The sequence below is a fragment of the Corallococcus sp. bb12-1 genome, assembly GCF_026626765.1.
GTDB lineage: Bacteria > Myxococcota > Myxococcia > Myxococcales > Myxococcaceae > Corallococcus > Corallococcus terminator.
Map to the genome: position 1 here is coordinate 112,010 of NZ_JAPNJZ010000010.1, position 57,251 is coordinate 169,260.

Sequence of the window (57,251 nt, forward strand, 5' to 3'; positions counted from 1 at the left end):
GCCGCCGAGGAGGACGAGGACGGCATCGAGGCGCTCGAGGACGAGGACGCGGACGCGGAGCCGGCGGCCGAAGACGACGACATCTAGGATTCCTTCGCGGATCTAGGTTTCCAGGGCCCCCCGAGCTTGCTCGGGCGGGCCCTTCTGCTTTTCCGGCAGGCCCCCATGCGGGCTCGAGGCAGGCGCCCCAACAGGTCCCGGGAGGCTTCCGCGGGGCGGGGGCTGGCATCGTGCCCACCCGCCCCAGTACGTCGTGTGCGGCTCAGATGCGCGGGGACGGAGCCACCGACAGCTCGGTCAACACGCGGCGGATGTGCTCGTAGAGGCCCTGCCCCATCTCCTGCATTCCCACGGGCCGTGCTCCCTTGCGACGAACCCCGGGGGTCACCTGCTCGACTTCAGCCGGCGCCATCGGTCGTTTCCTGGGCTGATGCATGATTCGTCCCCCCTCGTTCGGAAGTTTCCAGCTTCCGAGAAAGCAATTTTGCCACCAAGACAGAAAATTGACCAGGGGCTGTGCTTCCAAGCCTTTATACGGCACCCCGACCGACGATTGCATCGGACTTCCGTCCTGGCGCGACAGCCGTGTCAGGGAGGGCCTTCCTTGCCCGGGGGCCCCTGACGGAGCGCGCCCACCTCGAAGGCCTGGTCTATCTGGACCGTCTCGCCCGCGCGGACGGTGACGGCCTGGGTGAGCGCCGGCAGGCGTTCGTGCCAGAAGACGAGGGTGTGGGGGCCTTCGGGCACCCGGAGCCGGAAGCGACCGTCCGGGGCGGTGGTGGTGAAGTAGGGGTGGTCGAAGGTGCGCACCACCGCGCGCATCCAGGGGTGCACGTCGCAGCGGACCTGGACGGTGCCGGGTTCGGCGGGCAGGGGGCGGCGCAGCGTCATCCCCTCCAGCGGCATGGCCACGTTGAAGACGGAGCGGTTCGTCCCGGCCTGGGCGCGCACGTTGTGCACCAGCGGGTCGGAGTTGCGCAGCACCAGCTCCGTGCCTGCCCGCGCGGCGAGCGCCGGAGGGTCATAGGAGCACTGCTTCTGGTCCAGCACCGGCGCGGGGGCCGGGGATTCGGGGGCGGGCAGCGCCGCGCCGTCCTGGAGTGAGACGACGGTGTAGGCCAGGGCGCCCTCTCCTCCCACGATGAGCGACCGGTCCTGTGCCTGGTCGCCACACACATGGGCCACGGTGGCGGAGGTGGCCATGGCGGAGGCCGCGGGAGGCGTCCCCGTCAGGCGGACCCGCCCTTCAATCTCCCCCCACCTGACAGGTCCGCTGGCACGGGCGGCGGCGGCCGGGGCGGCCGAGGGCGGAGGAACAGGGGGGGCGGCGGGGGGCGGGGGCTCGCGGCAGGCGGTGGCGGCGAGCAGGAGGACAGGGGCCAGGAGGCTTCGGACAGGCGTTGGGAGCACCCGCCCCGTCTAACGGGTGCGTGAAGCGGATTCAAACGCTGGAGGGGCAGGCGGAAAGCGCAGGGATGGAAGGTCGCCCATTTGGGCGTTGGAACCCCAGCACCCTTGTTGGTACAAGAGTCGCGCCGCGCGTCGGTGCGGCCGTGTTGGGAGGCAGCAAACTTGCGGGAGAAACTGAAGGCCCTGGCGGAGCTGCAGAAGGTGGACCTCGAGGTCGCCTCGCTCCGGAAGGCGGCGGATGTGCATCCCCGCCAGATTTCCGATCTGGAGCGGGAGCTGGGCGTCGCGCGCAACGGCATCGAAGCCGAGCGGACACGCGTGGCGGACCTGGAGAAGCAGAAGGCCCTGCTCGAGCAGAACATCACGGACGAGAAGGACAAGGTGAAGAAGTGGGAAGCGCGCCTGTCCGATCAGCGCTCCACGCGTGAGTACTCGGCGCTCGCTCGCGAAATCGATATCGCGAAGAAGGGCATCCTCACCCAGTCCGAGGCGCTCACGGAGAAAGTGAAGGAGCTGGGCGGCGCTCGCGAGGCCATCAAGGGCAAGGAGGCGGAGTACGCCACCAAGCTCCAGGGCCTGTCGGGACGCATGACGGAGCTGCGCGGGAAGCTGGGCGAGTCCGACTCCCAGGTGAAGGAGCTGGAAGGTCGCCGCGCGGACGTGGCCGCGAACGTGGACAGCAACCTGCTGCGCCGCTACGAGGTCATCCGCAAGAAGAAGCTGCCCGCGATGGTGGGCGTGGTGGCCGGCACCTGCCAGGGCTGCAACATGAATCTGCCCCCGCAGATGTACAACGCGCTGCGCACCTCGCTGGGCACCGACGTGTGCCCCTCGTGCAACCGCATCATCTTCGCCATCGAAGCATTCGATAAGGCCCCGGACTCCGCCGCGAAGTAGCGGCGCGGTTGCAGAAGGTCGCTTCAACCCATGCCGCCCCCTTCGCTCGTCGACCTCCTCCGTCACATCGCACGTGAGGAGCCGCTGACGGCGACGGTGCGCGCTTTTCGCGGGCTCAACCGCGAACACCTGGGGCAGTTGCTGGACGAAGCCGCTGACGCGCTGGCCAAGGGCCCGCCCGTGTCGGCCGCCACCGAGCCCACGTTGGAGCCGGCCGCCAGGTCAGGGCCCGCTGCCCCCTCCCCCACCGTGGAGTCCGCCGCGCCCATCGCCCCGGGTGGAGCGCCGACCCGCGTGCGCGTCTATTCGGATGGAGCGGCGCGCGGCAATCCGGGCCCCGCGGGCGCGGGCGCGGTGCTGATGGACACGCAGGGCGTGGTGATTGCGCGCCTGGGCAGGTTCCTGGGGCGCCAGACGAACAACTACGCCGAGTACATGGGGCTGCTGCTGGGGCTCCAGCACGCGCGGACAATGGGCGCGCGCGAGGTGGAGGTGTACGCCGACAGCGAGCTGCTCATCCGGCAGTTGGACGGGCGCTACCAGGTGAAGAGCGCCACGCTGAAGCCCCTCTTCCAGGAGGTGCAGAAGCTGCTCAAGACGTTCAGCAAGGTAAAGCTTGCCCATGTGCCTCGCGCGCAGAACGCAGAAGCGGATGAGATGAGCAACCGCGCCATCGACGAGCGGATGTAGCCCATTCAGGACAGGCCGACTGCTTGTCATTTGATGCAGGTGAACGCCAAGGATTCCGCTGAGTGAACTGCGCGGGACGAGCCGGCGCCCCTTGAGGAGGCTCGAACTCAGCGGCTCCGACTCGATTCCAGCCGGCATCCCATTCCAGCAGTGCTTCCGGAACCGCCTCCTCTTCACCGGAATCAAGAGGCCTTCAGCAGGGACAGGACGAAGGCGCTGTAGGCGTCCTTCATTGGCAGCTCGTAGTCGACCTTGATGCGCCGACGCTCCGCGAAGACAGGCTCGCCAGTCCTCGGATTGTGGGCCTCCTTCGCGTACGTCTCCCAATAGAGCCCCGTCCCTCGCTTCTGCCAGTTGGGCAGTTCGTTGAAGTTGATGCCTCGCTGGAAGAGCAGCTCGTTCTTCTGCGCCACCGACAGGCGCAGCATCGCGTTCGTGGCCTCCGCCGCGTCCTTGCCTTCGCGGCGCAGGCTCCAGTAGCCGTGCGCGTTCAGCGCGTTGCGGTGCGCGTCCTCGTTGCGCCAACGGAAGTAGTCGCGCACGAGTTCCACGTTCGGCAGCTCGCAGATGCGGCAGTCGAACGCACCCACGTCGCCCAGGAGCAGGGAGAACTTCGCGCTGGCCTCGCCCGCGAGGATGGAATTGAGCTTGCGCGTCTTGCGCCCGAAGGAGTCCTCCTGGGGGTGGAAGAGCAGCGAAATCTCATCGCTCTGGGTGTAGCCGTAGACCACCCGGAAGCCGCAGTTCATCAGGTGCTCGGTCGTGGCGACCATCAGGTCCCGGACGCGGACATCGAAGGGGCTTTCGAAGGCGTGCACCTCCTTCGTCAGCCGCGTGAAGCCACGGCCATCGATGCGGGCCACCATGTAGACGCCGGGCAGCACGCACAGGTCGTGCGCGGTTTCAAAGACGCGCATCTTCTCGTCGAGCTCATCGAACTTCACGTTGCCACTCCTCCACGACGAAGCCGTCCGCGGACAGGCGGACAAAGAATAGAGCGTCAAACCCCTCTTCGGGGCTGGGGACCTGCAACCGCTTGTAGGTGCCGAGGATGCCCACCGCCGGCACGCGCTGCTCCCCGGAACGCCGGGCATTGCGCTCGAGCGCGTCCGCGACCTTCGACTGGAAGTAGTAGCCCACGACCCGGAAGCCGAAGCTCTTCGCGGCACCGAGGTACCGGGCACGCTCCTCCACGGTGGGGTTGGTGTTGTCCACCACCAACGGCTGCATCACGCCCAGGCACGCGCGCAGGAGCACGGCCTCCCGGTGACGCGTCTTGAGCAGGTCCAGGCTGACGCGGACGTGGGTGTGGAAGAAGCGCTCCTTGAAGAAGGTGCTCTTTCCCGTCCCCTGGATCCCCGTGAAGATGACCGCTTCCACCCATGCCTCCGCTCAAACGGTATTCATCCGCGAGCGGCTCCGGACGTCCTGGAACACCGGAACCCGACAGGCTCCCGGACAGCGACCGCTCAAGGCCTGCGCACGCAGCGGAAGCCGACCCCGGTCAGACCGTTCTTCGGGTACGCCAGCCCGCGATGGGCGGACCGGAACAGGGACGGTACGTGGTTGAGCCAGGAGCCGCCCCGATGCACGGGCTTCTCCGGCGCGGCCGAGGGCGCGGCCGTCCCCTCCTCCGCCCCCAACTGTTCCTGATACGCGGTCGCGGTCCACTGCCACACGTTCCCCACCATGTCGCAGAGGCCCCAGGCATTGCAGCGCGCTCCGGCCTGGACCACCGGGGCCGTGCCCCCAGCGCAGCCCCGCGTGGCACACGTCACCGAGCCCACCACGTGCTCCGCGTCGTATGACGCTCCCCACCACCAGGGCGTGGTGGTCGAAGCCCGCGCCGCGTACTCCCACTCCGCCTCGGTGGGCAGCGCGCCGCCGACCAGCTCGCAGTACGCGCGCGCCGCCCGCCAGTCCACGCAGTTCACCGGATGATCCGCGCGCGGAGACTCCAGGTTGCACCGGCCCAGCCACGTGCCGGGCGTCTGCGCATCGGTCCACCAGCGCGCTTGAGGATCCTTCGCACGCACCTGTTCAAGCCGCGCCGCGAACGCCCGCGTGGTGACGGGCGTGACGTCCATCTCGAACCGCTCGAACGCCCATTCGGTCCGGGGTCCCTCGTCCACATCACGCCCGGCCTCCCCCGCCGGAGAGCCCATCTCAAAGCGCCCGGCAGGCAGCCACACCGTTCCACGAGAGGGGACCTCCTGCGCCGGTGCCGGAGCATCGGGCACGACGGCCTTGCTGCCCGAGGCACCACAGCCCAGGGCCCACAGGACGACTATGGCGGTTGAACGCAAGGGAAGACGTGTCATGCGAAAGGGGCTCCTGGCCTCGCGAGCGCTCCCTGAACATCCTGCCTTGCCGACAGTGGACCCGCGAGGGCCCCTGTTGTATCCCCGTGGGTGCCGGAGCGGTCCGGGTGAACGCCGGCCATCGCAGGCATGGATGGCGGGAGGAAAGTCCGGGCTCCACAGGGCAGGGTGCTGGCTAACGGCCAGTCGAGGCGACTCGCAGGAAAGTGCCACAGAAAACAGACCGCCTGTCCTCGCAAGGGGGCGGGTAAGGGTGAAACGGTGCGGTAAGAGCGCACCGCGTCCGGGGTGACTCGGACGGCTCGGTAAACCCCACCTGGAGCAAGAGCCAATAGGAACGCGTCCTCGAAAGAGGACAGGGATGGCCCGTCCTACGCGTTCGGGTTGCTCGCTGATGAGGCCCCTGGGCAACCAGGGCCCTAGATGAATGTTCATCGCCCATCCCGAAAGGGGTGGGGACAAAACCCGGCTTACAGGGCCGCTCCGGTTTTTTTCCCTGTCATCCGCCCACGGGGACCTGCGCCAACAGCAGGCGCCCCTTGCCGTCGTTGCGCACCGTCTCCGGGTTGTTGATGGGAAGCCGCGAGTCATTGCGCGGCTCCCACAACCCCATCCACACGTTCACCGCGCGCGGCGTGGCGCCCTGCGGCAGGGCGACGACGAACTCGTCCTTCACCGTCTCCCCCACCTTCCACTGCGTCGTGGGGTAGAGCCCGCCCGCGGGCTTGTGGTCCACGTTGAGGCGCTCCATCCGCCCGTCCGCGTCCTCCACGTGGACGAAGACGAGGTAGTCGTCCTCGATGGGCTGGAGCACCTTGAAGAACACGGTGACGCGCGCCTGGTCCCCGGCGGGGATGCGACCCGGCTGCACCGACGCGCCCACCACCTCCACCTTGCCGCCCAGGTTGGCGCCGCTCTTGATGGACAGCGGGGGCACCTGCGTGACGGTGGCCGCGCGGCGCTCCTCGGGGCTGGCGCCTCCGGGGGCTTCCACGATGCATGAGCTGGCGGTGCCCAGCAGTACGAAGGCGGACAGCAGGACGTTCAGGGGCGGAAGGCGCATGGCGGAGCCCGGTTCTACCCGGCCACGGGCGCTGCATCCAACTGCGCGTTGGTGTATGCGGAGCGGCGATGAAGACCCCGAACGCCCTCGACGCCCTTCTCGCGCAGGTGCCACCCGCCCCCGCCCCCGTCCCCACCGCCCCCGGTGGCGGCACGACGCAGCCGGGCACGGGCACCCCGCCCGCGGACACCGGGCTCACCGGCGGCGACGTGGTGGGCATTGGCGGCGCCGCCCTCTTCGTCCTCCTGATGGTCCTGGCGGCCCGCAAGCTGTTCGGCCGCAAGCGCCCGCCCGAGGCCCCCCGCAAGCCCTCGGAGCAGGCGCCCCAGTTGCCCGCCGAGCGCCCCGAGCTGCGCGTGGAGCTGCCGCCCTCCGACACGGAGCTGGCCCTGCGCCGGGACGCGGAGGATGCCCACGCCCGCACGGAGGACCTGCGCCGCCAGCGCGAGTCCGCGTCGCTCGCCGCCCGCGCCACGAAGGACAGCACTGAGCGCGCCCGCCTGGAGGCGGAGGCCCGCGACCTCAAGGAGCGCGAGGAAGAGGCCAAGCGCGTCGAGTACCGCGCCAAGAAGGCCGTCGACGACGAGACGCGCGAGCGCCGCAAGCGGGAGCAGGCCGAAGGGGTCCGCTTGCGCGAAGAGGCCCTGGCCCAGGAGGCCGCCCAGGCGGAGGCCGCCCGTCAGGCCGAAGCCGCCGCCGCGCGCGCCAAGGTGGAGGCCGAGGGTGGCCGCACGCTGGCGCAGGGCCTGGACCGCACGAAGAGCCAGGGCTTCATGGCCCGGCTCAACGGGCTGTTCGGTCAGCAGCGCGAAGTGGACGAGTCCGTGCTGGCGGAGCTGGAGGAGATCCTCTTCACCGCTGACATCGGAGTGAAGACCGCCAACCACCTGGTGGAGGTGGCGCGCGAAAAGCTCAAGCGCAAGGAGCTGAGCGACCCGGAGCGCATCAAGGGCGTCATCCGCGAGGAGGTCGCACGGATGGTGGACCTGCCCGTGCCGCGCTCGCTGGAGGGCGGAGGCCCGCCGCACGTGGTGATGGTGGTGGGCGTCAACGGCGCAGGGAAGACGACGACCATCGGCAAGCTGGCCGCGCAGCTCACCGGCCAGGGCAAGAAGGTGGTGCTCGCCGCGGGCGACACCTTCCGCGCCGCCGCCACCGAACAGCTGGACGTGTGGGCCGAGCGCGCCGGTGCCCAACTGGTGAAGGGCACCGACGGCGGAGACCCGGGCGCCGTCATCTTCGAGGCGGTGAAGAAGGCCCAGGCGGAAGGGGCCAGCGTCGTCATCGCGGACACGGCGGGCCGGCTGCACACCAAGGCCCCGCTCATGGAGGAGCTCAAGAAGGTCAAGCGCGTGATGGACAAGGCGCTGCCCGGAGCCCCCCATGAGGTGCTGCTCGTGCTGGACGCCACCAACGGGCAGAACGCCATCATGCAGGCCAAGCAGTTCCACGAGGCCGTGGGCGTCACCGCCATCGCGCTCACCAAGTTGGACGGCACCGCCAAGGGCGGCGTCATCATCGGCATCTGCGACGAGCTGAAGCTGCCGGTGGTCTGGGTGGGCGTGGGCGAGAAGATCGCCGACCTGCGCCGCTTCGAGCCGCGCGAGTTCGTGCAGGCCCTGTTCGACTGACGGCCCCCGTCACTGCCCCATGAGCTGGGGGATGAGCTCCTCCAGCAGCTTCTGTGTCTGGGCATCCAGCTTCACGTCGCCCAGGTCGCCGCCCATGGCGCCCATCAGCCCCTGCAGGTCCGCCTTGCCCAGGTCCTCGTCGCCGTGGGCCTCCTCCCACCAGCGCGTGCGCAGGGCGCTCAACGCCTTCGCGTTCGGGGGGCTCGCCTTCGCCAGCTCCTGCGTGAAGCACGAGCGGCAGGCCCACTTGAAGCGGTACGTGTCCACGTACGCGCGCACGGCCTTGAAGAAGGCCTCGTCCCCCATGAGTTCGCGCGACGCCTGATGCAGCAGCGGCGCCTTGCCGTACACGAGCGCGCCGTACTCCATCTCGCCGCCCGCGAAGTCGCCCGCGGGCCGGTCCGCGCGGCCGTCCTTGCCGCCCGACATGCGGTAGAGCTGGTAGGGCATCACCAGCGCCTCCTGCTTGAGGGACTCGGCGGCCTCCTTGCCGTGGGCCCATTCGATGTAGAGGAGCGCGGCGTACTGCGCCAGGGACTCGTCCACCACGGGGTCGTGGATGGGGTCGGAGCCCACGAGTCCGGCGAAGTACTGGTGCGCCACCTCGTGCGCCACGGTGAACTCCAGCGTGCGCTCCAGCGAATCTCCCAGTTGGGCCATCAGTCCCGCGCCCTGCGCGCCCATGAACTGCTGGAGCGCTTCGTCCATGCCGGGCATCCCCCCGAGCAACGCCATGGGATTGGCCTTCGCGCGGTAGAGCGACGTCGCCACCGTCACGAGCCCTGGGAACTCCATGCCGCCCGCGCCCCCGCTGAGCGGCGCCTGCACCACGCGGAAGTGGGTGTAGGGCAGCGGGCCCAGGCGCTTCTCGAACTCGGACAGAGCCTGCGACGCGTACTTGAGCACTCGCTTGCCCACCGCCGCGTCCTGGGGCGCGAAGTGGCTCTCCACCGTGACGCTGTTCACCGTGGCGGTGGCGGACTGGTAGCCGCGCGTCACCAGCACCGGGAAGTCGCGCACCGCCGCGGCCGCGAAGCTGTAGCGCACGCGCCCATCGCGCTCAGGCACTTCCCCCAGCGGCGTCCCGGTGGCGTGCGCCGCCCAGCCCGCGGGCACGGTGAGCGTGGCCAGCACGTGCGCGGGCTCATACAGCGCCATGTCCCCCTGCCCCTGCGGTCCGGCCCACGGCCGTCCCTGCGCATCCATGGGCGGCACCTGCGGCACCACGCCCACCAGGCTCACCACGTCCGCCGTGGCGGAGAAGGCGCCGTGGTCCTCCGCGCCGGACTGCTTGCCGCCGCCCATGAGCCCGCCCATGCCGCCGGCCAGCGACTCCGCGCCCGGTGCCGCCCGGGGCACCGTGCCCTTCACCACGAGCTCCAGCGACACCGTGCCGCCCGGCGCCACCGGAGGCTCCACCGCCACGCGCTGCAACGTGGGCTCCGGCCCCGGCTCCAGCGTCACGGCCTTGCCGTTGAGCTTCGCGGCGGAGAGCATCACCTGCCGCGAACGGGCATTGGGCGTCAGCCGCAGGTACAGCTCGGTGAGGGGATCGGGGCCCTTCGCCACCAGCTCCACCTGCACCTTGCCCGAGACGCGCCGCTCCTTCGGCTCCACCTCCAACTGCACGCGGTAGCGGGGCAGGCCGTCCAGCGGCCCCAGCGCCCGCGCGGCCCGGTCCCGCTCCGACGGCTTGAGGTGTTGGAGGCACAGCTGGACCTCCGGCGCCACGCTGCCCGCGCCCGGGACGGAGGCCGGCGTCGAAATCGGAGCTGGAGTCGGGGCACGGGGCGGTGCCGCGACGGCCGGGCCTGCGACGAGCACGCACAGCAGCCACCATCCGGGGAAGGTCCTCATGGGGGCATGCTAATTGACCCGCTCCGGGGGCGCTCGCTACAAGCCTCCCTGTGATCCACCCGCGAACGTTGACCCTGACCGCCGCTGTTGGCCTCCTGGCCGCCTGTGCCAAGCAGGTCCCCGTGCCCACTGCCGCCGCCGCCGCCGTGTCGGCGAAGCCGCGCTCGGTGCGCCTGCTGCCCAACACTCCCGAGCGAGAAACCGCGAGCCTGGAGGGACGACGTGAGGACGTGGAGGTGGACACGCGCGAGGGCGAGCGCATGCCCCGCGTCGTCGCCACCGCGGAGACGCAGCCCCTGATGCTGGACGGCGCGCAGGCTCGTCTCTGCGGGGATGAGGCCTGCACCCAGGGCTTCGCCGTGGACAACTTCCTGCTGCTGGAGGTGCTGGACGCGAAGGGCAAGGTGTCGCGCCGCGCCGCGGTGGGCTTCACCGACAGCGTCTTCGTCGGCAACGAGCAGGTGGACAACCTGGGCCGGCACGCCTTCACCTTCGAGCCCAACGAGGTGGACATCACCGGCCTGCTGCCGGAGTCGGAGCCCTTCCGCATCCGCGCCACCGCGCTGGACTTCTGGGGCGTGGGCCGCGTGACGGCCATCTACCTGCGGCTGGAACCGGGCGCGGGCCGCAGCGAGGACGACCTGAGGGGGCAGTAACCAGCCCCCCGCTCTCGGTACGGCATCACCGACTCGGGAAGCACCTTGAACCAGCGGGGGCGGCCACCAGCCCCCGCGCGGTACGGCCTCACCGCTTCGGCAAATGCATCAGAAGCGCAGGGCGCCCGCGGGAATCCCCGAGCGCAGACCCGCACCGATCTTGCCGTCGCACGTCCCACCGCAGACGTCGCGGTCCGCGTCGAGCGCCTCCGGAGGCCGGGTCGCCGCGTAGGCCCCCGCGCCCGCGGCGGCGGCCACCACGCCCACGCCGACCCAGACGTACCAGCGCTGGTACCACGACTTGTCGCTGCTCTCCTTCACCTCCGGCGGCTGCTCCGTGCCCAGCGCGAGTCCCGGCTGCTCCACCGGTTCGAGGGGCGTCGCCGCCGGCTCCAGCACCGCGTTGCGCGGCACATCCGAGTCCGCCACCGGGCGCAGGCGGCCTTCGACCAGGTAGGGCTGGCCGGCGCGCACGACGATGTTCTTCACGTCCTTGAGGCCCGGGGCGCGGAACTCCACCTCGTGCTGGCCCGGGCTGATGCTGTAGTTCTCCATGGGCGTGACGCCGACCTTCACGCCATCCACGTACACGGTGGCGCGAGGCACGTCCGCGTGCAGGCTGGCGATGCCCGTCGCCACCTCCAGCGCCACCGTCACGTCCGTCGTCTGGCCCGGCGACACCACGACGCGCTGGAGGAAGTCCGAATAGCCCGGACGGCGGGCCATCACGCGGTACTCACCCGGCGCCAGCTCCACGGGGGCCTGGGTGTTCACCTCCAGGTCGTCCACGGTGATCTTCGCGCCGCGAGCGTTGCTGCCCAGCTTGAACGCGATAGCGGACTTCGAGGCCTCCGGCACGTCGGCGGGGGACACCGCCGGCGTCTTGCCCGGCTTCGTCTTCTTGCCCACGCGCTCCTTCTTCGGAACAGGAGGCTTGCGCTTGGGCGCCGGCTTCACCGCCTTGGGCTTGCCCTTGGGCTTCGTGGGCTTCGACTCCGTGGGCGCTAGGAGATCATCTTCGTCCTGGGCGAACACCGCGGAGGGGACCGCCAGGGCGGCGACAAGCGACAGGACGGCGAAGCGGCGAAGGCTCATGACGGCCCGAAGGTTAGAGAGTCATCCCTGGGGAAGCAAACACGTCCCACACGCACGTCGGTTGGGAGAATATCCGCGCCCCATGCACCGCACCCTCGTCACCCTTCCGCTCGGCCTTTGTGTCCTCTCCCTCACGGCCTGTCCGGCCAAGGCCCCGCCCCGGGTGGAGACCGCCCCTCCCGCCCCGGCCGCCATCCGTGTGCCGTCCGGCTGCGAGCTGAATCAATCCGGCGACTACTTCCACGCGCAGAACCCGGCGTTCCGCTACCTGGGCCAGGACGACGGCGGCACGCTGTCGCTCGCGGTGGTGCGGGCGTGGGCGGACGGCGGCGTGGAGTCTCCGGACGCGGGCTCCGTGGGCATCGTCCTGCACCGCACTCCGGACGGCTTCGTGGGCGAGACGCGCGCCACCGGCTTTACCGGTTCGGGAACACCCTGCCCCGTCGCCTTCCCCACCGAAGCGGTGGCTTGCAACGACGCGGGCCTCACCCTGAGGGCCGCGTCCAGCACCGCCATTGACGAGGGGTGCCAGCCCGCGACCTCCGGCCCGGCCCCCGTGCGCCAGGAGCAGGTGCTGCTGCGCGGGGTGCCCGACTCCGGCGTGTAGGGGAAGCCCGAAAGCACCGCGCCGCCGTCCCTGCATCCGGAAGTCGGATGGAGGAAGCGGCGGCGCGAGACAGCGGAAGAAACGGATGCCCTGAAGGACTCAGGCCGCCTGGCGCGGCTGCTCCTCGGAGGAGCTCACGGCGGGGGCGGACTCGGTCACCTTCACCCGGCCGACGAAGCCCTGCAGCAGGCTGGACACGCCCACGTACAGGAAGCCCGCCTGGAACAGGACGATGAAGGGCACCGACGTGTAGATGCGCGAGTCGATGGCGAACCACAGCGCCCCGGTGAAGTAGGCGGCGAAGAGCAGCTCCACCACCGGCATCAGCGTCTTGCTGCCGCGGTAGCTCTTCTTCACCGGCGCCTTGACGCTCTTGCCCTCGGCGCCCGTCTTCGGCGTGCGCGCGAAACCCGACTGCTGGTTGAGCAGCGCCTCGCCCACGGCCTTCGCGTTGTTGATGGCGAGGCCGATGCCCAGGCTCATCAGGAACGGCAGGTACTTGAAGCGCTCCCAGCCGGTGGCGCCGCGCTCGCGCTGGGCGGCCACGTAGAAGACGCAGACGCTGGCCGTCGCGGTGATGAAGAAGGGCAGGTCCAGGAACAGCGTGCCGTACAGGCCGTGCTGGAAACGGACCACCATGCTGATGGGCATCAGCACCGACAGCAGCACCATCAACAGGTAGGCCATGTTGTTGGTGAGGTGGAAGAACGCCTCGCGCTTCACCAGCAGGGGCAGGTCGCTCTTGAGGATGGTGGGCAACAGCTTCTTCGCCGTCTGGATGGAGCCCTTGGCCCAGCGGTGCTGCTGGCTCTTGAAGGCGTTCATGTCCACCGGCACTTCGGCCGGGGAGATGACTTCCGGCAGGAACACGAACTGCCAGCCCTTGAGCTGCGCGCGGTAGCTCAGGTCCAGGTCTTCCGTGAGCGTGTCGTGCTGCCAGCCGCCCGCGTCGGAGATGGTGCTGCGGCGCCAGATGCCCGCGGTGCCGTTGAAGTTGAAGAAGCAGCCGGCGCGGTTGCGCGCGGTGTGCTCGATGATGAAGTGCCCGTCCAGGAAGATGCTCTGGGCCTGCGTGAGGATGGAGAACTCACGGTTCAGGTGGCCCCAGCGCACCTGCACCATGCCGACCTTCGCGTCCGCGAAGAAGGGCACCGTGCGCATCAGGAAGTCGGGGCTCGGGACGAAGTCCGCGTCGAACACCGCCACGTACTCGCCCGTGGCCAGCTTGAGGCCGTTCTCCAGCGCGCCCGCCTTGTAGCCCTGGCGGTTGACGCGGTGGATGTAGACGATGTCGTGGCCCTTCTGCCGGTGGCGCTCCACGCACGCACGCGCGATGCCGCACGTCTCGTCCGTCGAGTCGTCCAGCACCTGGATCTCCAGGAGCTCGCGCGGGTAGTCGATGCGGCACACCGACTCCACCAGGCGCTCCACCACGTACATCTCATTGAAGATGGGCAGCTGGATGGTCACGCGAGGCAGCGCGGAAAGCGTGCCGTTCGGCGTGGGCAGCTTGAACTTGTGGCGGTAGTACAGGAACGCCATGCGGTACCGGTGGGATCCATAGACCCCCAGCACGCTCAGCAGGCTGAAATAGACAGCCAGGAAGATGATCTCAACGGTGGTCATCGGTGACGCTCAGCCCTCCCGCTGGCACTGGCGCCAGCGGTCCTACCAGACGTGGCGGCATGCCCGACCGACCCGCTCACGCTGACCGCCGCCTCCTGGGTCTGCTGAGCCCCGCCCCGTATGTGCCCGAAAAGACTGGGCTTTGACGTTCCGACTACTGATCGCGGCCGGACAATAGGGAGGCACCCGGGTCGTGTCAAACTATTCCCCGGTTCCGAGAGGCTTCAAAGGGCGGCATTGACGCAAAACGTCAAGCAGGACTTCCCCGCGTCATGAGCCGCCCCTGGAAGTCACCGGGCCCCGTCGGGCGGAGGACGTCCAGGGTGCGGAGGTCGGCTCAGGACCTGGCGGCGACGCGCAGGGGCGTGGGGACCACGGTGAGGGGGGCGGCGTCGGCGACGTGGGACTCATCCCGGGTGGCCCGGTCGAGGACGCCCTGCACCAGCTCCGGGAAGTCCAGGCCCGCGCGGGCGGCGATCTTGGGCAGGAGGCTGGTGGGGGTGAAGCCCGGCAGGGTGTTCACCTCCAGCACCACGTCGTTCTCCGTGTCCGAGCACAGCACGTCCACGCGGCCGTAGCCCCGGCAGCCCAGGGCGCGGTACGCGGCGAGCGCGAGCGTCTCCACGTTGATGCGGCGCGTGTCGGACAGGCGGGGCGGCAGGAAGTACTGCGCGCCGCCCTTGTACTTGGCGTCGTAGTCGAAGCCCTCGCGCGGGAAGGCCACCTCGCAGCTGCCCAGCACGCTGTCGCCGAGGATGCCCACCGTCACCTCCTGGCCCTGGACGAAGCGCTCCACCAGGGCTTCGCCTCCGAAGCGGCACGCCTGGGCCACCGCGGGCACCAGCGCCCCGGCGTCGTGCACCACCGAGAGGCCCACGGACGAGCCGCCCTTCGCGGGCTTCACCACGCACGGAAAGCCGCTGTCGCCGTGCAGCTCCAGGGCGCGCTCCACGTCCGCGCGGCCCACCTTGTAGCCCCGGGGCGTGGCCAGGTTGTGGAGCTGGAAGAGCTTCTTCGCCATGGGCTTGTCCATGGCCAGCGCGGAGGCCAGCACGCCGGAGCCCGTGTACGGCAGCTCCAGCAGCTCCAGCAGGCCCTGCACACGGCCGTCCTCGCCCATGCGGCCGTGCAGCGCGAGGAAGGCCACGTCCAGCTCCGCCGAGCGCAGCGCCCGGTCCAGGCCGGGGCCGGCGAAGACGCGGGTGACGGTGTGCCCCAGCGTCTCCAGGGCCGCCACCACGGCCTCCCCCGTCTTGAGCGAAATCTCCCGCTCCTCACCCCACCCGCCCATCAGCACTCCCACGCGCTTGCCCATGTCGTTGATGCCTCCGTGGGCCTGCTCCAGAGCATGGATGATGCCATGCACCGGCGGGCCTCCCGGACGCGGCCTTCGCGTGCAAGCTGCTGGAATATCAGGGGTTTCCAGGGGGCCGCCGGCCAGGGAGCGACCGTGTCCGGGCAGACACGGCGCGGCCCAGGGACCACGCGCGCGGGGGCTGTCGGTGAAGCCTCCGAGTGGGTTCGGGCCAGCATCGGAGGACACCGGGCCCTGCGGCTTGAGCGAAGGTCCGGTCAACGCGCGGCCAAGCACAACACCGCACGCGACCATGGCGCCGGCCAGCCCCAGCAAACGGAAGGAGGCGCTCGGGCCGTCATGCCCGGGCGCCTCCGCGACGCGTGCATCGGGCCGGGAACCGGGTCAGCCGCCCGGAGCCCGACCGGGAACTTCACCCGCCGTCGGCGAGGCCACCGTCGGTGAGCAGGCCACCGTCGGTGGTGCCGGCATCCGTGACGCCAGCGTCGCTGGTGCCTGCATCCTGGACGCCGGCGTCGGTCGAGCCGCCGTCGGTCGTGACGCTGTCGCCGGAGACGCAGACCTCGTCCCGGCAGACATAGCCGTCCAGGCACTGGCCCCGGTCACAGGGCTGCCCTTCCGGGTCGAAGTCGACGAGCAGACTGCAGGCGGACAACCCCAGCCCCATAACCAGGGCCGAGGGAACAATGAGCGATGAAAGGCGACGGCGCATGGCTAGTAGTTCCGGAGATCGTCTTCGTCGAGCTTGGGACGCTGCTTCTTCTCTTCGTCGCGCTTGCGCTTCTCCTCGTCCTCGCGCTTGCGCTTCTCCTCTTCGTCCCGCTTGCGCTTCGCTTCCTCGTCGCGCTTGCGCTGCTCCTCCTGCTCGCGCTGCTCCTTCTTGAGGCGGGCCTCCTCCTCACGCTCGCGCTTCGCCTCGGCCTCGCGCTCCTTGCGCGTCAGCTTCTTCGCGGGCGGCGGAGGGGTGGGAGGCGGATCGAACGCGGGGACGACCTCGGGAGGCGGCGTCACCGCGGCCGGAGCGACCTTGGCGGGCGGAGGCGTCGCGGCGGGCGGCGGAGGCATGGGCAGCGCCTCGCCGATGGGCTTCGCGTCGCGGGCCTGGACATCCCGCCGGGCCGCCGGACTCGGGGCGGCCTGGGACGACGAACCGCTCCCGCCCTTGGAGAAGGCGAGGTAGCCGCCCGCGCCCGCGGACACGAGGCCCGCCAGCACGCCCACGTCCGCCACCAGCGCGTACGTCTTGCCGGTGCTCTTCAGGTCCTCCGCGCGGGTGCTCCCCTGCGGCGCCGTCTTGAACGCGTCCGACTTCGAGGAGGCCTCCAACCCGAAGTAGATGCCGCCCGCCAGCAGGGCGACACCGGTGGCCAGCAGCACGTAGCCCACCGTGCGGCGGCTCACGCCCCCGCCCCCGGTGAAGTGCGTCGTCGGCTTGCCGCCGACCTTCGCCGCGTCCTGCGCGACCAGCCCCGTCAGGAACGCTTCGGAGCCGGTGGCCATCGCGTCGCCGCGCGGCACCTGGGGCCCCACCGCGTACGCCAGGTTGTGGCCGTCCGCCACGTCCAGCCGCAGGCCCGTGACGCTCAGGGGCGCATTGCCCGGGCCGCCGCGCACCAGCAGCGCCAGCACCTGCTGCACGCCCGCGAGCGCGCCCAGCTCCCGCAGCGCCTTGTCACGGTCCTCGCCGTCGGGCTCCTTCGCGATGCGCTCCATCAGCGCTTCGGTCCGCTGCTGCACCGGCAGGCGCATGAGCGTGAAGGACGCCTCACCTTCGCGCGCCCTGCCTTCCAGCACCGAGTAGCCCGGCGCCACCAGCGTCACGTAGTGGTCCGCGCGCGTCAGGCCGGTGAGCGTCACCGGGGACACGCCCCGGAAGGCCCCGTCCACGAACACCTGCGCGGCCACGGGCTGCGTGCGCACCGACAGCGTGGCCTCCGCGCCGGCCAGCTGCGCCTTGCGCTCCTTCTCCACGAACGCGACCTCTTCGGGGGGGAAGAAGTTCGGGTTGAACTGGGCGCGAGGGTCCACCGCCAGCACCGCGCGCATCTCCAGCTCCGCGGCCTTGTTCTCCCCGTTGGCCACCTGCGACGCGGCCTTCATCACCCGCGCGCGGCTCAGGAGCGCGAACGCGCGCGACAGGTCCGCCTGCTCGTACGCGCGCACCGCCTTGTCGAAGCTCTGGAGCGCCTTCACGGTGTCCAGTTCGTCGTAGGCCTTGGCGCCGTCCTTGAACGCGGCGTTGCCCTCCACCGCCTTCGCCTCGCGGGCGCTCGCGCCCGTGGCATCCAGCGCGTCCGTCAGCCGCACCAGCTCCAGCCTCCCGGAGCGGGCCACGGCCTGTTCAGCCCAGTGCGACAGCTTCAGCGCCTCGCCCTCCAGCGAGGGGTCCAACGGAATGGCCACCACCGCGATGCGCGGGCCCGCGGCCGCCGGCAGCGTGCGCGGGATCAGCCGCAGGGGTACGTGTTGCTGCTGCGCCGCCGCGGGGCCCATGGCCAGCATTCCCACCAGCCAGCCACTGAGCGTCGCGTGCAGCGCGCGATTGAAAGGACGTCGCATCCGGTCTCCCTCGTTGCTGTGCGCATTACACGCACTGCACGGCGGAATGCCAGCCTCGAAAGGGGTTTCAGCGACCCGCCGTCGTCCCAGGCCCCCGGGACGCCGTTCCCAGCGCCAACCCGTGGAGGTAGTTGAGGGCCACCCGCAGTTGCGCGTCCGTGAGCTTCGCCGTCACCGCCCAGTCCTTCAGGTTCGCGGGCAGTCCGCGCTGCGCGGCCGCGACCTCCGACGTCGCCTGGGACGGCTCCGCCCGGAAGTGGCGCTGTAAATCCTTCTCCCGGGGCGCCTCGGCTCCCGCCTTGCCCGAGGAATCCTCCGGCACGAGGAAGTCCGGGGTGATGCCCTTCTCCTGGATGCTGCGGCCCTTGGGCGTGTAGTAGCGCGCGATGGTGAGCTTCAGCCCGGAGCCGTCCTCCAGTTCGATGATGGTCTGCACGCTGCCCTTGCCGAAGGTCTGCGTGCCCATGATGACGCCGCGACCGTGGTCCTGGAGCGCGCCGGCGACAATCTCCGACGCGGACGCGCTGCCCGCGTTGACCAGCACCACCACCGGGTAGTCCTTCTCCGTGTCGCGGTCGCGGCTGCGCTCCTCGGAGGCGTTGCGCCCGTCGCGGCCGCGCGTGGACACGATGGGCAGGTTGCCCGGCAGGAAGCGGTCGCTCATCGCCACCGCTTGATCCAACAGGCCGCCGGGGTTGTTGCGCAGATCCAACACCAGCCCGTCCAGCTCCTTGCCTCCGTTGAGCGCGCGCAGCCGGTCCAGCTCCTTGCGCAGCGACTGGTCCGTGCGGTCCTGGAAGTTCTTCACCTTCACGTGACCGATGCCGCCGAAGAGCGCGCCCTCCACCGACACGATGCGGATGTGGTCGCGCAGGATGGCCAGCTCCTGGGGCGCGTTGAAGCCCGAGCGCATCAGCGTGAGCAACACGCGGCCACCGGCGGGCCCGCGCATCTTCTGCAGCGCGCGGCCCAGGTCCATGCCCAGCGTGCTTTCGCCGTCGATGGCCAGCAGCTCGTCGCCGGCCTTGATGCCCGCGCGGGCCGCGGGCGTGTCGTCGATGGGGGCCACCACCACCAGCCGGTCGCCCTTGCGAGCGATTTCAATGCCCAGCCCGCCGAACTCGCCCGACGTGTCGATCTTCATCTCCCGGAACACCTCCGGGGGCATGAAGACGGTGTGCGGATCCAACGTCTCGAGCATCCCCTGGATGGCGCCCTGGACCAGCGTCTTCCTGTCCACCGACTCCACGTAGTTGTTCTCCACGTAGGAGAGCACCCGCGCGAACAACTCCAGTTGCCGGTACGCCGTCTCGTCCCTGGCCGCCGCGTCCGCCGGCTCCCTCGCGAACGCGGGAGCGCCCCACAGGAGGAGCGCGGCCAGACCCAGGCGCCACGGCGGGAGGAGACCTGTCACGGGAGCGCGTCCTTTGTGGCGGGGAGGAAGGGGCCCTGCGAGAGCCCCGGAGTCTACACCCGGTCCACCGAACGATTCCCGCCTGCCAGGCCGGCCCTGTCCGCGAAGCCCACCAGGTGGGACACGAACGCGTCCGGCCGCTCCATCTGCGGCACGTGGCCGAAGCCCTCCACCACGTGGACCTCCGCCTGGCGCGGCAGGTGCTGCCGGTACCAGGTGAGGATCTCCGGGGGCAGGAGCCGCTCGCTGCCGCCCCACAGGAAGAGCACCGGCATCTTCAAGTCCCGCACCGCCTGGGGCGCGATGCTGGCCTGCGTGGCGATGGCGTCCGCCGCGAGCGCCTGCACCGTGGGGTTCGAGTAGAACTTGCGCATCTCCGACGCGAGCAACATCGCGGCCCACGGCGGGCGGTGGAACAGCCGCCGCGTGAGTTCACGCGCGTCCTCGTTCGACTTCACCTCGAACACGCTCAAGAGCGTCGTCAGGGCCTGCGGCGTCAGCTCCGCGCCCGCGGGGGCCACCAGCGCCAGCGCCTTCACCCACTCCGGATGCTCGGCGGCCAGGCTGACGGCCATGGCCCCGCCCAGCGAGTTGCCCACCACGAGGGCAGGCTCCTTCACCACCTGCTCGCAGTAGGCGGTGAGCACGTCGAACTGGCTCTTCACGCAGGTGGGCCCGCCGCAGTACGCGCCGGAGAAGCCGTGCCCCGGCAGGTCCGGCGCGAGCACGCGCGAGAAGCGGCGCGCCAGCCCGAAGAACGTCCGCCCGAAGCCGTTGGCCGACCCGCCCAGCCCGTGCACCAGCAACACCGGCGGACCCTTGCCCTGCCCCTGGAGCGTGTAGTGGTGCACCGCCTGGCCCGCGACGTTCACCGTCTCCGACTGGACGCCACGCGCCACCAGCACCCGGCGCATCGCCTTCTGCATCCCCACCATCAGGTCCACGTGCGAGCCTCTTTCCTCTCCGAGAGCCGTCTGGCCCCTTTTAACGCCTCTGCCCTTCCGGCGCAGCGCGTCAGAGCTGACACAGTCAGGGCGCGACGGCGGGGGCCAGCCAGGGGGCGGGGTCGACGGCCTGTCCGGCGCGGCGCACCTCGAAGTACAGGTAGGCGCCCTTGAGGGAGCCGGTGTCCCCCACCTCCCCCACCACGTCGCCCGGGGCCACGCGCGCGCCGACCTCCGCCGCGATGGTGGAGAGGTGGGCCACCAGGGTGTGGAAGTCGTCGCCGTGATCGACGATGAGCAGGTTGCCGTAGCCACGCAGCCAGCCCGCGTAGACGACCGTGCCTTCGGCCACCGCGTGCACGGGGGTGCCCTCCGGCACGCGGATGTCCACGCCCTTCTGCACCGTGACGGTGTTGAAGCGGGGGTTCACCACGCGGCCAAAGCCCACCTCGATGATGCCCGCCACCGGCCGGGGCAGCTTCCCCTTCAGCGCGCCGAAGCCGCTGGTCGCGGGGGCCTCGTGCAGGTCCACCAGCATGCGGGTGAGCTCCGCGTCCGCGCCCTCCAGCTCGCGCACGGCGCGCTTCGCCAGCTCCGCCTCGCCGGCCAGCTTCCCCACCACCTCCTCCAGGGCCTCCTGCTGCGCCCGGGCCTGCTTCGACTGAGCCTGGAGGAAGGCCACTCGCTGGGTCAGCGAGGTGTGCAGCCGCTTCAGCTCCAACGTCGCCTGTCGCTGGAGCCCCGCCACGTGATGCACGGTGCGCAACAGCTCCAGGTCGCCCGCCATGCTGGCCTCCAGCGCGCGCGCGCGCCACACGAGCGCGGCGAAGTCCTCCGCGGACAGCAGCACCTCCAGCGGCCGTCGGCGCTGGAGCCGGTACAGCGTGCGCAGGCGCGGGGACAGGCGGCGAAGCTGGGCGCGCAGGGCTTCGCGCAGCACGGCCTCCTCGCGCTCGGCCAGCGTGACGCGGCGGCGGAACAGGTTCAGGTCCCCCTCCAGCGCGCGCACACGGCGGCGGGAGAACGAGGCCATGTCCTCCATCAGCTCCATGCCCTCCAGCACGGAGAGCTTCTTCGCCTCCACCAGCGCGAGCGTCGCGCGCTGCGCGGCCAGCTTCTCGCGGATGGCCGCGCGCTCCGACTCCTCGTCCTGCTGGGCCCGCGCGAAGGTCGCGCCCAGGAGCAGTACCAGGACCATCCCGAAACAGGCGCGCCCGCTCATACCCGCAGGAAGCGCCCCACCGCGACGAAGCTACCGCCCAGGCCCAGCACGCACCCGGCCGCGAGCAGTTCCATCACGGTGCGCGTCTCCACCCAGGGCGCGTTCACGCCCGGCCCCAGGATGAACGCGAACAGCGAGCCCAGCGTGGGCCCCAGCAGCCGGCCGAACAGCCACAGTCCGCCCAGCGCCACCAGCGCGCCCAACAGTCCCTGGAGCAGCCCCTCCAGGAGGAAGGGCGCCTTCACGAAGCGGTCGGTGGCGCCCACCAGCTTCTGGATTTCAATCTCCTCGCGCCGCGCGTAGATGGCGAGCTGGAGCGTGGCCGCCACGATGACGATGGTCGTCCCCAGCACCACCACCAGCGCCACCAGCGCCCCGAAGCTCAGCGCCCGCGCGATGGCGGACAGCCGCTCCACCGCGGCCTCGCCGTAGTCCACGCCGGTGACGCCGGGCAGCGCGCGAAGCTCCTTCGCCAGCACCTGGAGCGCCGCGGGTGAGCGCCGGGCCTCCGGCACGCGCAGCTCCAGCGTCGCGGGCAGCGGGTTCTCCGGCAGCTCCGACAGGGCCTCGCCCAGGTCTCCCAGCTCGCGCTTGAGCCGCAGCAGCGCCGCTTCCGGCGGCACCACCGTCACCTCGCCGTGGCTCAGCTCCACCACGCGCGTGTGGACGCCGTGGACCTCGTCCTGTCCCAGTTGAGGGGCCAGATAGATGGTGACCTCCACCTCCCCGCCCAGCGACGCGAGCAGGTTGTCCACCACGTGCGAAGCGCCGCGCGCGAGCCCCGCCGCGAACAGCGCGATGGCGATGGTGGATACGGCGATGAAGTGGACGAAGGGCGCGTGCTTCAGCCCGCCGGCCGCCGAGCGCCAGAAGTAGGCCGCCTTCGACAGCACGCTCATACCAGCATCCGCCGGGCCGCCTTGACGCCGTCCTCGTCGGAGACGATGAGCCCGCGCTCCAGGCGCACCGTGCGCTTCTGGTAGCGCGACAGGAGCGTGGCGTCGTGCGTGGCCACCATCACCGTGGTGCCCCGGATGTTGATGTCCGTGAGCAGGTCCATGATCTCCACGGTGAGCGCCGGGTCCAGGTTGCCCGTCGGCTCGTCCGCCAGGAGGATGGTCGGGTCATTCACCAGCGCGCGCGCGATGACGACGCGCTGCTGCTCTCCACCCGACAGCCGCAGGGGCAGCGAGTTCGCCTTGTGCTCCAGCCCCACGCGCTTGAGCATCCGGTGCACCTTCTCGCGCCCCTCCGCGCGGGGCACACCCAGCACGTCCAGCGTGAAGCCCACGTTGTCCGCGACGCTCCGGTGCGGCAGCAGCTTGAAGTCCTGGAACACCACGCCGATGTTGCGCCGCAGGTACGGCACCGCCGACTCACGGATGCGCGCGATGTTCTTGCCGCCCACCAATATCTGCCCCTTGGTGGCCTTCTCCCCGCAGAAGATGAGCTTGAGCAGCGTCGTCTTGCCCGCGCCCGAGGGCCCGGTGAGGAAGACGAACTCGCCCTTCTCCACGTTCAGGTTGATGTCCTGAAGGACGGGCGGATCGCCGGGATACGCCTTGTAGACGTGGAAGAACTGGATCATGACCGGGAGCGCGAGCCCCGAAAGCCTACCACGGCCCCGGAGCACGCCCAGGAACGGGCCGCTCACGGGGAGGCTCGGCGGACCGCCTTGCGACTACGAGGGCTCACCCTCGCTGGCGAGGTAGCTCAGGATGACCTCGTCCAGGCTCTTCTCGGAGATGAGGTCCTCGCCGAACAGCGTCTCCACGCCCACTTCGTTGATGCGGGGCTTCTCCTTGAGGGCGCGCGCGGCGGCCACTTCAGGAGGCACGATGATGGGGGCGGCGACCACGGGGGGCGGAGGCGGCGGAACCGGGCGCGGCGCGGCGATGGGCTGCAACTTCGGCGCGGCGGCGGCTTCGGCATCCGTGGCGAGTTGGCCCGGCTGGTACGAGCGGACCGTGGACTCGTAGTTGTCGTAAACCCCATTGATGAGGTTCCGCAGCATCTCCTTGTGCTGCTCCTCCATCAACTCGCGGACGACTTCCGCCAGGTTCTCCGCGTTGAGGATGTCCGCGTAGGACGTCTTCTTCGACGCGAGGATGTTCCCGCCCACGAACAGGTGGGTGATGATGTGAGGGTTGTTGACACCAGAGTCCTCGGTCTGGACGTGGTAGACCTTCCCCTTGTGCTTGATGTTGTGGTTGAAGCCAGTGACGGCTTTTTCGAAGGTTTTCGCCATTGCCGAGGTCGGGCACCGTACCAGCGGGTTCCAGGCTTCACAAGGCAAGCGTCACGCTCATCCGCAGGTTGACTGCCCGTGCCAGCCCGCTCACCGGTGTGCGTCCTCCACCTTGAGTGTGCGGATCCACGCCGTGCCCGGCAGGCCAGCGGACAGGGGGACCCTTTGTTGAAAAGCCGAAAGGCCCTGGGATACGTACCCCCTGGACACGCGCGCGGTATCATTCGACCCAAACCACCCCTGAAGGGCGGGAACCCACCGATGACGAAGCCGGACAAAATCACGGACAAGGTCCGCCTCCAGGATGCCCAGACGCTGGCGCAGGGGTACTCCCCCGCCATCCGCGCGATGGAGATCGCCTCCATCGTGTCGTTCGTCGCGCTGGAAGGCGTGCTCGCCTACAAGCTCTGGAACACCCACCACACCGGCCCGTGGATGCTGACGCTGGCGGTGGTGCTGGGCTACCTGGCCGCGGACTTCGTCTCGGGGTTCGTCCACTGGATGGGCGACACGTGGGGCTCCACGGAGATGCCCGTGCTGGGCAAGGCGTTCATCCGCCCCTTCCGCGAGCACCACGTCGACGAGAAGGCCATCACCCGCCACGACTTCGTGGAGACCAACGGCAACAACTGCCTGGTGTCGCTGCCGGTGGCGGCGCTCGCGGTGGCCGTGCCGCTCAACGGGCCGGGCTGGGTGTTCCTGGCCGCGTTCCTGGGCGCGATGATCTTCTGGGTGATGGCGACCAACCAGTTCCACAAGTGGTCGCACCTGGACAAGCCGCCCGCCATCATCCACTTCCTGCAGCGCGTGCACCTCATCCTGCCGCCGGACCACCACCGCATCCACCACACCGCGCCCTTCAACCGGTACTACTGCATCACCGTGGGCTGGATGAACCGGCCGCTGCGGATGATCCACTTCTTCCCGCTGATGGAGCGGCTCATCACCTTTGTCACCGGCCAGCTGCCGCGCCAGGACGACATCGGCACCGAGGCCGCCCAGGCGCTCGTCGCCGTGGACGACGCCACGGAAGTCCCCGTGCTCCAGGCGGCCAAGGAACTCCTCAAGGCCTCCGCCGAGGAGTCCGCGCCGTCCGTCTCCAGCCGCTCGTCTTCCTAAGAAGCGCTGAATCGCTGAAGCCGGAGGTCCCCTGCGGCGAAGGGGCCTCCAGGCTCGCGGTCAGAAGCGCAGGTCCACCTGCTCCGCGGACGGAATGGGGCGCCCCAGGAAGCGGGCTCCCACCTCCACGAAGCGCTCCGGCACGTCGGTGACGAAGTACGCGTGCTCAGGCGCCGTGGAGGCCTCCGGCGCGAGCAGGCCCCGGGCACCCAGCAGCTCCGCCACGGCCTCCGCGGTGGCCTCCGCCGAGTCCACCAGCGACACGTGCGGCCCCACGACCTCGGCGATGACGCCCTTGAGCAGCGGGTAGTGGGTGCAGCCGAGCACCAGCGTGTCCACGCCGTCGTGCGCGAAGCCGGCCAGGTACTCCTTCGCCACCAGCAACGGCACGTCGCCCGTGGTCCACCCTTCTTCCGCCAGGGGCACGAAGAGCGGACACGCCTTCGCCTTCACCGTCACCTGGGGGCTGCCGGCCTCCAGCGCCCGCTGGTACGCGCCCGAGCGGATGGTGCCCGGCGTCCCGATGACGCCCACCCCGCCGCCCCGCGTCTGGCGCAGCGCCGCGCGCGCGCCCGGTTCAATGACGCCCAGCACCGGCACCGGCAGCGTGGCGGACAGCGCGGGCAGCGCCGCGGCGGAGGCGGTGTTGCAGGCCACCACCAGCAGCTTGATGCCGCGCTCCATCAGGAACTCCGCGTTCTTCAGCGAGTAGCGCGTCACCACCTCGCCGGACTTGGTGCCGTAGGGCACGCGCGCAGTGTCCCCCAGGTAGACCGTCCGTTCGTGGGGGAGCCGCGCCATGAGCGCCTTGAGGACCGTGAGCCCTCCGATGCCAGAGTCGAACACGCCGATGGGACCGTGGCTGTCTTGCCGCATGGAGGCTGTCCCTATCACGTTTGATGCCAACGGCCCGGGCCCCCGGAACGCACGAAGGGCCGGAAGCCCGAAGGCCTCCGACCCTTGCGTGCTCCCTTGCTGGGAGGGCGCGCCTACCTCACGCGGTAGAGCGGCGCATCCAGGGCATCATTCGCGCCCGGGAAGTCGTGGGCGAACACGTCGTACGGCGCCAGGTCCGACCGGGACTCGTAGTAGCGACCGCCAGAACCCGACGCCTTGAAGGACACGAAGTAGCGGCCCGGGCGGAGGAACTCGAAGACGGCCGGAGACTCGTTGCAGGAGAACCACTGCCCCTCATCGCCGTAGACCCACAGGCCTGTGTAGACGTCCTTGAAGTTGATGCCCACCTCGGTGACGCCGGCCTGGGCGCAGCTCAGCGAGTACGGGTTGCCGGACTCATAGAACTTCCAGCCCACCGCGGCCCCGCCGATGGCGTAGGTCTCCGCCGTGACGGACGCCGGCACGCCGCTCTGCACCGTGAAGGCACCGCCGTAGTAGTAGACGGGCAGGCCGAAGGAATCCAGGGCGACCACCTCCAGGTAGTGCTGCCCGGGAGTCAGCGTCGGGGTGCTCACCGAGTTGCCCTCGCTGCCCTCGTAGCAATCGAAGTTCACCCACTCATCGTCGTCCACCCGGGCATCCACGGAGACGACGCCCGCCTGCCCACAGGTGGGGTACTGGCTGCCCACCTCCGTCGGGAACTTCCAGTTGACGTAGGCGAAGGAGGAGTTCTGCCCGCCGTTCAGCGAGAGGTCGATGTTCACCGACACATCGCCGTCCACCCGGAAGCTGCCGCTGTACGAGTAGCGGGCCACGTTGTTGTAGTCCACGCCCACCGCGCTGAAGGTGTACACGCCCGGCGCGAAGTCGTGGAGGATGATGCCGTCGAAGCCGTTGGCCTGGCAGGGATACTGGCCACCATTCTCCAGCAACTCCCCATTGATGGTGATGTCGACACCCTCGATGTTGCGCGCTTCATCGCAGCGGGCACCGGCGAAGGTCCACATCAGCCGGACGTCGCCGGGATAGCGGGGGCCGGAGTCTTCGATGACGCAGCCGGAGGAGAAAGCAGCGAGGCAGAGGAATGGGGCGAGCAGTCTCGCGTTCATGGTGGGCATCCGTGTTTCGGGAAGTTTAGGTCGTCGGCCCGTAACAACACTCCAGACGACCGACCCCGGGAATTATTCAGTCCCGTCCAAAGCAACCGGGCACCGACGGCGGGTTTGACCCACCCGCGCGGTGGATGTTACGCGCTGAACCCCAATGATACCCCACCTGCCCCTGGCCTTTGGCGCCATGAACTACGTGGAGATCATCCGCGACGCGTCGTTCATCGAGCTCGCGGTGCTCCTGCTCCTCATGTCGGTGTCCGTGGCCTCCTGGGCCCTCATCGCCATGAAGTTCACCCAGTTGTCCCGCGCCCGCTCCCAGTCGCTTACCTTTCTCGACACGTTCTGGAAGGCGTCCCGGCTGGAGGCCATCTACCAGTCCGCCCTGAAGCTGGAGGGCTCGCCGCTGTCGAAGGTGTTCTGCGCGGGCTACGAGGAGCTGAGCAAGCTGGCGCAGACGGGCAAGGAGGGCGGCGCCGAGGACGCGATGAGCGCGAAGCTGGGCGGCATCGAGAACGTGGAGCGCGCGCTCAACCGCGCGGCCACGGCGCAGATCACCGAGCTGGAGAACCGCGTGTCCTTCCTGGGCACGGTGGGCGCGGCGTCCCCGTTCGTGGGCCTGTTCGGCACGGTGATTGGCATCCTGAGCGCGTTCAACCAGATCGCTGAGCAGGGCAACGCGACGCTGGCCACGGTGGCGGCGCCCGTCGGCAACGCGCTGTTCGCCACGGCGGCGGGCCTGTTCGCGGCCATCCCGGCGGTGGTCGCGTACAACTCGTTCGTCAGCCGCATCAAGGTGTTCGACACGGAGATGTCCAACTTCTCCGCGGACTTCCTCAACATCATCAAGCGGCACTTCTTCCGCTAGGCACAAGGGGACACACCCATGGGCATGGGCGGCGGAAAAGGCGGCGGTGGCCGTACCACCATGAGCGAGATCAACGTCACGCCCATGGTGGACGTGATGCTGGTGCTGCTCATCATCTTCATGGTGACGGCACCCCTCATCCAGCAGGGCGTGAAGGTGAACCTCCCGGAGACCAAGGCCACCCCGGTGGAGGCGACGGAGAAGAAGGTCGTCCTCTCCATCGACGCGGGCAAGAAGGTCTACATCGGGGATGCGGAAGTGCCCCTGGAGGAACTGGAGACGAAGCTGGCCGCCAACGCCAAGGCGCAGGCGGACAAGGAGGTCTACCTCCACGCGGACCGCGACGTGCCCTACGGCGTGGTGGTGGAGGTGATGGCCGCCGCCCAGCGAGCGGGCATCAAGAATGTGGGGATGATCACGGACCCTTCCACCGGCAACAAGGCGTCCAACCCCGGGAACAAGACGCCCACGGCCGCTGGTGGCAAGGGCAAGCCGAAGGAAGCGAAGCGCTAGCGCATGGATTCCGCGTTGACCCACAGCCTGCTCGTGGCCCGGCCCACGAAGCTGTCGCGCTTCGTCGTCTTCTCCGTGGGCGGCCACCTCGCGGTGCTGGTGGCGGCCATCCTCTACGCGCGCTTCACGGCCACGCCGAAGATGGACCTGGACACGAAGCCCATCAACGCGTCGCTGGTGCGCCTGGGCAAGCCTCGCGACCCGAAGCTGCTGCCCCGCAAGGAGCAGGCCCAGCCTCCGCCCAAGGAGGTCGCCGCGAAGCCCGTGCCCACCCCTCCCTCCCAGGAGCCGGTGCCCGCGCCCTCCCCCAACGCGGTGGCGGTGCCCGGCGCGAAGCCCGCCCCGGCCCCCACGCCCCAGAAGGGCGAGCCGACGGCGGAGGACCGGCGCAAGAAGCTCTTCGGCGCGTTCGACAAGTCCGCGAAGCCCAGCGAGCCGGAGGAGCTGGAGGGCGCGGAGGACGGCGACCCGGACGGTGACTCGGCGGTCCAGGAGGGCGAGCGGTACTACGGCCTGCTCAAGTCCCAGGTGCGCCGGCACTACAACGTCGCGGACACCATCCCCGACGCGGAGCGCCTGTACTTGAAGGCGCAGGTGGCCATGAAGCTGGGCCGCGCCGGCGAGGTGCTGGACGTGAGCCTGGCCAAGGCCAGTGGCAACGAACTGTTCGACTCGGCGGTCGTGGCCGCCGTGCGCAAGGCGTCTCCCTTCTCTCCTCCCCCCGATGCCCTTCGCGACGCGCTCCAGAAGAACGGCGTCGTCCTGGTGTTCAGCCCATGAAAGCCTTCCTGCTGTCGCTCCTCCTCGTGCCCGCGCTGGTGCTGGCGCAGGCGCCCGTCATCGAAATCTCCGGCGCGAACTTCCGTCCGCTGCCGCTCGCGTCGCCCGCGCCCACCCTGCAGGACGGCGGCGACAAGAAGGCGGCCGGCGCGTTCGACACCGCGTTCTCGTACGACCTGACCGCCTCCGGCATCTTCCAGGTGTTGGACCGCGCGGGCTTCACCGCCGACGCGAAAGAAGGCATGACGGCGGCCAGCATCAACTTCAGCCGCTGGGCGGACGTGGGCGCGGAGTCGCTGGTGAAGGTGTCGCTCGCGCAGGACGGCGGCAGGCTGCGCGGAGAGCTGCGCCTGTTCAACGTGGCCACCGGCCATGAGGACCTGAAGGTGGCCAAGGACGCGCCGGCCAACGAGCCCCGGCAGTTGGCGCACGCGCTGGCGGACGCGCTCTACCGGCACTTCACCCGCGAGGCGAGCCCCTTCCTGTCGCGCATCACCTACGTGCGCAAGGCGGGCGCCAACCGCGACGTGTTCGTGGCGGACTGGGACGGCATGGGCGCGCAGGCGCTCACCAAGGGCGGCACGCACATCCTCCCCACGCTCAGCCCGTCGGGACAGGTGGGCTACACGTCGTACCGGAAGAACCGGCCGGACATCTACGTGCAGTCCCCCGGCGGCGAAGCGAAGGCCGTGGTGACGGACGGGCAGATGGCCACGGGCGTCGCGTTCTCGCCGGACGGCAAGAAGATCGCGTACGCGCTGGCCGAAGGTGAGAGCGCGCAGATCTACGTGTCCGCCGCGGATGGCTCCGGGGCGAAGGCCGTCACCGACACGCCCTACGGCCTCAACACCAGCCCCACGTGGTCGCCGGACGGCAAGAGAATCGCGTTCGTGTCCAACCGGGGCGGCAGCCCTCAAGTCTACGTGATGGGCGCGGATGGCTCTGGCGTGAAGCGGCTCACCTTCCAGGGCAACTACAACCAGACGCCGGACTGGTCGCCGCGCGGGGACCTCATCGCCTTCACCGCGCGCGACGAGCGCAACGCGTTCGACCTGTTCACCGTCCACGCGGAGACGGGCAAGGTGACGCGCCTGACGCAGGACCAGGGCAACAACGAGGAGCCCACCTTCTCTCCCAACGGCCGGCTCATCATGTTCAGCACCAGCCGCAACGGCGGCGCGCACCTGTGGGTGATGACCGCCGAGGGCAACAACCAGCTGCCGCTCCCCATGGAGAAGGGCAACTGGCTGACGCCCGACTGGGGCATCGCCCCGGCCGCGAAGTAGGTCTCACGGTCCGTTGACAGGGGGGACGCGCCGGGGTGCATTGCGCCTCATGAGCGCTCCCCTCCGGTCCCACTGGGGCCTGGATCCAAAGGTCGTCTTCCTCAATCACGGTTCGTTCGGCGCCTGCCCCACGGCGGTGCTCCAGCACCAGTCGGAGCTGCGGGCCCGCCTGGAAGCCGAACCCGTGCGCTTCCTGGGCCGCGAGGTGGAGCCGCTGCTGGATGAGGCCCGCGCCGCGCTCGCGGCCTTCGTGGGCGCGGACGCGGACGACCTGGCGTTCATGCCCAACGCCACCTCGGGCGTGAACACCGTGCTGCGCAACCTGCGCTTCCAGCCCGGCGACGAGCTGCTCACCACCGACAACGAATACAACGCGTCGAAGAACGCGCTCGACGTGGCCTGCGCTGGGATGGGCGCGAAGGTGGTGGTCGCGAAGCTGCCCTGGCCGGTGCCCTCCCCGGACGCCGTCGTGGACGCGGTGATGGCGCAGGTGACGCCGCGCACGCGGCTCCTGCTCATCGACCACATCACCAGCCAGACGGCCCTGGTGATGCCGCTCGCGGAGCTGGTGCGCCGCATGCGCGAGCGCGGCGTGGAGACGCTGGTGGACGGCGCCCACGGGCCGGGCATGGTGCCGCTGGCGCTCCAGGAGCTGGGCGCGGCGTACTACACCGGCAACTGCCACAAGTGGCTGTGCGCACCCAAGGGCGCCGCGTTTCTCCACGTGCGAAAGGACCTGCAGGCGGGGATGAAGCCGCTGGTGGTGAGCCACGGGCACAACTCGCCGCGCACGAACCGTTCGCGCTTCCGGCTGGAGTTCGACTGGACAGGCACGCACGACCCCACGCCCTTCCTGTGCATCCCCACCGCGCTGCGCGTCGTGGGCGGGTTGGTGCCGGGCGGGTGGCCGGAGGTGATGACCTCCAACCGCGAGAAGGCCCTCGCCGCCCGGCGGTACCTGAACGCCCGGCTGGGCCAGGACACGCCGCTGTGCCCCGACACGATGGTGGGCAGCATGGCGTGCGTGGCCCTTCCAGACGGGGCCCCGGAGCGTCCCGAGCCCCCGCTCTACCTGGACCCACTCCATGTGCGCCTGTTCGAGGAGCACCGCGTGGAGGTCCCGGTCACCCCCTGGCCGAAGGCGCCCCGGCGTCACCTGCGGGTGTCCGCCCAGCTCTACAACACCCCGGCGGACTACGAGGCCCTGGGGGATGCTTTGGAAGCGCTGCTGCGTTGAGTAGTGTGCGCCGCATGCCGCGCTTCGCATCCATCGATATCGGGACCAACTCCGTGCTGCTGCTGGTCGCGGATCGCCAGCCGGACGGGCGCTTCGAGGCCGTGGTGGAGCGCGCGGAAATCACCCGGCTGGGCCGGGGCGTGGACACCCACCGCGTGCTCTCTCCGGACGGCATGGAGGCCACGCTGTCCACGCTGGTCACCTTCGCGGACGAGGCCCGCTCGCTGGGCGCGGAGGCCATCGCGGTCTCCGCCACCAGCGCCGCGCGCGACGCGAAGAACGGCGCGGACTTCATCGCCGCCGCGAAGGCCCGCGCGGGCGTGACGGTGGAGATCATCGCCGGTGAGCTGGAGGCCCAACTGTCCTTCGCCGCGGTGGCCACGGACTTCGCGGGCGAGGCGGCCGGTCCGCTGCTCGTCGTGGACATTGGCGGCGGATCCACGGAGTTCATCTACGGCAACGACGCCGGGAGCGTGGCCTTCCGTCACAGCTTCGACGTGGGCGCCGTGCGCCTCACCGAGCGCTTCGTGCGCACCGACCCGCTGTCCGCCGACGAGCGCGGCGCCATCGAAGCGCACCTGCGCGACACCTTCGCCGCCCTGCCCCCGCCGCCGCCGAACGCGATGCTGGTGGGCGTGGCCGGCACGGTGACGACGCTGTACGCCGTGCAGCACCAGATGGCGACCTATGACGCGGAGCAGGTCCACGGCGGCACGCTGTCCCGGGGCGAACTGGACGCGCTCACGGACACGCTGTGCACCCTGCCCCTGGAGGCCCGGCGCGCGCTGCCTGGAATCCAGCCCAAGCGCGCGGACGTCATCCCCGCGGGCGCGCTCATCCTGCGCGAAGCGGTGAAGGCCCTGCGCCTGGACGCCTGCCGCGTGAGTGACCGCGGCCTGCGCTGGGGCCTGCTGGCCCACCGCTTCGGTTCCGCCCCCTCCTCCTCATGAACGCCTCTTCCCCCACCGCTGCGTCCAGCGCGCCCGCCACGCAGTCCGTGCGCGCGGGCTACGCGCTGTTCATCCTGACCCTCATCAACCTGGTCAACTACCTCGACCGGTACATCATCGCGGTCGCGCTGCCGGAGATTCAGAAGGACTTCGGCATCAACGACGCGCAGTCGGGCCTCCTGGGCACCGTCTTCATCGTCGTGTTCATGCTGGCATCCCCCCTGGGCGGCTTCCTGGGAGACCGGGTGCCGCGCCGGTTGCTGGTGGCGGGCGGCGTGCTCCTCTGGAGCCTGGCCACCGGGGCCAGCGGCCTTGCGTCCACGTTCACGGCGCTGCTGCTGGCGCGCGCGGTGATTGGCATTGGCGAGGCGGGCTATGGCGCGGTGGCGCCGTCCATCATCTCCGACCTGTATCCGCGCGAGCAGCGCACGCGGATGCTGTCGTACTTCTACATCGCCATCCCGGTGGGCTCCGCGATGGGCTACGGCCTGGGCGGGTGGCTAACACAGACGTATTCGTGGCACGCGGCGTTCTTCGCGGGCGGCGTGCCGGGGCTCGTGTTGGGCGCCATGGCCTTCTTCATGCCGGAGCCCAAGCGCGGCGCCATGGACGGGCCGGACGCGGCGGTGAAGCTGCCCTTCATGGAGGGCCTCAGGGGCCTGGGCCGCAACACCGCCTTCTGGGCGACGACGGCGGGCTACACGCTGATGACGTTCTCCATTGGCGGGCTCGCGTTCTGGATGCCCACGTATCTGGTGCGGGAGCGACAGTTGTGGCTGGAGCACCCCGGGCGCGTGGGCCTCGTCTTCGGCGCCATCACCGCCATCGCGGGCCTCACCGGCACCGTGGCGGGCGGCTGGCTGGGCGACAAGATGGACCGCAAGCGCGCGGGCGGCGGACTGTGGCTGTCCGGCATCGGGCTGATGCTCGCGGCGCCGTGCATGTACCTGGCGGTGAACCTGCAGGACACGACGCTGACATTCGCGGCCATTGGCGTGGCGCAGTTCCTCATCTTCCTCAACAGCGGTCCCATCAACGCGGCCATCGTCAACTGCGTGCCGCCCGCGTTCCGCGCGTTCGCCATGGGCCTGAACGTGCTGTGCATCCACATGCTGGGCGACGCGATTTCGCCCACGCTCATCGGGCAGATCGCGGACATGGCCAGCCTCCACACCGCCATCGCCATCAACGCGGTGCCGGTGCTGCTGGGTGGGATGATGCTGCTCGTGGGCGCGAAGCTGTTCCGGGAAGCCGTGCCCCAGGCGCGCACCTGACGCGCAACCGCCGGGCTCGGAATGCATCCGAGCCCGGGGCCGTTGTGCGAGGAGGTTCGCTGCTCGCGTAAGGAAGGAAGCGGAGGCACTGCGTGGCTGCCGAGCATCCTCACCACTGGGGTCCAGGTCCCCTGTTCGTCGGGAGGGGCATCCTCAAGGGCTGCAATGCGCGTCCGGCCAGCCATGCCCACGCCGCCCTCACCCTCTACACGGGGGGACAGGCCACCATCGAGCAGCCCACCCGGCTGAGGCTGTCTCCCGGCGACATGGTGCTCATCCCCGCGGGACAGAAGCACCGGTTGGTGGAAGCGGAGGGCGCGGAGTTCGTCGGCCTGGGGTTCCACCCGTCCGCCTTCGCGCTGACGGAGGTGGGCCCGCTGCTGGAGCCGTTCGAGCGCGTGCGCCAGGGCGCCTCCGCCGTCGTGCCCATTCCCTCCGGCCGGCAGCAGCACCTGCTCCGGCTGATGTCGGAGATTGACGAGGAGACGCGTGCTCCGGCCAGTGCATTGGGGGAGCAGGTGGTGAGAAGCCTGTTCTCGCTGGTGCTCGCGGAGGTGGCGCGCTCCGGCGCGTGGACTGGCGCGGACGTGCATGCGTCGTGGGTGGGCGAGGCGCTCACGTTCATCGAGCGACACTGCCTGGAGCCCATTTCGCTGCGCGAGGTGGCCGCCGCCGTGGGCCGTTCACCTTCGCACGTGACGACCGCGCTCAGGCAGGCCACGGGCCACAGCGCGGTGGAGTGGATCATCTCCGGCCGGCTCGCGGAGGCACGGAGGAGACTGCTGTCCTCCGATGAGCGCATCGACATCATCGCCGAGCGCGTGGGCTACGCGGACCCCACGCACTTCATCCGCCTGTTCCGGCGCGCGGAAGGGGTGACGCCCGCCGCGTGGCGCAAGCAGCACCGTTCCACCGCAGTGCCGGGCCACGGCGCCTCCATCAGCGCGCTGTGACTGCGTAGCGCAAGCAGCCCGTCAGTGCGGCTTCTGCTTCGCCGGAGGAGGCTTGCCCGTCGCGGCCGTGTAACGCCAGTCCGCGTCCTCCATCGCGAGGCCGTGGCTCATCACCGCCCCGGCGAGGCCACCCGCGCTGGCCGCCATGACGGCCACCTGCATGCGCGTCGTCGTGTCACCCGCCGCGGAGATGCCCGGCACGGACGTCTCTCCCATCCCGTTCACCTTCACAAAGCCCTGCTCATCCAGCGCGAGCCCCAGCCGGGTGACGAGCTCCGGTTGCCGCTGTGGCGGAGCGGAGAACATCACCCGCCGGGCCACGCGCGTTCCATCCTCCAGTTCCACCTCCTCCAGGTGCCCGTCCTTCCCGAGGAGCGCGCGGATCTTCCGCTCCTCCAGACGCAGGCCCAGGTGGTGGAGCCGCTCGCGCTGTTCGGGCGGCACCTCGAAGCTGCCGTGGGTGAAGACCGTGAGGTCGCGGGACCAGCCCTGGACCATGATGGCGTAGTCCAGGTACGCGGGCTCCGTGGCCAGCACGCCGAAGGGTTCATCCTGCACCTCCCAGCCATGGCAGAACGGGCACTGGTAGATGCTCGTCCCCCACAGCTCCTTGTAGCCGGGGATGTCCAGCATGACGTCCACCATGCCCACCGCCACCAGGATGCGGCGGGCCTCCACCGTGGTGCCGTCCCCCAGCGCCACGCGGAAACCACCGGCATGCGGCTCCACCGAACCCACGCGCGTGTCCCGCACCTCCACGTTCTTGTAGCGCTGGAGCTGCTCGCGGCTGATGCGCCGGAACTCCGGGGGCGGGATGCCGTCGCGCGAAGCGAAGCCGTGCATGTGCTTCGCGGCCACGTTGCGCGGCGTGCCCGCGTCACACAGCAGCACCGCCCTGCGCGCACGGCCCAGGTTCAGCGCGGCATTGAGCCCCGCGGGGCCGCCTCCCACGATGACGACGTCGTAAGCCATGGTCCTGCTCCCCTGCGTTGAGGATGAACCCTCCGGGAGCTGCGTGCCCGCGCCCCCACCGACGTGCCCTGAAGCAGGCGGGGTCGCGTGAGCGGAGGCAACACGCCGTCCGGAGCAGTCATCCGTCGTTGATTCCAGGCAGGAACCTAACGACCAGACCGGGGCCACCAGGAGGGCGGGACTTTCGGCGGCATCGGCGGATCTTCCGACCCGCCGTCCGCCCCACACGCCTACTTCGCGACGGGCGAGGGACCGGGCACCTGGAGCTGCGGCCGATACGCCTCCGCCAGCCGCTCCACCTCGGTCGCCAGCCGCTCCCCTTCCGCCAGCAGCCGGGTCCGCAGCCGCTGCCGGTTGCCCAGCGTGAAGAACATCTCCAGGTCGTGACGGATGCCGTCCCAGCGCTCCGCGAAATACAGCGTGAAGAGCGCCAGCGGCACCAGGAGCACGAACGTCGCCAGCCCCCACGCCCACCCACCCCACAGCGCCGCCGCGCCGGTGAGCACGCCCCACCACACCAGCGAGAGCACCAGCGCGGTGAGGAACTTCACCGTGGCCTGCATGTCCAGCTCCGCGCTCTTCGCCGCCATCCGGGGCACCGGGTACGGCAGCCCGAACAACACCAGCCCCAGCGCGAACAACGGCAGCCCGAACACCAGCGTCAGCAGCGTCTTCACCACGAAGGGCGCCACGTTGCCCGCCCGGTACTGCACGGACAGCTCCTCCGGCCGCGTCACCTGCACCAGCGTCATCCGCTTGCGGAACGAAGCCAGGTGCAGCCGCAGCCGCTCGTAGCGCTCCGGCTCCTGCGTGCGGAACAGCCGCACCCCGCGCGCCCACAGCCGCAGCCGCTCCGCATCCAGCTTCCCGCCCTGCCGGAAGGCGTAGAGCTGCTCCGCCACCTGCACCACCGGCAGGTCCTCCCACTGCTCCAGGTTCAGCGTCACGGCGCCCAGCCCCTCGGCCACCCGCTCCGTCAACGCGCGCACCGACGCCTGCTCCGTCGCGGCCTCCGCGTCCTTCGGCAGGAAGGCCGTCACGTCGATGGGCGCCCCCTGGTCGATGAGCACCTCGCTGCGAAAGACGTTCTTCTCCGCGTAGGTGAGCCCCACCGGGACGATGCGAACGGCAGCGCCCTCGCGCGCGGCGCTGAGCGCGATTCGCGCCGCGCCCGTCTTCAACTCCGCGAGCCCCGGCTCCGAGTGGCTCTTGCCCTCCGGGAAGATGGTGATGGCCCGCCCCTTCACGAGCGCGCCCTTCGCCGCGTCCAGGGTGCCCTCGTTGCGCCCCATCTGCGTCGGGTCATCCTGCTTGCGGTACACCGGCAGCGCGTCCAGGCCCTTGAGCAGCCAGCCGATGACGGGCAGCTTGAACAGCGGCGACTTGGCCAGGAACGTCACCTTGCGCCGCGTGAGGATGAACACCAGCGCCGGGTCGATGAGCCCGTTCGGATGGTTGCCCACGAAGAGCACCGCCCCGGAAGGCTCCTCGGCCGGGGCATTCACCTTCACCCGGTAGAAGAGTCGCAGGGCCAGCGCCACCACCGCCCGTACACATGCGTAGAACACGGCGCGGACTGTATACCGGCGACCCACCCGGAGCCCCCTCCCGCTCCAGACACTGTCAGCCCCGGGGGCGCGAACGACCCCTCGGCCTGGCCAGGGCCCCGGAATCCGCCGCTTCAGAAGAATCCGTTGGCGTCGCGATCCACGAAAGCCGGCTTGTGACACCTGATTCCAGGACGCGTCCTGGATGCCGCGTCACCTTCACGAACTCCATCGCCGGAACATGGTGCGTGCGGCCCGAGAACCTCCTCGACGCGCCATGCTGTCCACCGGCACCAAGGAAGTGGACCGCCGCGCCGCGTCCGTCGTTTCGGACCCCACAAAGCTCGGCAGTCCCCGCCCCTTCCCTGTGCTCGCACGGGGGAGGGGTTGTTCGTTTCAGGGGGACACGGGCGTGAGCGTCACCAGCGTGTCCGCGACCGTCCTGCCCTGCGCGTCCGTGAAGTTCGCGCGCACCAGCACGGGGCCCGTCAGCCACCCACCCTGGACCGGCGTGCTGAACGGCAACGCGACGTCCACGCCGGCCGTGACTTCGGAGGCCGAACCCTCGCGCGGAAAGAAGTGCAGCGCCTCCCCCGTCACGGACGTGCCGTCCACCGACAGGCGAGCGCGCTCCGGCGCGGTGTAGCTGAACTGCACCGCGTGTCCCTCCGCGCACGCCAGCGTCCCACCCGGCCGGGCCTCCGCGACCACCGCCCCCGCGGGCGCGATGCAGAAGGCCCGCACGCCCCAGGCCCCCACGCCCGGCGCCGCCGAGCGCGCCTGCCACTCCGGCGCCGTCTCCTCCGGACGCTGGAGCGAAGGCACCACGACCATCAGCGCCACGGCGGCCGCCGCCGCGCCCAGCGACAGGGGCACGAGAAACGGGGACGTGAACCACCGACGCGCGGGCTCCACCACCGCCGGACGCGGGGCGGGACTGGACTGCTTCGCCATCCGCGCCCACAGCGCCTGCTCCAAGAGCGCGCTCTTCGCCTGGGGAAGGGCGCGCTTCTCCAGCGCGGACTCCACGCGGGACAGCCGGTCGTAGGTCTCCTGGCACGAAGGGCACGTCGCCAGGTGCGCGCGCAGTTGTTGGAAACCGGTCGCGTCCAACGCCTCGGAGCCCTTCTCGAAGAGGGCGGCCATCGCCTGCTTCACCCGACGGTCGTCACAGCGGCTCATCGTGCACCCCGTCGCTTGAAGAAGCTCCAGCCCTGCGTCTCCAGGTCCTCCAGGTACCCCTTCGACTGGAGGAACCCGAGCAGCCTGGACTTCAACCCGAACTCCCGCCGCCGCACCTGGATGCGCGTGAGACCCAGCGCCGTGGCGGCGTCTTCCTGGGCCACGCCTTCGCCGAAGCGCAGCTCGAACAACCGGTGCTCCTCGCGCGACAGTCCATCCTTGAACACCGCGAGCAGCGTCTCCACCTCGCGGTCCTCCAGCACCTCCGCCAGCCCGCCGTCCTCGCCCGACGCCTCGGTGAGTCCCTCGAAGGGCACGTCCCGCCCCACCAGCTCCCGCTCGCGCGACTGTTCGAGGAGGACATTGCGCGCGATGCCCATCAGGAAGTGGGAGTAGGGGCGCGTGCCGTTGTAGGCCGCGCGCGTGCGAGGCTCGAACGCGCGGGCGAAGGTCTCCAGCAGGGTGTTCTCCAACTCCATCGCGTTCCTCAAGCGGGTGAAGGCCCCCCGCCATGCGGCCGCCTTGAGCAGGCGGGCGAGCGGCTCCGCGTGCGCGCGATACACGTCCGCCAACACCTCAGGGGTGCCTTCGCGAAAACGGCGCAGCGTGTCGTCATCCCACTCCATCCCTCAGGGGCTTACCGCGACCATCGCGGTCCCGTCATCTGCATGTTGTCGCGAGCAGGCCCCAGTGGATTGTCGGACGTTTTCCGTGGCATCCTTTCTTTCCGGCGCACCGCGCCATCTCCCCATGCGATTGCCCTCCCACAGGACCCTGGCCCTGGGTGTGCTCCTCCTGGTGGGAACCGCCGCGCGCGCCGCGCCCGAACAGGTGCACTACGCGCTCATCGTCGCCAGCAACACGGGCACGGAGAAGTCCCAGGCGCCCCTGCGCTACGCCGACGACGACGGCGCCCGGTACTACGAGCTGTTCGCGCCCCGTTCGCGCGAAGTGATCCTGCTCAGTGTGCTGGACGCCGACACGCAGGCCCTGCACCCGGGGCTCGCCGCGAAGACGCGCCCTCCCACGCATGCCTCCCTGGAGGACGCGCTCCGCCGCCTGAATGAACGCATGGCCCAGGACCGGGCGCGGGGACAGGCACCGGTGCTGTCCTTCGTCTTCGTAGGCCATGGCAAGCGCGGCGCCGCGGGAGAAGGAAGCGTGAGCCTGTTGGACGGGCCCCTGACGCGCACGGAGCTGTTCTCGCGCGTGCTCGCGCCGAGCAAGGCGTCCTTCATCCAGCTCATCGTGGACGCGTGTGATTCGTACTTCTTCGTGCACTCGCGCGGTTCGCTGCCGGTGGGTCCCGCGTACGCGGACGCCGTGAAGGGCCTGCTGGGCGGGCGCGAACTGGAGCGCTTCCCGCAGGTGGGCGTGGTGCTGTCCACGTCGTCGGAGCAGGAGAGCCACGAGTGGAGCGCCATCCGCTCCGGCGTCTTCAGCCACATGGTGCGCTCGGCGCTGTCGGGCGCGGGCGACGTCAACGGCGACGGACGCGTGGACTACGCGGAGCTGCGGGCCTTCGTGGCCGCCGCCAGCCAGGGCCTGGACGACGTGCGGGGACAGCCGCGAGTGTTCATCCAGCCGCCCGCGCTGGACCGGGCGTTCGCGCTGACGGACATGGGGACCGCCGCGTCGCTGGGCTACCTGCTCGTGCCCACGGGTCTTGAGGGCCGGCTGTGGGTGGAGGACGCGCGAGGCATCCGCGTGGTGGAGCTGCACAAGGAGCGCGAGCGGCCGCTGGTGGTGTCGCTGCCCGTGGGCCGCGGCTACTACCTGCGCGGCACGGGGCGGGAAGCGACGTTCAGCCTCACGCGCGCGGCGGAGGTGGTGGACGCGAGCGGGCTGCCCTGGCGCGAGTCCACCGTGGCGGCCCGGGGCGCCGTGGAGGATGCCTTCCGGGACAAGCTCTTCTCCGTTCCCTTCGGACAGCGCTTCTACCGGGGCTACATGGCGAGCTTCGGCATCACGCCGCCGCCCGACGAAGCCGACGCATCGCTGGTGCCATGAGCGTGTCCGCCGCCTCCCTCCTGCTCTGGCTCGCGCAGGCCGCTGTCGCCTGCGACGCGGACACGCGCGTGGTGCTGATGCCCTTCGAACGCGTGGCGCTGCCTTCCGCCGACGCGCGTGCGCTGGAGGACGCCACGCGGCGCGCGGTGTCCGCCCTGCCGGATGCGTGTCTGGAGTCGCGCGAGGACACGGCTGCGCGGCTGCGCGGTGCGGGCGCGTCGCTGTCGTCGTGTGGCAACACGGAGTGCCGGAGCGCGCAGGCCGTGTCACTGGGTGCTCGCAGGCTCGTGCGCGGCGTGGCGCTGGGCGTGGGCGGCAAGCGCAGCGTGGCGCTCACGGTGACGGATGCGCGGGGCACGGAGACGCGCGCGCAGTTCGAGGCACCGGCCCTGACGCCGGGCGAGGCGGACACGCGGGCCCGGCAGGCGTTGCAGGAGGTCTGGGCGCCCCTGCGCACGCAGACGGTGAAGCAGGCCGCGCCCCGGGGTTCGCGCCTGCTGCCCAAGGTGATGATGGGCGCGGGCGGGGTGGCGCTCGCGGTGGGCGTGGGCTTTGGAATCGCGGCGCGGAGCACGGAGTCCCGGGTGTCGAAGAACGGGGGCGAATGCGCCGCGGCTGGCGAGGACTTCTCGGGCTGCTTCGCTTCGCGGCTGGACGCGGGTCGACGGCAGGCGCGCACATCGAACGTGCTGATGGGCGTGGGCGCGCTGCTCGGGCTCGGGGGCGCGGTGTCGTTCATCTGGGAGTGGCCATGAGGACGCAGCGGCGCACGGCTCGCATGCACACCGTTTCACCGGAGCCGGGCATGCGGTCCGCCCGGAGGACGCTCCAGGCCGCGTTGATCAGCGCCCTGCTCTTCACGGTGCAGTCCTGCACGTTCGCGCCCGACCTCTCACGCTTCGCCGCGTGTGATGCATCGGGGGGCTGTCCGACGGGCACCTACTGCCTCACCGATGTGAACCGGTGCCTGCCGGCCTGTGGCGAAGGTCGCCAGTGCGACCCGCCCATCTCCGGGGAGGACGAGGACGCGGGGACGGAGCGGGATGGCGGTACGACGCCGGACGCGGGCGAGGCGGACGCAGGCACCGTCGATGCGGGCACCGCCGATGCGGGCACCGAACCGGATGCAGGCACGACGCCGGACGCGGGCCCCGCCGCGCTCTCGCTGGAGTCCACCCTCCTGCTGGGAGGGACTGAAACCGTCTACTACTCGGAGCAGCTCCAGGCCCGGGGCGGAACCCCGCCCTACACGTTCAACGCCACGACGCAGCTCCCCGCGGGCTTCTCGCTCGGCACCGGAGGCCTGCTCACCGGCATCCCTACGCGCGCGGGAGATGTCTTCTTCCCGGTGGAAGTCACCGACGAGAGCACCCCGAAGAAGCGCGCCAGCGGCAGCCTGCGGCTGAGCGTCCGGTCCGTGCTGCGGCTCGCGGGGCCAGCGCCGCTCGCGGACGCGCCCAGGAACAATCCCTACACGGAGACTGTCTCCGCCACCGGAGGCAAGGCACCGTACCTCTTCGCCCTCGCCCCGGAGCAGTCGCTGCCGTCTGGGCTGACGTTGAGCGCGAACGGCGGCTTCACCGGCACCACAATCCAAGAGGGTCTGCGGACCTTCACGCTGGTGGTGACGGACAACGACACGCCGCCCCAGAGCACCACCCGCACGCTCTCCATCGCCCTCGCGGACGTCACGGCGTTCGTCAAGCTGCTCTCGCGCGGCGTGCCCGACGGTCGCGTCGGCTCCGACTACGCCTACGTCTTCCAGACCATCAGCGGCACCAACTCGTTCACGTGGAGCATCAAGGACGGGGCGCTGCCTCCGGGCATCCTCCTGGACACGAAGAAGGGCATCCTCTCTGGCAAGCCCACGGCCGCGGGCGACTTCACCTTCATGCTCGGCGTCCAGGACCTGCTGAGCAACACCCAGCAGAGCTACACGCTCCACGTGGACTGAAAGCCCCCACGCCTCACGGGTAGCGGTCCACCACCAGGAGGATGCCGGTGTTGTCCTGCACCACGGAGAAGCCCTTCAGGGGACTGGGGTACGCGATGAGCCCCTCCCCGTCCCGGTCCCAGCGCGAATCCAGCAGCACGCCGCAGAAGGGCACCGACGCGGCCCCGCTCTCCGGCGTGAAGATGCGGTCATACCGGCCGAACACGCGGTGCTTTGTCACGTAGAGCCGCCCGCCGATGCTCGCGCCCGGGAGCTTCGCCTCCCATGCCCCCTGCGGCAGCGCGATGACGAAGCTGTAGTTGTACCGGGCCGGCCCCGGGTGGTCCTGGATGCTGTCCACGATGACCGGGATGCGGTCCCCGGCCTTCAGCCCCAACCGCTCCATCTGCAACTGCGCCCCCCGAGGACAGTTGCCCTCCGGCGGCATCCACTTGGGACGCGGCGGCTTCGCGGAGGCATCCGGCCCGTGCTGACACGCGAGCAGGCCCAGGCCCATGACGAGGGCCCACCCTCCAGCCATCCCACGGCGCGGACGTTCGGGTCGCAAGCAGGGGCCTTCCGGTCAGAACGTACCGATGCTGAAGTGGAACTGCGTGGAGGCTTCGTTGAGCGCTTCGTCGCGGTCCAGATTGTAGCCCACGTCGAAGGCCAGCGGGCCCACGGGTGTCACGTAGCGCAGGCCCACGCCCGCCGCGTAGCGCAGCACCTTCGCGTCGAAGAGGGTGCGGTCCTGCCACAGGTTGCCCACCTCGAAGAACAGGCCCAGGTCCACCGCCGCCACCGCCGGCACGCGCAGCTCCGCCTTGCCCAGCGTGTACAGCTCACCGCCCTGGCTCGCGGGCACCTGGCCGGAGAGCACCGCCTTCAGGTCCTCCGGGCAGCCCGCCGGAGTAATCACCGCGCGGCACGCGGCCAGCCGCTGGTGCAGCACCTCGCGCACGTCCTGCGGCAGCACGCCGTCTTCCCGGAAGCCGCGCAAGGTGGACGAACCGCCCAGGTAGAACAGCTTGGAGCCAATGTTCTGCGAGCCCTGCGTCAGCGGAACGATGGTGCCCGCACGCACGCTCACCGCCACGCTCGCGCGGCGTCCCAGCGGCGCGTACGCGCTGACGCTGCCCGACAGCTTCACGCCGTCGATGGGGAACTCCGGCACGCGGTTGCCCGCGACATCCGTGGGGTGCACGCTGATGCCGCGCATGAACTCCGCGCTGGTGCTGAGCACCATGCCGCGCCGGGGGTTGGCCGGGTCGTCGCGGAAGTCCAGCGTCGCCGACGGCCTGAGCGAGTGCAGCGCGAAGTCGCCGTACGGATAGCGCAGCCGCTCCTGGTCCGCGCGGTTCACCAGCTCCAGCACGCCCGCTCGCGAGCGCAGCCGGTTGTTCTCCAGTTCGTACTGGAGCGACACGTTCACCCACGACGCCAGCGCCCAGTCCGCGCCTATCACCGCCGCGAACCGCGTGGACAGGTACGACGGCCGGTGCACGCGCTCGCCAATCAGGTCCAGGCGGGCGCCAATCTCCTGCGGCGCCACGAAGGACAACCGGGGCTGCGACAGCGCCAGGTTGCCGCGTCCGCCCAGGCCGCTGAAGCCGTCCAGGTCGGTGTCGCACGCCTCGCCCGACAGCTCGCCCGTGCTGCACCCGGTGGGCAGGCGCGAGGACGACAGCGCCTCCGCGCTCGCGCCCGCGTAGTTCACCTTGCCGCGCGCCAGCAGGTTCAGGCCCCGGCCATCCAGGTTGCGCCACGCCGTGTCCAGCGTGATGCGGGGACCGTCGACGAGGAAGTAGCCGCCGGACACCTCGCCGTCGATGCGCGGGCGCTCCTGCACCGTCACCAGCACGTCCTTGGAGGCCTCGCGCCGGTTGGGGTCCGCCAGGGAGAGCTCCGCCTGACGGAACAGCCCCAGCCGCGAAAGGCGCCGCTGCGCATCCGCCAGCGCCTCCACCGACAGGGGCGAACCGGGCTTCAGGTCCAACTGCGCCAGCACCACGTCCGGATCCGAGCGCTTCAGCCCCTGGAGCAGCACCTGCCTCACGTGCACGCGCGGCCCGGCATCCACGCGGAACGCCACCTGCGCGGAGGTGCCCACCCCGTCCACCGACACCGCGTTGCTCACGCGCGCGAAGAGGAAGCCCTCGCGGCTCAGTCCCCGCTCCAGCGCCGCCTGCGCCTGTTCCACCCGCTCGAAGCTCAGCGGCGTGCCCTTGGGCAAGAGCAGCGTCACCCACGAAGGGTCCACCTCCGGAGGCAGGCCCTCGAAGGCGGTGTCGAGCAGGAGCGCGCGGGGCCCCTCCTCCACGTCGAAGTCCGCCTCCGCCGTGTGGTGCACCGTGTCCACCGAGAGGCCGCGAAAGGTGACCAGCGCGGAGGCGAAGCCCTGCTCGCGGTAGGCCGTCGTCATGGTGTCCACGGCCTCCAGCCACATGTCCTCCACGTAGACGGTGGACGGGTCCGGCGGAGACACCACGCTCGTGCCGTGGCGGCGCCCGCGGCCCTCGGTCTCCAGCGGATCCTCGCGCATGGGCAGGTCCAGCTCCGGCCACGTCTCCGCCGCCGCCACCTGGTTGGCGAGCTGCGCGCGCAGCGCCTCCGACGACACGGCCACGTTGCCGTGGAAGCGCACCTCCGTCACCCGCAGCGGAGGCCCTTCCTCCACCTGGAAGCCCAGCACCGCCGCGTCGCCGTCCGGGCGGATCATCTCCAGCGCCTTCACGCGCGCGTCGTGGAAGCCCCGCCGCCGGTAGAACGCCTCCAGCCGCCGCGCGAGCCTCGCCGCCACGGACTCGTCCAATGCCTCCTCGCCGTCGTAGGCCACCACCCGGGCCAGCAGCGTGGACGGGAAGTGGCGGTTGCCCGTGAAGCGCAGGTGGAAGGCCGGCCCCGCCGCCAGCGGCACCGCCACGGACGCCTCGCTGTCCTCGACGACGATGGTGGGAGGCCCCACCCACGCACGCCAGTGCCGTCCCTCGCGCAGTTGCACCCGCAGCCGCTCCAGGCCCAGGTCCAGTCGCGCCCTGTCGAACACCTCGCCGGGCACCATCCCCAGCGCCTCCACGAGGCGAGGCAGAGGCAGCGCGGGGCTGCCGGAGAACGTCACCTGCCGCACGCGGGTGGGCTTGCCCTCCTCCACCACCAACGTCACCGCCACGCCGCCCGCGAGCACCGGCTGCTCCTCCACCCGGACGGAGACAGCGTCATAGCCCTTGCGCTGGTAGGCCTCGCGCACGGAGGCCGCCGCCGTGTCCAGCTCCTCCGGATCCAAGGGGCCGCCCTCCAGCAGGCCGCTCGCATCCAGCAGCTCCGCGGTCGTGAGCACGCGGTTGCCCCGCACCGTCACCTGGGCCAGTTGGGGCAGCGGCGTGAGCTGGAAGACGAGCCGCACCCCGCCGGGCACGTCCTCCGTGATGGCCACCACGTCCGCGAAGCGCCCCGTGGCGAACAACTGCTCCACGGACCGGCGCACCGCGCCCGGCGTCAGCGCCTGGCCCTTGCGCAGGGTGACGAGCGCCGAAAGGCCCTCGGAGGCCACGCCTTCGGGCAGGTGCAGCTCCACCGCCATCACGTTGGGGGCGGCGGCGTCGCTGTCGCCCGAGCCAGTGGGGGACGCGGCGAAGGCGGGCCACGCGCACACGAGGAGCAGCACCGCGGTCAGCGCGGCTACTCGACCTCCCAGCCAAGCTTCAGCTCGAGCCCGAGGTTTCCGAACGACGCCTGGCTGTTCTCGTTGTCCCACTGGGCCTGTGCGGAAAGACGGTCGTCGAAGCGATACTCAGCGCGTGCCCGGGTACCACGCCCACTCACCGGTTGGGTCATCCCGATTTTAAGCTGCTCGGAGAGGAACTTCGACTCCAGTTGTGCGGTGGGTTCGGCCTGCCGGGTGGCGTCGTTGTAGGTGGTGGCGATCTGCAGGGACAAATCCCGGAGAACGGGGTTGCTGGGCAGGAAGCGGCGCACCTGCCGGTCCAGGCCGGAGACGTTGAACAACGCCTCCGCCGCCAGACCGTAGCTCGCCGAAGCCGCCGTGTCCTTGTCCGCGCTCGTCACGCCCAGCGTCAGCAGCGACAGGATGTCGCCTTCGGTCAGCACCGGCTCCGACGACAGCACGATGAGGGGGTTGGCCGGCCGGCCGAACGCGTGCAGCTTCACCACGAACTCGCGCACCTGCGTCTGAGCCTGCACCTCGAACACCGGGTCGATGCCGGACGCGTCGCGGAACTCCAGCTGCCCCTGCTCGATGGTGAAGAGGTTGTTGCGGAAGAACGCCTGACTGCCTTCCGCCGCCTCCACCCGGCCCAGCAGGCCCGGCCGCACGTCCGTGCCGGTGAGCCGCACGTCGCCCAACAGCCGCGCCTTCGCCAGGTTGTTGTCCACGCGCACGTCGCCGAAGTGCACGTTGACGTCCCAGGTGAAGAAGGCGTCCCGAGCGCGCTCGCCCCCGCCGCCCACCGCGAGCGACGGCTTCTTCTGCATCGTCTTGAGCAGCGATTCGATGTCCAACGGCTTCGAGTAGCGCAGCTTCACGATGTCCAGCCCACCCGTGACGGTGGGGTTGGTGGGCGGTCCCACCACCTGGAGCAGGCCGGACACGGTGAGCGGCAGGTCCTCCGTCATCCGGTACGGCACCGCGTCCAGTTGCAGCGTCAGCGCCAGCCGCTTGGGCACGAAGCGCTCCAGCCGGATGTCGCCTCGCGCGGACACCTGCCCCTCGTTCACCTGCGCCTGCAGGTGCTCCAGGAGCACGCGCTGGCCCGTCATCTCCAGGCGTCCGGACATGGCGCGCACGGTGAGCGGCATGTCGCGCATGGACATCCGCACATCGGACAGCTCCGCGGTGCCCACCACCGACGGCGCGTCCAGCGTGCCGGTGGCCTCCGCGTCCACTCGCAGTTGGCCGCCCACGCGCTCCATACCCGGCAGAAGCGGCTCCAAAAGCCGCACGTCCATGCGGCCCTCGCGCAGGCTCATGTTCATCCGGGTCTTGCTCATCCAACCGCCCAGCGTCACGTCCACCGACGCGCCACTGAAGCGGAAGGGCTGCACGTCCAGCCGGCCCCCGGCGTAGGCCAGCACGATGGGCGCCTGGTTGCGCCCGCGCAGGTCGCCCCGGGCCAGCGTCAACTCCCGCAGCGTGGCCGCCACCTGGTACGCGTCCGGCTGCAACAGCGGGCCCTGCAACGTCACGCGCCCCGCGAGCATCCCGGTGACGCCCGCGAGCGCCTGCACCTGGGGCAGGAGCGGACGGATTTCGGGCAGCAGCAGCTCCAACGTGGACTCGAAGAGGTAGGGCTCCTTCACCGTCATGGACATGGAGCCCTGCGCGTCGCGGAAGGGATGTCCGGTGATGCGCAGCGCCTTGCCGTCCTGGTGCAGCGCCAGGTCCATGGCGCCCAGGTCGCGCGACGCGAAGGTGATGCGCGGGCCCTTCAGCGTGGCGCGGATGTCCGGCTTGTCCGCCGTGCCCGCCACGGTGCCCGCGAGCGCCAGCGTGCCCTGGATGCCCATCTCCTCCGCGGTCTCCGGGCCCACGGCCTCCGACAGCGACAGGTTCTCTCCACCGAAGCGGTAGTCCAGGCCGCCCGCGAAGGCGAAGGTGCCCTCCACCCAGGTGCGTCCCAGCCGGCCATCCAGCACGGTGCGCTCCAGCACCATCTCCTTGCCGTCCACGAAGCGCAGCCGCGCGGCGCCCGCGCCCAGCCGGCGCCCCAGGTACGTGGTGTCCTTCAGATCGAAGGCCACCAGTCCCTCCAGCTTCTCCAACGGGCTGTCGATCTCCACGCGCCCGGACGCCGCGCCGCCGAACTGCCCCTGAATCACCGCGATGGAAGGACTCAGGCCCGCCACCAGGTCCACCAGGTCCTCGGTGCGCCCCTGGGGCACGTTCAGGTCCAGGCGCAGGTGCAGCAGCCGCGCGAATGTGAGCGCGCCTTTCCCGAAGTACTGCGTGCGCCCCTTCTGCCCGGTGAGCGAGGGGAACGACAGGACGCCGTTGGAGTACGAAAGCTTCCCCTGCGTCACCCCCAGGTTGAAGCCCCAGAAGACGAAGTCGCGCAGCGACAGCGACGCGTCCACCTTCACGTCGGCGAGCGGCCCCACGACGGAGTAGTTCACCGTCCCGCGCCCGGCCCACGGCAGCTCCGCGATGTGGCCGAAGTCCGACAGCTCCACCTCGCCATTGCCCTGGATGTCCAGGCCCCGCGCGGTGTCGAAGTAGAGCGTCACCTCGCCATGCACGCGAGACTTGCCCGACTCCACCGTGAGCCGGGAGAAGGACACGCGGTCGCCCTGGAGCTTCACGGTCGTCTGCGCGCGGCCCTTGTCGAAGGTGAGCAACGTCTTGCCCGAACGCACCGGCGCATCGAACGCGCGCGTGGCCAGGGTGAAGTGGCCGGTGCGCAGGTCCAGGGGCCCGGACAGCGAGGGCCGGGGCAGCAGCGTGCCGGTGAGGTGCGCGTTCGCGGACGCGGGGAAGTCCACCCAGGACCCGGACACGCCCGCGCGCTCCAGGATGCGACCGAACGACGCGTCCTCCGTCTGGAGCGTCAGCTCCACCGGCAGCTCCGGCGTGAGCTTGAGCGCGCCGGACAGCTTCACCTTGCCCCCACCCACCGGGGCCTCCAGCGACTCCACGCGCACGCGGTCCCCCGCGTACGACAGGCGCGCGGTGAGGCTCAGCGGACCGTACTGCTCATAGGACAGGTTGCTCGCGGACACGTCCGCGCCCACCGCCAGCGCGGAGGGTTTCCCGGACAGCGACAGGCGCGTCCACAGGTGCCCGGTGGCGGGCCGCGGCAACAGCTTCGCCTGCGACAGCGTGCGCAGCGGCAGGAACACCTGCGCGTCCAGCGCGAGCGTGGGATGGCACAGCGTCTCCACCCGGCCGGACACCGTGGCGGTGATGTCGTCGAGCGTCACCTCCGCGCGCTCCACGTCGAGCAGCCCCTCGTCCGGATCCAACGCGCCGGTGAAGGCCAACTGCCCCAGCGCCAGCTCGCCGCCGCCCGCGCCCAGTCGCACCACGCCCCGCCGAGCGCCGACCTCCAGCTCCATCACGCCCCAGCGCTCCACCCACCCCACGTCGAGGTTCTCCACCTCCACGCTGCGGCCCTCGGGCAGCGCGAGCCGCACCTCCGCGCCGGTGATGCTCATGCGCCCCACGCCCACGCGCTCCAGTGGCGTGAGCGGGCACGTGCCGTCCGAAGCGGGCTTGTCGGGCGAAGGCTTTGAGAGGTCCAGCACCACGCGCGGATGGCGCACGCTCACGTGGCCCAGCACGAAGCGGCGGGACAGGGGCGACAGGAAGCCCAGCCCCACCTCCGCCTCATCCGCGGCGAACAGCGGCGTATCCGAACCGGGCGCGAACACCGACACACCGCGCAGCACCACGCGCGAACCCAGCGGATCCAACTCACACCGGCCGATGCCGACGTCCAGGCCCAGCACGTCCGGCAGGTGCCTGCGCGCCACCGTGCAGGCGGCGTCCCAGGTGAACGGCTGGCGCAACAGCAGGATGCTCCCCGATACGACGAGGAGCATCAACAGCAGCGCCTTGCGCGCACCGTTGCGGCTGGGGGGAGACAAGCCCCTAGAGCTTACCGAGTCCCTCGAGGTAGCGGTCGATCTCCGCCAGATCGATTTTCGTGTTCGCCGTCCGGGGCAGCGACGAGGCAGGCGCGCTTGCCCGCTCGCTCTCCTGGGAAGCAGCCGAGCCACCCTTCAGGCCCAGGTTCGTCCCGATGCGGTGCACCAGCTCCGCGTCGATGGACTCCTGCCGCGCGAGGAACGCCTCGAAGAGGGCGTTGTCGCACAGGGTGTTGATGACGCGCGGGGTGCCGCCGGAGTGCTCGTGCACGGCCAGCAGCGCCTCCGGCGTGAAGGGCATCCGCGGGCACCCGGCGAGCCGCAGCCGGTGCTTCACGTACGCCTCGGTGGACTCCGCCGTGAAGGGCTCCAGCTTGTAGCGGAGCGCCACGCGCTGGGCGAGCGGCGGGTCCAGCTTCAGGTTCTTTTCAATCTCCGGCAGGCCGAAGAAGACGAAGGAGATGAGCTTGCGCTCGGGGACCTCCAGGTTCAGCAGCCCCCGGAACTCCTCCATGATCTCCCGCGTCTCCAGCATCTGCGCCTCGTCGATGAGGACGACGGCCTTCTTGCCGGACTCGTAGATCTGCAACAGGCGCTGGTAGAGCTGCGACAGCAGCGCCAGCTTCTCCTGCGCCGGATTCTCCACGCCCAGTTGGAGCGCGATGCGGCGCAGCAGCCACTGGGCGGTGATGCCCGAGTGGATGATGACCAGCAGCGCGGCCTCGTATTCGGACTCGGGCAGCGAGTCGAGCATGCGCCGGGCGAGCGTCGTCTTGCCCGCGCCGATGTCGCCCACGAGGATGGACAGGCCCTTCATGTAGCCCACGGCATGCATCAGCCGCGTGAGGGCCTGCGAGTGCTGCGCGGAGTTGTAATAGAAGCGGCTCACCGGAGCGTTGGAGAACGGCTCCTGGCTGAGTTCGAAGAAATCGAGGTAGGTCGTCATGGGCTCGCCGGGCCTCGGGGGGACGCGCTACACGTACCCTACTTTACGAGCCTTCGGCGCGCCCGCTGCAGGAACCGGCGTCGGAGGGGCGGCGGGCGCCTTGGCTCCAGCCCGGGGCAGCGGGTCATCCTCGGGTGCGGTCATCGCCGACAGGCGCGTCACATGCGACCCCACGTCGCGGTACTTCGCGTCCATGGCGGCCACGCGCTGGAAGTGGAAGAGCGCCTTGCCCGGCTCGTTGAGCGCGTCGTAGGCGCTCGCCAGCTCGAAGCCCAGGGCCTTGGCCACCTCACCCACCGCGAGCACGTTGCCCAGGCCTTCCTTGAACACCTGGACGGATTCGTCCGGACGGCCGCGCAGCGTGTGGAGCATGCCAATCATCGTCAGGCAGTCCAGCTCGCGCTTCGTGCCGGCGCTGCCCTGCCGGGCCACCTCGAACTCGTGGACGGCGTCGTCCAGCAGGCCCATTTCCTTGTAGGCGATGCCCAGGTCGTAGTGCGTGTCCACGTCCTCGGGCTTCACCACCTTGGCGAGGCCCTTCTTGAACTCGGCGAAGACCTCGTCCACCGAGTACTGGAAGTCCTCGTCCGCCGGGGGCACCGCCGCCAGCGATTCGCCGCCCAGGTCGTCCAGCTCGCCGGCCAGCTGCGCCGCCAGGTCGAACGCGTCGCCGCCGGACTCCTCGTCGTGGGACGCCTCGGTCACCGGCTGCACGGAAGGCACCGACAGGGGCTCCGCCGGGGCCTCGTCCGCGGGGGCCGCGCCACCACCGGCCTCCGCCTCCTCCAGCCGCGCCATCAGCTCCCCGGCGCGCACGTGGCCCGGGAAGGCGATGGCGATGGTCTCCAGGATTTCCCGCGCCTCTTCGAGCAGGCCCTGGTCCAGGAAGAACGACGCCTCGTCGCACTCCTCGGCGGCGGGCTCCTCCTCCGGCTCCGCTTCGGGCTCCGGCTCATCCGCCAGCGCCTCGGGCTCCGCTTCCGGCTCGGGCTCCGGTTCGTCGTAGCCCGTCGTGTCCAGCGGCGCGAGCACGAGGTGCGCGGCGGTGGGCTCGTCGTCGTCGTCGCCCAGCTGCGAGCCCGCGTCGTAGGCAGCCGGAGGCGCGTAGTCCTCCAGGCCCCCGTCGTCCAGCGCGGACGCATCCAGCGGCGCCAGCCCCACGCGGGTGGGCGCGTCGTCTTCCTCGCCCAGCGACCTGCCGGGGTCGGAGAACGCCATGTCCTCGTCGTCGAAGGTCGGGACCTGAAGGGTGTCCGGCGCGGCCTCGTTCAGCAGCGCGCGCGACGGGGAGTTCACGCGCGTGGGCGGCGGCTCGTCCTCATCACCCAGCGACATGCCGTCCGGGTCGTCCGCGAGCACCATGGGCTCGTCGCCACCGGAGGTGTCCTCGAACGAATCCGCCGCGTACGACAGCGCGTCGTCCGGGCCCACCAGCGGTTCGTCCTCGTAGCCGGACTGGGAATCGCCCAGGCCCGGCTCGTCCGCCAGCACCAGCGCGTCATCGTCCGAACCGACGACCAGGTCGTCCTGCGGCGGCAGGTCGTAGACGGCGTTCTCGGAGGAGCTGATGGGCTCCCCCATCACCGCCTCCTCGCCGCTCAACGTGGTCTCGGCGACCTCGTCGTCGACGATCTCATCCGAATCCGTCCCGTGGCTCAGCGCCGCGAGCGCGAGCTCGTCACCCTCGGGCTGCGCGAGCGCGTCATCCGGAGGCTCCGCGACGAGGATCTCATCGTCGTTGGAGTCCACCAGGATGGCGTCCTCTTCCAGCGACTCCACGCCCGGCGTGGCCACCGGCGCCACCACCCCACCCTCCGAGCGCAGCACGGACAGGAAGGCAGGCACCTCCGGATGCGCCGGGTTCTCCTGGAGGATGGACGCCAGGTACGGCTGCGCGCGCTGCACATCCGCGCGGCGCGTGCACAGGCGCAGCACGTTGAGCAGCTGCTCCGACGCCTGCGCGCCGTTATTGGCCGCCACGTAGATGTGGTACGCCTTTTCGTGGGCGTCCAGGTTCTCCGGATCCACCGCGAACACCTTGCGGAGGTGTTCGAGCGCTTTGTCGTGGAGCCCGTACTTCACGTAGACGTCGGTCTCCGTCAGCAGCTTCGCCAGCTGCTCGCGGCTCATCCCCGCGGGAGCCGGCGCCACGGCGGCCGGCGGCGGCGCGGCGGGCGCGGGACGCGAAGGCTGCGCGGCGGCGGGCGCGTTCCACTGGGGCGCGGCGTCCTCCTGCGCGGCCATGGGCTCGGGCTCCGGCTCCGGTTCGTCGACGGGGCCCCGGCGCGCGAGCAGATCCGGATCCTGCGGATCCAACAGCTCGATCTGCGTCCACACGCCATCGGACTCGGCGGTGCGGCCGCGCTCCTGGTGGATCTTCGCCAGCTCCTTGTAGACAGACACCGTCTTGGAGACCTGGCCCAGCCCCTGGAACGCCTGCGCCAGGAGCGTCAGCGTCTCCACGTCGCGGCCATCCGCCTTGAAGCAGACCTGGAGCTTGGCGAGCGCGCGCTTCTGGTCGCCGCGCTGCAAGTACGACGCGGCCAGCTCCTTCGCCAGCGGCAGGTTCTCCGGCTCCAGCGCGGAGAGCCGCTCCGCGACGCGAAGCCAGTCATCCGCGCGGCTGTTGCGCTTGAGGTACTCGGCGGCGCGCTTGAACTCCTGCGCCGCTTCCTTCGTCATGTTCTCGCGCGCGTACAGCTCCGCGAGCTTGATCTTCGACGCCACGTTCTCCGGGTCGAGATCCACCATCTTCTTGAGGGTGTCGAGGCTCGCCTTGGTGTCGCCGGCCTTGTCGTAGTGATTGGCGACGATCTGGAAGTACGCCATCGCCTCCGACATCAAGCCCAGTTGCTGGTGCAGCTCCGCCAGCTTGAGGTTCACCTCCAGCAGGTTCGGGTTGAGCTTGAGGACCTGCTTGTAGAGAGCGACGGCCTTGAGGAAGAAGCCGTCCGAGGAGTAGCTCTCCGCGACCTTGGTGAAGAAGTGCGCCGCCTGCGCGTTGTCATTCTTCTTCTGGTACAGCTCCCCCATCTTCTGGAGGACCCGGATGTCCTTCGGGTCGACCTCCAGGACCTTCTGGTACTCCTTGATGGCCTTGTCGTACGCGCCCTTCGCGACCAACTTCGCGGCGGCTTCGATGATCTTGTTCTTGTCCATCGAGCGCGCGCTTCCGACAGGCAGAAACCCCGAGGAACTTCGCGGGTTTCAGTCCTTCTCTGGGGGGGAGGTTCGGAGGCTAACGGAATCCTCCGACGCGGGTCAAGAAACTGCCTGCCATCCTCCCGGGGCGGATCACCCGCACGGACGGTCGTCCGCCCGGCGGGCTGCCCGGCAAGAGCCCTGCGCGCGCTACGGCGTCTCTTCCACGGCCTTGCGCAGCCGGCGGGAACCCGTCTCGCTCGCCAACAGACGCTCCACGAAGCGCGTGTCGTAGTTGCCCTCCTGGAAGGACTCCTCCGCCAGCGCGGCCCGGTGGAACGGGATGTTGGTGCGGATGCCCTCCACCACGTACTCGGAGAGCGCCCGCTGCATGCGGCGGATGGCCGTCTCGCGGTCCTCCGCGTGGACGATGAGCTTCGACAGCAGGCTGTCGTAGTGCGGCAGCACCGTGTAGTTCTCGTACGCCGCCGAGTCCACCCGCACGCCGTAGCCGCCCGGCACGCTGTAGCCCGTAATCTTGCCCGGCCACGGCGCGAAGGTGACCGGGTCTTCCGCGTTCACCCGGCACTCGATGGCGTGCCCGCGAATCTGGACGTCCTCCTGCTTGAAGCGCAGGGGCTCCCCGTAGGCCATGCGGATCTGCTCGCGCACCAGGTCCACGCCCATGACCAGCTCCGTCACGGGGTGCTCCACCTGGATGCGGGTGTTCATCTCCATGAAGTAGAACTGCCCGTGCTCGTCGAGCAGGTACTCGATGGTGCCCACGTTGTTGTAGCGAAGCTTCTTCATCGCGTTGACGGACACCTCGCCCATCTTCTGGCGAAGCTCCGGCGTGAGCGCGGGTGACGGGCACTCCTCGATGAGCTTCTGGTGCCGGCGCTGCACCGAACACTCGCGCTCATTGAGGTGGATGATGTTGCCGTGCTCGTCCGCGACGATTTGAATCTCGATGTGGCGGGGCTTCTCCACGTACCGCTCGATGTAGAGGTCGCCGTTGGAGAAGCTGGCCAGGGCCTCCGCCTGCGCGGTGGAGAACGCCTGCGCGAGCACGCCCGGCTCACGGACGATCTTCATGCCCTTGCCGCCGCCGCCCGCGGCCGCCTTGAGGATGACCGGGAAGCCAATCTCCTTCGCGAACACCTCCGCCTCGCGCGGGTCCTTCACCACGCCGGGGCTGCCAGGGAGCAGCGGCATGCCGGCCTCCCGGGCCGCGCGGCGCGCACTCACCTTGTTGCCCATCAGCCGGAGCATCTCCGGACGCGGACCGATGAAGCGGATCTTGCAGTTCTCGCAGACCTCCGCGAACTCGGCGTTCTCCGACAGGAAGCCGTAGCCCGGGTGGATGGCGTCCGCGCGGGTGATCTCCGCCGCGGAGAGCAACTGCGGCACGTTGAGATAGCTCTCCTTGGACGGAGGCGGCCCGATGCAGACCGCTTCGTCCGCGAAGCGCACGTGCAACGCGTTGGCGTCGGCGGTGGAGTGCACCGCCACGGTGGCGATGCCCAGCTCACGGCATGCGCGGATGACCCGCAGGGCAATTTCCCCGCGGTTGGCGACCAGTACCTTCTTGAACACGTCCGTGCTCCTTGAGAGGGCCTGGGGCGCATCCGGCCCCAGTGCGGGCCGGACGCGCCTTGAACAACGGACTCAGGCCGGCTCGATGCGGAACAGCGCCTGGCCGAACTCCACCGGGCGACCATTCTCCACGAGGACCTCGGCGATCCTGCCGGAGACCTCGGATTCGATTTCGTTCATCAACTTCATCGCTTCGACAATGCAGAGCACCTGCCCCTTGCGCACCACCGAACCCACGTCGACGAACGCGGGCTGGTCCGGCGCGGGGGTCCGGTAGAACGTCCCCACGAAGGGGCTGGTCACCTGGTGGCCCGGCTTCTCCGCCGGCTTCTCCGGAGCCACCGGGGCGCTCAGCGCCGACGCGGCGGGGGCGGCCGCACGGGGCGCGGGCGCGGCGTACTCCACCGGCGGCGACACCGTCACCCCGGAACCCGGGGCGTTGGTGTGGTGCACGATGGTCGTCTCTGGCGCGTGACCGCGGCGGATGTAGAGCTTCTCAGGACCCCGCGTCCACACCAGCCGGGTGACGTCCGAGGCCTCCAGGATCTCCACGATCTGCCGCAGGGCCTCCACGTCCAGGGACGTGGTGCTCGCGTCACGACCGGATGCCGCGCTCGCGGGCGTGGCCGGCCGGGTTGCCTTGCGCTTCGTTGCCATTCCAGACCCCTCCGGGAGTCGCCAGGTGAAGACGGACGGTGACTAGCCCGCCGTGGACACGCGGGTGAGGTACTTGCCACCTTCGCGCGTGTCGATCTTCAGCACGTCGCCCTCGTTGATGAACAGGGGCACGTTGACGGAGTAACCCGTCTCCAGCGTGGCGGGCTTCATCGCACCGGACACCGTGTCGCCGCGAACGCCCGGGTCGCACTTGACGACCTTCAGGTCCACGGAGTTCGGCAGCGTCACGGAGATGGCCTTGCCGTTGTAGTAGAGCACCTCGACCTGGGTGTTCTCCTTCAGGAAGTTCTTCGAGTCGCCGAGCGCCGCCGCCATGATGAAGGTCTGCTCGTACGACTTCTTCTCCATGAAGTGGTACTCCTCACCCGAGGAGTAGAGGAACTCCATGTCCTTCTGCTCGATGTCGGGCAGGCCCACCTTGTCGCCGGACTTCATGGTGGGCTCCAGCATGCGGCCGGAGATCAGGCTGCGGATCTTGGTCCGCACGAACGCAGAGCCCTTGCCCGGCTTCACGTGCTGGAAGTACTCGATCACGAACGGCTCGCCGTCGATCTCGATCTTCAAACCATTGCGGAACTCGGACGTATCGACGTAACCGGCCATGGGGACCGACTCCTTCGGACAGGCAAAAACGATGAAAAGTCCGGGGTGTCTAGCCCATGCCCTGAGTCCTGCAAAGGGGAAAGCAGCATCACGGTGCGTCGCCGGGCAGGCAGGGTGGCCCCTGCCCGGACGACTGTCCGCTACAGCTCCGCCTTCACATTCGGCGCCGTCACGCGCAGGACGTAGCGGCCCTTGCCGAAGTTGCCGTCCGCGCGCAGCGCCAGCACCAGGAAGTAGTCCGGTGTCAGCAGGCGCATCACGGTCAGGACCTTCTCGCTGTTGACGCTCACTTCCGTCACCGTGCCCGTCTTGAGGGACTCGGCGGCGTTCTTCAGCTGCGTCAGCAGGTTGGCGTACTCAACCCAGGTGCCCGTGACGTCCAGCTCCGCGGCCTCGTCCTTCTGGAACGTGTCCACGGAGATGCCGTCGAAGCCCATCACGCTGCACGCGAGGGCTCCGTCCACCTGGTTCACCACCGATTCAAGGTGCGTGCGAAAGGACAT

At 70.1% G+C, this 57,251-nt stretch carries 51 protein-coding genes and 1 other RNA gene (1 of these 52 cut by a window edge); 19 read left to right on the forward strand and 33 right to left on the reverse strand.

The window, feature by feature from the left end:
* Positions 1-87 carry the 3' end of an FYDLN acid domain-containing protein gene (locus OV208_RS14375; protein WP_267574400.1) on the forward strand. Its footprint begins 198 nt before the window's first position, so 87 of the gene's 285 nt are visible here — the last part of the coding sequence; its start codon lies off the left edge, out of view; it ends in the stop codon at positions 85-87.
* Between the two features lie 175 nt (positions 88-262).
* Here the strand turns inward: OV208_RS14375 and OV208_RS14380 are convergent, their stop codons facing one another.
* Positions 263-412: a hypothetical protein gene (locus tag OV208_RS14380; RefSeq protein WP_267574401.1), complete on the reverse strand. Its 150-nt coding sequence runs from the start codon at positions 410-412 to the stop codon at positions 263-265.
* Positions 413-588: 176 nt separating this feature from the next.
* A complete protein-coding gene (locus OV208_RS14385; RefSeq protein WP_267574402.1) occupies positions 589-1,203 on the reverse strand; it encodes a carboxypeptidase regulatory-like domain-containing protein in 615 nt (204 codons plus the stop codon).
* Positions 1,204-1,572: 369 nt separating this feature from the next.
* Between OV208_RS14385 and OV208_RS14390 the strand changes: the two genes are divergently transcribed.
* Positions 1,573-2,307: a zinc ribbon domain-containing protein gene (locus tag OV208_RS14390; RefSeq protein WP_267574403.1), complete on the forward strand. Its 735-nt coding sequence runs from the start codon at positions 1,573-1,575 to the stop codon at positions 2,305-2,307.
* A 30-nt stretch (positions 2,308-2,337) separates the two neighbouring features.
* A complete protein-coding gene (locus OV208_RS14395) occupies positions 2,338-2,997 on the forward strand; it encodes a ribonuclease HI family protein (protein ID WP_267574404.1) in 660 nt (219 codons plus the stop codon).
* Between the two features lie 182 nt (positions 2,998-3,179).
* On the opposite strand, the gene OV208_RS14400 is transcribed toward OV208_RS14395, so the two are convergent.
* The 3 genes from OV208_RS14400 to OV208_RS14410 form a co-directional block, all read right to left on the reverse strand.
* A complete protein-coding gene (locus tag OV208_RS14400; RefSeq protein ID WP_267574405.1) occupies positions 3,180-3,941 on the reverse strand; it encodes a tRNA(His) guanylyltransferase Thg1 family protein in 762 nt (253 codons plus the stop codon).
* Positions 3,928-4,377 carry an AAA family ATPase gene (locus tag OV208_RS14405; protein WP_267574406.1) on the reverse strand — a complete coding sequence of 150 codons (450 nt, stop codon included), beginning with the start codon at positions 4,375-4,377 and terminating at the stop codon, positions 3,928-3,930. The genes OV208_RS14400 and OV208_RS14405 overlap by 14 nt, the downstream gene beginning before the upstream one ends.
* Positions 4,378-4,466: 89 nt before the next feature.
* Complete coding sequence (locus OV208_RS14410; protein ID WP_267574407.1) at positions 4,467-5,318, reverse strand: formylglycine-generating enzyme family protein; 852 nt, start codon at positions 5,316-5,318, stop codon at positions 4,467-4,469.
* A gap of 95 nt (positions 5,319-5,413) precedes the next feature.
* Here OV208_RS14410 and rnpB point away from each other — a divergent pair.
* Positions 5,414-5,807, forward strand: an RNA gene (gene rnpB / locus OV208_RS14415) — RNase P RNA component class A.
* Between the two features lie 10 nt (positions 5,808-5,817).
* On the opposite strand, the gene OV208_RS14420 is transcribed toward rnpB, so the two are convergent.
* Entirely contained in the window at positions 5,818-6,381 is a 564-nt protein-coding gene (locus OV208_RS14420) for a hypothetical protein (RefSeq protein ID WP_267574408.1), read from the reverse strand.
* A gap of 68 nt (positions 6,382-6,449) precedes the next feature.
* Here OV208_RS14420 and ftsY point away from each other — a divergent pair, with 68 nt between their 5' ends.
* Entirely contained in the window at positions 6,450-8,012 is a 1,563-nt protein-coding gene (ftsY, locus tag OV208_RS14425) for a signal recognition particle-docking protein FtsY (RefSeq protein ID WP_267574409.1), read from the forward strand.
* A 9-nt stretch (positions 8,013-8,021) separates the two neighbouring features.
* Here the strand turns inward: ftsY and OV208_RS14430 are convergent, their stop codons facing one another.
* Positions 8,022-9,869, reverse strand: a complete 1,848-nt coding sequence (locus OV208_RS14430) for a M1 family aminopeptidase (RefSeq protein ID WP_267574410.1) — start codon at positions 9,867-9,869, stop codon at positions 8,022-8,024.
* A gap of 122 nt (positions 9,870-9,991) precedes the next feature.
* Between OV208_RS14430 and OV208_RS14435 the strand changes: the two genes are divergently transcribed.
* Positions 9,992-10,525, forward strand: coding sequence for a hypothetical protein (locus OV208_RS14435; protein WP_324291381.1), 534 nt, complete (start codon positions 9,992-9,994; stop codon positions 10,523-10,525).
* 108 nt (positions 10,526-10,633) lie between these two features.
* On the opposite strand, the gene OV208_RS14440 is transcribed toward OV208_RS14435, so the two are convergent.
* Positions 10,634-11,620 carry a PEGA domain-containing protein gene (locus tag OV208_RS14440; RefSeq protein WP_267574411.1) on the reverse strand — a complete coding sequence of 329 codons (987 nt, stop codon included), beginning with the start codon at positions 11,618-11,620 and terminating at the stop codon, positions 10,634-10,636.
* Between the two features lie 82 nt (positions 11,621-11,702).
* Here OV208_RS14440 and OV208_RS14445 point away from each other — a divergent pair, with 82 nt between their 5' ends.
* Positions 11,703-12,227 (forward strand): hypothetical protein, encoded by a 525-nt coding sequence (locus OV208_RS14445; protein WP_267574412.1) that lies wholly within the window; start codon positions 11,703-11,705, stop codon positions 12,225-12,227.
* 99 nt (positions 12,228-12,326) lie between these two features.
* Here OV208_RS14445 and OV208_RS14450 read toward each other — a convergent pair whose 3' ends face one another.
* From OV208_RS14450 to OV208_RS14495, 10 genes are all read right to left on the reverse strand, one after another.
* Positions 12,327-13,853: a cellulose synthase family protein gene (locus OV208_RS14450; protein ID WP_267574413.1), complete on the reverse strand. Its 1,527-nt coding sequence runs from the start codon at positions 13,851-13,853 to the stop codon at positions 12,327-12,329.
* Between the two features lie 337 nt (positions 13,854-14,190).
* A complete protein-coding gene (locus OV208_RS14455; RefSeq protein WP_267574548.1) occupies positions 14,191-15,168 on the reverse strand; it encodes a D-alanine--D-alanine ligase family protein in 978 nt (325 codons plus the stop codon).
* Positions 15,169-15,580: 412 nt separating this feature from the next.
* Positions 15,581-15,823 carry a hypothetical protein gene (locus OV208_RS14460; RefSeq protein ID WP_267574414.1) on the reverse strand — a complete coding sequence of 81 codons (243 nt, stop codon included), beginning with the start codon at positions 15,821-15,823 and terminating at the stop codon, positions 15,581-15,583.
* A gap of 59 nt (positions 15,824-15,882) precedes the next feature.
* The gene (locus OV208_RS14465) at positions 15,883-17,727 is read right to left on the reverse strand and encodes a PEGA domain-containing protein (protein ID WP_267574415.1); all 1,845 of its coding nucleotides are present in this window, start codon (positions 17,725-17,727) and stop codon (positions 15,883-15,885) included.
* Between the two features lie 67 nt (positions 17,728-17,794).
* The gene (locus OV208_RS14470; RefSeq protein ID WP_267574416.1) at positions 17,795-19,141 is read right to left on the reverse strand and encodes a S41 family peptidase; all 1,347 of its coding nucleotides are present in this window, start codon (positions 19,139-19,141) and stop codon (positions 17,795-17,797) included.
* A 53-nt stretch (positions 19,142-19,194) separates the two neighbouring features.
* Positions 19,195-20,085 (reverse strand): alpha/beta fold hydrolase, encoded by an 891-nt coding sequence (locus OV208_RS14475; RefSeq protein WP_267574417.1) that lies wholly within the window; start codon positions 20,083-20,085, stop codon positions 19,195-19,197.
* Between the two features lie 85 nt (positions 20,086-20,170).
* On the reverse strand, positions 20,171-21,283 hold the full coding sequence (locus tag OV208_RS14480) for a murein hydrolase activator EnvC family protein (RefSeq protein WP_420715021.1): 1,113 nt from the start codon (positions 21,281-21,283) through the stop codon (positions 20,171-20,173).
* 20 nt (positions 21,284-21,303) lie between these two features.
* The gene (locus OV208_RS14485; protein ID WP_267574419.1) at positions 21,304-22,206 is read right to left on the reverse strand and encodes a cell division protein FtsX; all 903 of its coding nucleotides are present in this window, start codon (positions 22,204-22,206) and stop codon (positions 21,304-21,306) included.
* Positions 22,203-22,895 (reverse strand): cell division ATP-binding protein FtsE, encoded by a 693-nt coding sequence (gene ftsE / locus OV208_RS14490; protein ID WP_120543561.1) that lies wholly within the window; start codon positions 22,893-22,895, stop codon positions 22,203-22,205. The genes OV208_RS14485 and ftsE overlap by 4 nt, the downstream gene beginning before the upstream one ends.
* 93 nt (positions 22,896-22,988) lie before the next feature.
* Positions 22,989-23,555 (reverse strand): hypothetical protein, encoded by a 567-nt coding sequence (locus tag OV208_RS14495; RefSeq protein WP_267574420.1) that lies wholly within the window; start codon positions 23,553-23,555, stop codon positions 22,989-22,991.
* 261 nt (positions 23,556-23,816) lie between these two features.
* On the opposite strand from OV208_RS14495, the gene carF reads away from it, so the two are divergent.
* Positions 23,817-24,674 carry a plasmanylethanolamine desaturase gene (carF, locus tag OV208_RS14500; RefSeq protein WP_267574421.1) on the forward strand — a complete coding sequence of 286 codons (858 nt, stop codon included), beginning with the start codon at positions 23,817-23,819 and terminating at the stop codon, positions 24,672-24,674.
* A 60-nt stretch (positions 24,675-24,734) separates the two neighbouring features.
* On the opposite strand, the gene murI is transcribed toward carF, so the two are convergent.
* Positions 24,735-25,550 (reverse strand): glutamate racemase, encoded by an 816-nt coding sequence (gene murI, locus OV208_RS14505; RefSeq protein ID WP_267574422.1) that lies wholly within the window; start codon positions 25,548-25,550, stop codon positions 24,735-24,737.
* Between the two features lie 113 nt (positions 25,551-25,663).
* Positions 25,664-26,680 (reverse strand): hypothetical protein, encoded by a 1,017-nt coding sequence (locus tag OV208_RS14510; protein WP_267574423.1) that lies wholly within the window; start codon positions 26,678-26,680, stop codon positions 25,664-25,666.
* Between the two features lie 154 nt (positions 26,681-26,834).
* On the opposite strand from OV208_RS14510, the gene OV208_RS14515 reads away from it, so the two are divergent.
* The 8 genes from OV208_RS14515 (at position 26,835) to OV208_RS14550 (ending at position 34,541) form a co-directional block, all read left to right on the forward strand.
* A complete protein-coding gene (locus tag OV208_RS14515) occupies positions 26,835-27,548 on the forward strand; it encodes a MotA/TolQ/ExbB proton channel family protein (protein ID WP_120543565.1) in 714 nt (237 codons plus the stop codon).
* An 18-nt stretch (positions 27,549-27,566) separates the two neighbouring features.
* Complete coding sequence (tolR, locus tag OV208_RS14520; protein ID WP_120543566.1) at positions 27,567-28,061, forward strand: protein TolR; 495 nt, start codon at positions 27,567-27,569, stop codon at positions 28,059-28,061.
* A gap of 3 nt (positions 28,062-28,064) precedes the next feature.
* Entirely contained in the window at positions 28,065-28,841 is a 777-nt protein-coding gene (locus OV208_RS14525) for a TonB family protein (RefSeq protein ID WP_267574424.1), read from the forward strand.
* Positions 28,838-30,127: a DPP IV N-terminal domain-containing protein gene (locus OV208_RS14530; protein ID WP_267574425.1), complete on the forward strand. Its 1,290-nt coding sequence runs from the start codon at positions 28,838-28,840 to the stop codon at positions 30,125-30,127. Before OV208_RS14525 ends, OV208_RS14530 begins: the two co-directional genes overlap by 4 nt.
* Positions 30,128-30,176: 49 nt before the next feature.
* Positions 30,177-31,364 carry an aminotransferase class V-fold PLP-dependent enzyme gene (locus OV208_RS14535; RefSeq protein ID WP_267574426.1) on the forward strand — a complete coding sequence of 396 codons (1,188 nt, stop codon included), beginning with the start codon at positions 30,177-30,179 and terminating at the stop codon, positions 31,362-31,364.
* Between the two features lie 14 nt (positions 31,365-31,378).
* Complete coding sequence (locus OV208_RS14540; protein WP_267574427.1) at positions 31,379-32,314, forward strand: Ppx/GppA phosphatase family protein; 936 nt, start codon at positions 31,379-31,381, stop codon at positions 32,312-32,314.
* Complete coding sequence (locus OV208_RS14545; protein ID WP_267574428.1) at positions 32,311-33,588, forward strand: spinster family MFS transporter; 1,278 nt, start codon at positions 32,311-32,313, stop codon at positions 33,586-33,588. Before OV208_RS14540 ends, OV208_RS14545 begins: the two co-directional genes overlap by 4 nt.
* A 92-nt stretch (positions 33,589-33,680) precedes the next feature.
* Entirely contained in the window at positions 33,681-34,541 is an 861-nt protein-coding gene (locus OV208_RS14550; RefSeq protein WP_267574429.1) for an AraC family transcriptional regulator, read from the forward strand.
* A gap of 21 nt (positions 34,542-34,562) precedes the next feature.
* On the opposite strand, the gene OV208_RS14555 is transcribed toward OV208_RS14550, so the two are convergent.
* From OV208_RS14555 to OV208_RS14570, 4 genes are all read right to left on the reverse strand, one after another.
* A complete protein-coding gene (locus OV208_RS14555) occupies positions 34,563-35,513 on the reverse strand; it encodes an NAD(P)/FAD-dependent oxidoreductase (protein WP_267574430.1) in 951 nt (316 codons plus the stop codon).
* Positions 35,514-35,743: 230 nt separating this feature from the next.
* Positions 35,744-37,081 (reverse strand): lysophospholipid acyltransferase family protein, encoded by a 1,338-nt coding sequence (locus OV208_RS14560; RefSeq protein ID WP_267574431.1) that lies wholly within the window; start codon positions 37,079-37,081, stop codon positions 35,744-35,746.
* Between the two features lie 375 nt (positions 37,082-37,456).
* Positions 37,457-38,242 (reverse strand): hypothetical protein, encoded by a 786-nt coding sequence (locus OV208_RS14565; protein ID WP_267574432.1) that lies wholly within the window; start codon positions 38,240-38,242, stop codon positions 37,457-37,459.
* Complete coding sequence (locus OV208_RS14570) at positions 38,239-38,868, reverse strand: RNA polymerase sigma factor (protein WP_267574433.1); 630 nt, start codon at positions 38,866-38,868, stop codon at positions 38,239-38,241. The genes OV208_RS14565 and OV208_RS14570 overlap by 4 nt, the downstream gene beginning before the upstream one ends.
* Positions 38,869-38,992: 124 nt before the next feature.
* Between OV208_RS14570 and OV208_RS14575 the strand changes: the two genes are divergently transcribed.
* Genes OV208_RS14575 through OV208_RS14585 form a run of 3 tightly spaced genes read left to right on the forward strand, consistent with a single transcriptional unit; the run spans position 38,993 to position 42,206 of the window.
* Positions 38,993-40,252, forward strand: a complete 1,260-nt coding sequence (locus tag OV208_RS14575; protein ID WP_267574434.1) for a hypothetical protein — start codon at positions 38,993-38,995, stop codon at positions 40,250-40,252.
* Between the two features lie 2 nt (positions 40,253-40,254).
* On the forward strand, positions 40,255-41,007 hold the full coding sequence (locus OV208_RS14580; protein WP_267574435.1) for a hypothetical protein: 753 nt from the start codon (positions 40,255-40,257) through the stop codon (positions 41,005-41,007).
* On the forward strand, positions 41,004-42,206 hold the full coding sequence (locus OV208_RS14585) for an Ig domain-containing protein (RefSeq protein ID WP_267574436.1): 1,203 nt from the start codon (positions 41,004-41,006) through the stop codon (positions 42,204-42,206). The genes OV208_RS14580 and OV208_RS14585 overlap by 4 nt, the downstream gene beginning before the upstream one ends.
* A gap of 13 nt (positions 42,207-42,219) precedes the next feature.
* Here the strand turns inward: OV208_RS14585 and OV208_RS14590 are convergent, their stop codons facing one another.
* From OV208_RS14590 to OV208_RS14630, 9 genes are all read right to left on the reverse strand, one after another.
* Entirely contained in the window at positions 42,220-42,702 is a 483-nt protein-coding gene (locus tag OV208_RS14590) for a hypothetical protein (protein ID WP_267574437.1), read from the reverse strand.
* A 66-nt stretch (positions 42,703-42,768) separates the two neighbouring features.
* On the reverse strand, positions 42,769-45,849 hold the full coding sequence (locus OV208_RS14595; RefSeq protein WP_420715022.1) for a POTRA domain-containing protein: 3,081 nt from the start codon (positions 45,847-45,849) through the stop codon (positions 42,769-42,771).
* Positions 45,850-45,863: 14 nt separating this feature from the next.
* Positions 45,864-49,739, reverse strand: a complete 3,876-nt coding sequence (locus tag OV208_RS14600) for a translocation/assembly module TamB domain-containing protein (RefSeq protein ID WP_267574550.1) — start codon at positions 49,737-49,739, stop codon at positions 45,864-45,866.
* Between the two features lie 49 nt (positions 49,740-49,788).
* Positions 49,789-50,730 carry an ExeA family protein gene (locus tag OV208_RS14605; RefSeq protein WP_267574438.1) on the reverse strand — a complete coding sequence of 314 codons (942 nt, stop codon included), beginning with the start codon at positions 50,728-50,730 and terminating at the stop codon, positions 49,789-49,791.
* A gap of 27 nt (positions 50,731-50,757) precedes the next feature.
* A complete protein-coding gene (locus tag OV208_RS14610) occupies positions 50,758-53,889 on the reverse strand; it encodes a tetratricopeptide repeat protein (RefSeq protein WP_267574439.1) in 3,132 nt (1,043 codons plus the stop codon).
* A 192-nt stretch (positions 53,890-54,081) separates the two neighbouring features.
* Positions 54,082-55,467 (reverse strand): acetyl-CoA carboxylase biotin carboxylase subunit, encoded by a 1,386-nt coding sequence (gene accC, locus OV208_RS14615; RefSeq protein WP_267574440.1) that lies wholly within the window; start codon positions 55,465-55,467, stop codon positions 54,082-54,084.
* A 72-nt stretch (positions 55,468-55,539) separates the two neighbouring features.
* Positions 55,540-56,124 carry an acetyl-CoA carboxylase biotin carboxyl carrier protein gene (gene accB / locus OV208_RS14620; RefSeq protein ID WP_267574441.1) on the reverse strand — a complete coding sequence of 195 codons (585 nt, stop codon included), beginning with the start codon at positions 56,122-56,124 and terminating at the stop codon, positions 55,540-55,542.
* 42 nt (positions 56,125-56,166) lie between these two features.
* Positions 56,167-56,748 (reverse strand): elongation factor P, encoded by a 582-nt coding sequence (gene efp / locus OV208_RS14625; RefSeq protein WP_267574442.1) that lies wholly within the window; start codon positions 56,746-56,748, stop codon positions 56,167-56,169.
* Between the two features lie 140 nt (positions 56,749-56,888).
* Complete coding sequence (locus OV208_RS14630; protein ID WP_120533513.1) at positions 56,889-57,251, reverse strand: roadblock/LC7 domain-containing protein; 363 nt, start codon at positions 57,249-57,251, stop codon at positions 56,889-56,891.

Coding starts and splice junctions, on each gene's coding strand:
- OV208_RS14570 (WP_267574433.1), bottom strand. CDS start 38,868: ATGGAGTGGGATGACGACACGCTGCGCCGTTTTCGCGAAGGCACCCCT.
- OV208_RS14450 (WP_267574413.1), bottom strand. CDS start 13,853: ATGACCACCGTTGAGATCATCTTCCTGGCTGTCTATTTCAGCCTGCTG.
- OV208_RS14410 (WP_267574407.1), bottom strand. CDS start 5,318: ATGACACGTCTTCCCTTGCGTTCAACCGCCATAGTCGTCCTGTGGGCC.
- OV208_RS14535 (WP_267574426.1), top strand. CDS start 30,177: ATGAGCGCTCCCCTCCGGTCCCACTGGGGCCTGGATCCAAAGGTCGTC.
- OV208_RS14515 (WP_120543565.1), top strand. CDS start 26,835: ATGATACCCCACCTGCCCCTGGCCTTTGGCGCCATGAACTACGTGGAG.
- OV208_RS14600 (WP_267574550.1), bottom strand. CDS start 49,739: ATGCTCCTCGTCGTATCGGGGAGCATCCTGCTGTTGCGCCAGCCGTTC.
- ftsE (WP_120543561.1), bottom strand. CDS start 22,895: ATGATCCAGTTCTTCCACGTCTACAAGGCGTATCCCGGCGATCCGCCC.
- OV208_RS14530 (WP_267574425.1), top strand. CDS start 28,838: ATGAAAGCCTTCCTGCTGTCGCTCCTCCTCGTGCCCGCGCTGGTGCTG.
- OV208_RS14485 (WP_267574419.1), bottom strand. CDS start 22,206: ATGAGCGTGCTGTCGAAGGCGGCCTACTTCTGGCGCTCGGCGGCCGGC.
- OV208_RS14630 (WP_120533513.1), bottom strand. CDS start 57,251: ATGTCCTTTCGCACGCACCTTGAATCGGTGGTGAACCAGGTGGACGGA.
- efp (WP_267574442.1), bottom strand. CDS start 56,748: ATGGCCGGTTACGTCGATACGTCCGAGTTCCGCAATGGTTTGAAGATC.
- OV208_RS14420 (WP_267574408.1), bottom strand. CDS start 6,381: ATGCGCCTTCCGCCCCTGAACGTCCTGCTGTCCGCCTTCGTACTGCTG.
- tolR (WP_120543566.1), top strand. CDS start 27,567: ATGGGCATGGGCGGCGGAAAAGGCGGCGGTGGCCGTACCACCATGAGC.
- OV208_RS14585 (WP_267574436.1), top strand. CDS start 41,004: ATGAGGACGCAGCGGCGCACGGCTCGCATGCACACCGTTTCACCGGAG.
- OV208_RS14575 (WP_267574434.1), top strand. CDS start 38,993: ATGCGATTGCCCTCCCACAGGACCCTGGCCCTGGGTGTGCTCCTCCTG.
- OV208_RS14545 (WP_267574428.1), top strand. CDS start 32,311: ATGAACGCCTCTTCCCCCACCGCTGCGTCCAGCGCGCCCGCCACGCAG.
- OV208_RS14565 (WP_267574432.1), bottom strand. CDS start 38,242: ATGAGCCGCTGTGACGACCGTCGGGTGAAGCAGGCGATGGCCGCCCTC.
- OV208_RS14610 (WP_267574439.1), bottom strand. CDS start 53,889: ATGGACAAGAACAAGATCATCGAAGCCGCCGCGAAGTTGGTCGCGAAG.
- OV208_RS14590 (WP_267574437.1), bottom strand. CDS start 42,702: ATGGGCCTGGGCCTGCTCGCGTGTCAGCACGGGCCGGATGCCTCCGCG.
- OV208_RS14385 (WP_267574402.1), bottom strand. CDS start 1,203: ATGGCCACCTCCGCCACCGTGGCCCATGTGTGTGGCGACCAGGCACAG.
- OV208_RS14380 (WP_267574401.1), bottom strand. CDS start 412: ATGGCGCCGGCTGAAGTCGAGCAGGTGACCCCCGGGGTTCGTCGCAAG.
- carF (WP_267574421.1), top strand. CDS start 23,817: ATGACGAAGCCGGACAAAATCACGGACAAGGTCCGCCTCCAGGATGCC.
- ftsY (WP_267574409.1), top strand. CDS start 6,450: ATGAAGACCCCGAACGCCCTCGACGCCCTTCTCGCGCAGGTGCCACCC.
- OV208_RS14510 (WP_267574423.1), bottom strand. CDS start 26,680: ATGAACGCGAGACTGCTCGCCCCATTCCTCTGCCTCGCTGCTTTCTCC.
- OV208_RS14395 (WP_267574404.1), top strand. CDS start 2,338: ATGCCGCCCCCTTCGCTCGTCGACCTCCTCCGTCACATCGCACGTGAG.
- accB (WP_267574441.1), bottom strand. CDS start 56,124: ATGGCAACGAAGCGCAAGGCAACCCGGCCGGCCACGCCCGCGAGCGCG.
- OV208_RS14605 (WP_267574438.1), bottom strand. CDS start 50,730: ATGACGACCTACCTCGATTTCTTCGAACTCAGCCAGGAGCCGTTCTCC.
- OV208_RS14555 (WP_267574430.1), bottom strand. CDS start 35,513: ATGGCTTACGACGTCGTCATCGTGGGAGGCGGCCCCGCGGGGCTCAAT.
- OV208_RS14480 (WP_420715021.1), bottom strand. CDS start 21,283: ATGGTCCTGGTACTGCTCCTGGGCGCGACCTTCGCGCGGGCCCAGCAG.
- OV208_RS14440 (WP_267574411.1), bottom strand. CDS start 11,620: ATGAGCCTTCGCCGCTTCGCCGTCCTGTCGCTTGTCGCCGCCCTGGCG.
- murI (WP_267574422.1), bottom strand. CDS start 25,550: ATGCGGCAAGACAGCCACGGTCCCATCGGCGTGTTCGACTCTGGCATC.
- OV208_RS14540 (WP_267574427.1), top strand. CDS start 31,379: ATGCCGCGCTTCGCATCCATCGATATCGGGACCAACTCCGTGCTGCTG.
- OV208_RS14495 (WP_267574420.1), bottom strand. CDS start 23,555: ATGGCGAAAACCTTCGAAAAAGCCGTCACTGGCTTCAACCACAACATC.
- OV208_RS14445 (WP_267574412.1), top strand. CDS start 11,703: ATGCACCGCACCCTCGTCACCCTTCCGCTCGGCCTTTGTGTCCTCTCC.
- OV208_RS14465 (WP_267574415.1), bottom strand. CDS start 17,727: ATGCGACGTCCTTTCAATCGCGCGCTGCACGCGACGCTCAGTGGCTGG.
- OV208_RS14430 (WP_267574410.1), bottom strand. CDS start 9,869: ATGAGGACCTTCCCCGGATGGTGGCTGCTGTGCGTGCTCGTCGCAGGC.
- OV208_RS14455 (WP_267574548.1), bottom strand. CDS start 15,168: ATGGGCAAGCGCGTGGGAGTGCTGATGGGCGGGTGGGGTGAGGAGCGG.
- OV208_RS14525 (WP_267574424.1), top strand. CDS start 28,065: ATGGATTCCGCGTTGACCCACAGCCTGCTCGTGGCCCGGCCCACGAAG.